Source organism: Yoonia maritima, from assembly GCF_003003285.1.
GTDB classification, from domain to species: domain Bacteria; phylum Pseudomonadota; class Alphaproteobacteria; order Rhodobacterales; family Rhodobacteraceae; genus Yoonia; species Yoonia maritima.
Genome location: NZ_PVTP01000002.1, coordinates 223775 through 279972, shown reverse-complemented (window position 1 = coordinate 279972; position 56198 = coordinate 223775). Strand labels below are relative to the sequence as shown.

General features: G+C 54.6%; 60 protein-coding genes and 3 pseudogenes (1 of these 63 cut by a window edge). 32 read left to right on the top strand and 31 right to left on the bottom strand.

All coding sequences use genetic code 11. From position 1 onward, the window contains the following. The first annotated feature begins 17 nt into the window (after positions 1-17). Both CLV80_RS03965 and dtd read left to right on the top strand, forming a co-directional pair. Entirely contained in the window at positions 18-923 is a 906-nt protein-coding gene (locus tag CLV80_RS03965; protein ID WP_106355051.1) for a carbohydrate kinase family protein, read from the top strand. Beyond that, the gene (dtd, locus tag CLV80_RS03960; protein ID WP_106355049.1) at positions 920-1357 is read left to right on the top strand and encodes a D-aminoacyl-tRNA deacylase; all 438 of its coding nucleotides are present in this window, start codon (positions 920-922) and stop codon (positions 1355-1357) included. The genes CLV80_RS03965 and dtd overlap by 4 nt, the downstream gene beginning before the upstream one ends. On the opposite strand, the gene CLV80_RS03955 is transcribed toward dtd, so the two are convergent. The 3 genes from CLV80_RS03955 to CLV80_RS03945 are packed head-to-tail and all read right to left on the bottom strand — an operon-like array spanning position 1354 to position 3377. Then, positions 1354-2142: a metal ABC transporter permease gene (locus tag CLV80_RS03955; RefSeq protein ID WP_106355047.1), complete on the bottom strand. Its 789-nt coding sequence runs from the start codon at positions 2140-2142 to the stop codon at positions 1354-1356. The two genes, dtd and CLV80_RS03955, sit on opposite strands and share 4 nt — an antisense overlap. Next, positions 2143-2895 (bottom strand): ATP-binding cassette domain-containing protein, encoded by a 753-nt coding sequence (locus CLV80_RS03950; protein ID WP_106355044.1) that lies wholly within the window; start codon positions 2893-2895, stop codon positions 2143-2145. Further along, a complete protein-coding gene (locus CLV80_RS03945) occupies positions 2892-3377 on the bottom strand; it encodes a transcriptional repressor (protein ID WP_106355041.1) in 486 nt (161 codons plus the stop codon). Before CLV80_RS03945 ends, CLV80_RS03950 begins: the two co-directional genes overlap by 4 nt. Before the next feature lie 70 nt (positions 3378-3447). Here CLV80_RS03945 and CLV80_RS03940 point away from each other — a divergent pair, with 70 nt between their 5' ends. Beyond that, positions 3448-4452, top strand: a complete 1005-nt coding sequence (locus CLV80_RS03940) for a zinc ABC transporter substrate-binding protein (protein ID WP_106355038.1) — start codon at positions 3448-3450, stop codon at positions 4450-4452. Here the strand turns inward: CLV80_RS03940 and CLV80_RS03935 are convergent. Both CLV80_RS03935 and CLV80_RS03930 read right to left on the bottom strand, forming a co-directional pair. Further along, positions 4449-5147: an HAD family hydrolase gene (locus CLV80_RS03935; RefSeq protein ID WP_106355036.1), complete on the bottom strand. Its 699-nt coding sequence runs from the start codon at positions 5145-5147 to the stop codon at positions 4449-4451. The two genes, CLV80_RS03940 and CLV80_RS03935, sit on opposite strands and share 4 nt — an antisense overlap. Before the next feature lie 73 nt (positions 5148-5220). Continuing rightward, positions 5221-5499, bottom strand: a complete 279-nt coding sequence (locus tag CLV80_RS03930; protein WP_106355034.1) for a DUF3572 domain-containing protein — start codon at positions 5497-5499, stop codon at positions 5221-5223. Positions 5500-5591: 92 nt separating this feature from the next. Between CLV80_RS03930 and CLV80_RS03925 the strand changes: the two genes are divergently transcribed. Next, positions 5592-6983 carry a diguanylate cyclase gene (locus tag CLV80_RS03925; RefSeq protein WP_106355033.1) on the top strand — a complete coding sequence of 464 codons (1392 nt, stop codon included), beginning with the start codon at positions 5592-5594 and terminating at the stop codon, positions 6981-6983. On the opposite strand, the gene CLV80_RS03920 is transcribed toward CLV80_RS03925, so the two are convergent. From CLV80_RS03920 to CLV80_RS03905, 4 genes are all read right to left on the bottom strand, one after another. After that, positions 6972-7472 carry a periplasmic heavy metal sensor gene (locus CLV80_RS03920; protein ID WP_106355031.1) on the bottom strand — a complete coding sequence of 167 codons (501 nt, stop codon included), beginning with the start codon at positions 7470-7472 and terminating at the stop codon, positions 6972-6974. The two genes, CLV80_RS03925 and CLV80_RS03920, sit on opposite strands and share 12 nt — an antisense overlap. Beyond that, a complete protein-coding gene (locus tag CLV80_RS03915; RefSeq protein WP_106355029.1) occupies positions 7465-7821 on the bottom strand; it encodes a hypothetical protein in 357 nt (118 codons plus the stop codon). The genes CLV80_RS03920 and CLV80_RS03915 overlap by 8 nt, the downstream gene beginning before the upstream one ends. Then, positions 7808-8395: an RNA polymerase sigma factor gene (locus CLV80_RS03910; RefSeq protein WP_106355361.1), complete on the bottom strand. Its 588-nt coding sequence runs from the start codon at positions 8393-8395 to the stop codon at positions 7808-7810. The genes CLV80_RS03915 and CLV80_RS03910 overlap by 14 nt, the downstream gene beginning before the upstream one ends. Positions 8396-8469: 74 nt before the next feature. Next, positions 8470-8967: an EF-hand domain-containing protein gene (locus CLV80_RS03905; protein ID WP_106355027.1), complete on the bottom strand. Its 498-nt coding sequence runs from the start codon at positions 8965-8967 to the stop codon at positions 8470-8472. Between the two features lie 196 nt (positions 8968-9163). Between CLV80_RS03905 and CLV80_RS03900 the strand changes: the two genes are divergently transcribed. Next, positions 9164-9550: a DUF983 domain-containing protein gene (locus tag CLV80_RS03900; protein ID WP_106355025.1), complete on the top strand. Its 387-nt coding sequence runs from the start codon at positions 9164-9166 to the stop codon at positions 9548-9550. A 16-nt stretch (positions 9551-9566) separates the two neighbouring features. Further along, positions 9567-10244 carry an NUDIX hydrolase gene (locus CLV80_RS03895; RefSeq protein ID WP_106355023.1) on the top strand — a complete coding sequence of 226 codons (678 nt, stop codon included), beginning with the start codon at positions 9567-9569 and terminating at the stop codon, positions 10242-10244. Here CLV80_RS03895 and CLV80_RS03890 read toward each other — a convergent pair. From CLV80_RS03890 to bcoG, 5 genes are read right to left on the bottom strand one after another with little or no spacing between them, the layout of a single operon-like run. Continuing rightward, the gene (locus tag CLV80_RS03890; RefSeq protein ID WP_106355021.1) at positions 10241-11143 is read right to left on the bottom strand and encodes a DMT family transporter; all 903 of its coding nucleotides are present in this window, start codon (positions 11141-11143) and stop codon (positions 10241-10243) included. The genes CLV80_RS03895 and CLV80_RS03890 overlap by 4 nt on opposite strands. A 6-nt stretch (positions 11144-11149) precedes the next feature. Beyond that, positions 11150-12607, bottom strand: coding sequence for a carnitine 3-dehydrogenase (locus CLV80_RS03885; protein WP_106355019.1), 1458 nt, complete (start codon positions 12605-12607; stop codon positions 11150-11152). A gap of 6 nt (positions 12608-12613) precedes the next feature. Next, positions 12614-12859 (bottom strand): hypothetical protein, encoded by a 246-nt coding sequence (locus tag CLV80_RS03880; RefSeq protein ID WP_106355018.1) that lies wholly within the window; start codon positions 12857-12859, stop codon positions 12614-12616. Beyond that, the gene (locus CLV80_RS03875; RefSeq protein WP_106355016.1) at positions 12856-13371 is read right to left on the bottom strand and encodes a lipocalin family protein; all 516 of its coding nucleotides are present in this window, start codon (positions 13369-13371) and stop codon (positions 12856-12858) included. The genes CLV80_RS03880 and CLV80_RS03875 overlap by 4 nt, the downstream gene beginning before the upstream one ends. Further along, entirely contained in the window at positions 13368-14282 is a 915-nt protein-coding gene (gene bcoG, locus CLV80_RS03870; protein WP_106355014.1) for a 3-dehydrocarnitine:acetyl-CoA trimethylamine transferase BcoG, read from the bottom strand. Before bcoG ends, CLV80_RS03875 begins: the two co-directional genes overlap by 4 nt. Before the next feature lie 258 nt (positions 14283-14540). Between bcoG and CLV80_RS03860 the strand changes: the two genes are divergently transcribed. After that, entirely contained in the window at positions 14541-14984 is a 444-nt protein-coding gene (locus CLV80_RS03860) for a GNAT family N-acetyltransferase (protein WP_106355009.1), read from the top strand. A 35-nt stretch (positions 14985-15019) separates the two neighbouring features. Here the strand turns inward: CLV80_RS03860 and CLV80_RS03855 are convergent, their stop codons facing one another. Then, a complete protein-coding gene (locus tag CLV80_RS03855; RefSeq protein ID WP_106355007.1) occupies positions 15020-16063 on the bottom strand; it encodes an aldo/keto reductase in 1044 nt (347 codons plus the stop codon). A gap of 173 nt (positions 16064-16236) precedes the next feature. Here CLV80_RS03855 and CLV80_RS03850 point away from each other — a divergent pair, with 173 nt between their 5' ends. After that, entirely contained in the window at positions 16237-16986 is a 750-nt protein-coding gene (locus CLV80_RS03850) for an SDR family NAD(P)-dependent oxidoreductase (protein ID WP_106355005.1), read from the top strand. Between the two features lie 41 nt (positions 16987-17027). Here CLV80_RS03850 and CLV80_RS03845 read toward each other — a convergent pair whose 3' ends face one another. Beyond that, positions 17028-17492: a hypothetical protein gene (locus CLV80_RS03845; protein WP_106355003.1), complete on the bottom strand. Its 465-nt coding sequence runs from the start codon at positions 17490-17492 to the stop codon at positions 17028-17030. 132 nt (positions 17493-17624) lie between these two features. On the opposite strand from CLV80_RS03845, the gene metG reads away from it, so the two are divergent. Together metG and CLV80_RS03835 are read left to right on the top strand one after the other, a co-directional pair. Then, positions 17625-19337: a methionine--tRNA ligase gene (metG, locus tag CLV80_RS03840; protein WP_106355002.1), complete on the top strand. Its 1713-nt coding sequence runs from the start codon at positions 17625-17627 to the stop codon at positions 19335-19337. Between the two features lie 10 nt (positions 19338-19347). After that, entirely contained in the window at positions 19348-20064 is a 717-nt protein-coding gene (locus CLV80_RS03835) for an acylneuraminate cytidylyltransferase family protein (RefSeq protein WP_106354999.1), read from the top strand. Between the two features lie 31 nt (positions 20065-20095). Here the strand turns inward: CLV80_RS03835 and CLV80_RS03830 are convergent, their stop codons facing one another. After that, complete coding sequence (locus CLV80_RS03830; protein WP_243394402.1) at positions 20096-20827, bottom strand: phosphatase domain-containing protein; 732 nt, start codon at positions 20825-20827, stop codon at positions 20096-20098. A 106-nt stretch (positions 20828-20933) separates the two neighbouring features. Between CLV80_RS03830 and CLV80_RS03825 the strand changes: the two genes are divergently transcribed. Together CLV80_RS03825 and CLV80_RS03820 are read left to right on the top strand one after the other, a co-directional pair. Next, complete coding sequence (locus CLV80_RS03825; protein ID WP_106354996.1) at positions 20934-21962, top strand: N-acetylneuraminate synthase family protein; 1029 nt, start codon at positions 20934-20936, stop codon at positions 21960-21962. Next, positions 21944-22705, top strand: a complete 762-nt coding sequence (locus CLV80_RS03820; protein ID WP_106354994.1) for a glycosyltransferase family 25 protein — start codon at positions 21944-21946, stop codon at positions 22703-22705. Before CLV80_RS03825 ends, CLV80_RS03820 begins: the two co-directional genes overlap by 19 nt. A 26-nt stretch (positions 22706-22731) precedes the next feature. Here the strand turns inward: CLV80_RS03820 and CLV80_RS03815 are convergent, their stop codons facing one another. Next, positions 22732-23715 carry a hypothetical protein gene (locus CLV80_RS03815; RefSeq protein ID WP_106354992.1) on the bottom strand — a complete coding sequence of 328 codons (984 nt, stop codon included), beginning with the start codon at positions 23713-23715 and terminating at the stop codon, positions 22732-22734. Between the two features lie 348 nt (positions 23716-24063). Here CLV80_RS03815 and CLV80_RS03810 point away from each other — a divergent pair, with 348 nt between their 5' ends. The 11 genes from CLV80_RS03810 (at position 24064) to CLV80_RS03760 (ending at position 38696) form a co-directional block, all read left to right on the top strand. After that, a complete protein-coding gene (locus tag CLV80_RS03810) occupies positions 24064-24648 on the top strand; it encodes an ANTAR domain-containing response regulator (RefSeq protein WP_106354990.1) in 585 nt (194 codons plus the stop codon). Beyond that, positions 24645-25820: a CmpA/NrtA family ABC transporter substrate-binding protein gene (locus CLV80_RS03805; protein ID WP_106354988.1), complete on the top strand. Its 1176-nt coding sequence runs from the start codon at positions 24645-24647 to the stop codon at positions 25818-25820. Before CLV80_RS03810 ends, CLV80_RS03805 begins: the two co-directional genes overlap by 4 nt. Before the next feature lie 247 nt (positions 25821-26067). Next, positions 26068-27438 carry a CmpA/NrtA family ABC transporter substrate-binding protein gene (locus CLV80_RS03800; protein WP_106354986.1) on the top strand — a complete coding sequence of 457 codons (1371 nt, stop codon included), beginning with the start codon at positions 26068-26070 and terminating at the stop codon, positions 27436-27438. 75 nt (positions 27439-27513) lie between these two features. Beyond that, the gene (locus CLV80_RS03795; RefSeq protein WP_106354984.1) at positions 27514-28587 is read left to right on the top strand and encodes an ABC transporter permease; all 1074 of its coding nucleotides are present in this window, start codon (positions 27514-27516) and stop codon (positions 28585-28587) included. A gap of 4 nt (positions 28588-28591) precedes the next feature. Then, positions 28592-30268: an ABC transporter ATP-binding protein gene (locus CLV80_RS03790; RefSeq protein ID WP_106354982.1), complete on the top strand. Its 1677-nt coding sequence runs from the start codon at positions 28592-28594 to the stop codon at positions 30266-30268. A 3-nt stretch (positions 30269-30271) separates the two neighbouring features. Then, positions 30272-32716 carry a nitrite reductase large subunit NirB gene (gene nirB, locus CLV80_RS03785; protein ID WP_106354980.1) on the top strand — a complete coding sequence of 815 codons (2445 nt, stop codon included), beginning with the start codon at positions 30272-30274 and terminating at the stop codon, positions 32714-32716. Beyond that, positions 32713-33051: a nitrite reductase (NAD(P)H) small subunit gene (locus tag CLV80_RS03780; RefSeq protein ID WP_106354978.1), complete on the top strand. Its 339-nt coding sequence runs from the start codon at positions 32713-32715 to the stop codon at positions 33049-33051. The genes nirB and CLV80_RS03780 overlap by 4 nt, the downstream gene beginning before the upstream one ends. Beyond that, the gene (locus tag CLV80_RS03775; RefSeq protein ID WP_106354974.1) at positions 33048-35624 is read left to right on the top strand and encodes a nitrate reductase; all 2577 of its coding nucleotides are present in this window, start codon (positions 33048-33050) and stop codon (positions 35622-35624) included. Before CLV80_RS03780 ends, CLV80_RS03775 begins: the two co-directional genes overlap by 4 nt. Then, complete coding sequence (locus CLV80_RS03770; RefSeq protein WP_106354972.1) at positions 35621-36574, top strand: glycosyl transferase family protein; 954 nt, start codon at positions 35621-35623, stop codon at positions 36572-36574. Before CLV80_RS03775 ends, CLV80_RS03770 begins: the two co-directional genes overlap by 4 nt. Then, on the top strand, positions 36571-37950 hold the full coding sequence (gene cysG, locus CLV80_RS03765) for a siroheme synthase CysG (RefSeq protein ID WP_106354970.1): 1380 nt from the start codon (positions 36571-36573) through the stop codon (positions 37948-37950). Before CLV80_RS03770 ends, cysG begins: the two co-directional genes overlap by 4 nt. 86 nt (positions 37951-38036) lie before the next feature. Beyond that, positions 38037-38696 carry a DUF4130 domain-containing protein gene (locus CLV80_RS03760; RefSeq protein WP_106354968.1) on the top strand — a complete coding sequence of 220 codons (660 nt, stop codon included), beginning with the start codon at positions 38037-38039 and terminating at the stop codon, positions 38694-38696. A 73-nt stretch (positions 38697-38769) separates the two neighbouring features. On the opposite strand, the pseudogene CLV80_RS18635 reads toward CLV80_RS03760, so the two are convergent. Together CLV80_RS18635 and CLV80_RS18850 are read right to left on the bottom strand one after the other, a co-directional pair. After that, positions 38770-38968, bottom strand: a pseudogene (locus CLV80_RS18635) (transposase); the annotation flags it as partial. Beyond that, positions 38955-39305: pseudogene (locus CLV80_RS18850) on the bottom strand (helix-turn-helix domain-containing protein); the annotation flags it as partial. The pseudogenes CLV80_RS18635 and CLV80_RS18850, both read right to left, overlap by 14 nt. Positions 39306-39530: 225 nt before the next feature. On the opposite strand from CLV80_RS18850, the pseudogene CLV80_RS03750 reads away from it, so the two are divergent. Beyond that, positions 39531-40304, top strand: a pseudogene (locus CLV80_RS03750) (SDR family NAD(P)-dependent oxidoreductase). Here CLV80_RS03750 and CLV80_RS18620 read toward each other — a convergent pair. The 4 genes from CLV80_RS18620 to ychF form a co-directional block, all read right to left on the bottom strand. Further along, positions 40277-40615 (bottom strand): hypothetical protein, encoded by a 339-nt coding sequence (locus CLV80_RS18620; protein WP_243394400.1) that lies wholly within the window; start codon positions 40613-40615, stop codon positions 40277-40279. The pseudogene CLV80_RS03750 and the gene CLV80_RS18620 overlap by 28 nt on opposite strands. Before the next feature lie 8 nt (positions 40616-40623). After that, entirely contained in the window at positions 40624-41169 is a 546-nt protein-coding gene (locus tag CLV80_RS18615; RefSeq protein WP_243394420.1) for an SDR family oxidoreductase, read from the bottom strand. Further along, positions 41106-43001 (bottom strand): non-ribosomal peptide synthetase, encoded by a 1896-nt coding sequence (locus CLV80_RS03745; RefSeq protein ID WP_243394399.1) that lies wholly within the window; start codon positions 42999-43001, stop codon positions 41106-41108. The genes CLV80_RS18615 and CLV80_RS03745 overlap by 64 nt, the downstream gene beginning before the upstream one ends. Before the next feature lie 294 nt (positions 43002-43295). Then, positions 43296-44393, bottom strand: coding sequence for a redox-regulated ATPase YchF (gene ychF / locus CLV80_RS03740; protein WP_106354966.1), 1098 nt, complete (start codon positions 44391-44393; stop codon positions 43296-43298). A gap of 145 nt (positions 44394-44538) precedes the next feature. Between ychF and trpA the strand changes: the two genes are divergently transcribed. Next, the gene (gene trpA / locus CLV80_RS03735; protein WP_106354964.1) at positions 44539-45330 is read left to right on the top strand and encodes a tryptophan synthase subunit alpha; all 792 of its coding nucleotides are present in this window, start codon (positions 44539-44541) and stop codon (positions 45328-45330) included. A gap of 5 nt (positions 45331-45335) precedes the next feature. On the opposite strand, the gene CLV80_RS03730 is transcribed toward trpA, so the two are convergent. Beyond that, a complete protein-coding gene (locus tag CLV80_RS03730) occupies positions 45336-46226 on the bottom strand; it encodes a Hint domain-containing protein (protein WP_165793315.1) in 891 nt (296 codons plus the stop codon). Positions 46227-46585: 359 nt separating this feature from the next. Between CLV80_RS03730 and CLV80_RS03725 the strand changes: the two genes are divergently transcribed. After that, complete coding sequence (locus CLV80_RS03725; protein ID WP_106354960.1) at positions 46586-47752, top strand: alpha-hydroxy acid oxidase; 1167 nt, start codon at positions 46586-46588, stop codon at positions 47750-47752. A gap of 199 nt (positions 47753-47951) precedes the next feature. Further along, the gene (locus tag CLV80_RS03720) at positions 47952-48152 is read left to right on the top strand and encodes a hypothetical protein (RefSeq protein WP_106354958.1); all 201 of its coding nucleotides are present in this window, start codon (positions 47952-47954) and stop codon (positions 48150-48152) included. A gap of 53 nt (positions 48153-48205) precedes the next feature. Here CLV80_RS03720 and CLV80_RS03715 read toward each other — a convergent pair whose 3' ends face one another. From CLV80_RS03715 to CLV80_RS03705, 3 genes are all read right to left on the bottom strand, one after another. Next, the gene (locus CLV80_RS03715; protein WP_106354956.1) at positions 48206-49381 is read right to left on the bottom strand and encodes an MFS transporter; all 1176 of its coding nucleotides are present in this window, start codon (positions 49379-49381) and stop codon (positions 48206-48208) included. Positions 49382-49487: 106 nt separating this feature from the next. Continuing rightward, positions 49488-50873, bottom strand: coding sequence for a PepSY-associated TM helix domain-containing protein (locus tag CLV80_RS03710; RefSeq protein ID WP_106354954.1), 1386 nt, complete (start codon positions 50871-50873; stop codon positions 49488-49490). 64 nt (positions 50874-50937) lie between these two features. Beyond that, on the bottom strand, positions 50938-51228 hold the full coding sequence (locus tag CLV80_RS03705) for a hypothetical protein (RefSeq protein ID WP_207766499.1): 291 nt from the start codon (positions 51226-51228) through the stop codon (positions 50938-50940). Positions 51229-51579: 351 nt separating this feature from the next. Between CLV80_RS03705 and CLV80_RS03700 the strand changes: the two genes are divergently transcribed. After that, a complete protein-coding gene (locus CLV80_RS03700) occupies positions 51580-52212 on the top strand; it encodes a 50S ribosomal protein L25/general stress protein Ctc (protein ID WP_106354950.1) in 633 nt (210 codons plus the stop codon). Positions 52213-52295: 83 nt separating this feature from the next. Here the strand turns inward: CLV80_RS03700 and CLV80_RS03695 are convergent, their stop codons facing one another. The 3 genes from CLV80_RS03695 to CLV80_RS03685 form a co-directional block, all read right to left on the bottom strand. After that, on the bottom strand, positions 52296-52679 hold the full coding sequence (locus CLV80_RS03695; RefSeq protein WP_106354948.1) for a hypothetical protein: 384 nt from the start codon (positions 52677-52679) through the stop codon (positions 52296-52298). Further along, positions 52673-53092 (bottom strand): hypothetical protein, encoded by a 420-nt coding sequence (locus CLV80_RS03690; protein WP_165793312.1) that lies wholly within the window; start codon positions 53090-53092, stop codon positions 52673-52675. The genes CLV80_RS03695 and CLV80_RS03690 overlap by 7 nt, the downstream gene beginning before the upstream one ends. 103 nt (positions 53093-53195) lie before the next feature. Then, positions 53196-53813, bottom strand: coding sequence for a cation efflux transmembrane domain-containing protein (locus CLV80_RS03685; protein ID WP_106354944.1), 618 nt, complete (start codon positions 53811-53813; stop codon positions 53196-53198). Between the two features lie 72 nt (positions 53814-53885). Between CLV80_RS03685 and CLV80_RS03680 the strand changes: the two genes are divergently transcribed. From CLV80_RS03680 to CLV80_RS03665, 4 genes are all read left to right on the top strand, one after another. Further along, positions 53886-54302, top strand: coding sequence for a MerR family transcriptional regulator (locus tag CLV80_RS03680; RefSeq protein ID WP_106354942.1), 417 nt, complete (start codon positions 53886-53888; stop codon positions 54300-54302). Positions 54303-54334: 32 nt separating this feature from the next. Continuing rightward, entirely contained in the window at positions 54335-55009 is a 675-nt protein-coding gene (gene pth, locus CLV80_RS03675) for an aminoacyl-tRNA hydrolase (RefSeq protein WP_106354940.1), read from the top strand. Beyond that, positions 55006-56031: a DUF2332 domain-containing protein gene (locus CLV80_RS03670; RefSeq protein ID WP_106354938.1), complete on the top strand. Its 1026-nt coding sequence runs from the start codon at positions 55006-55008 to the stop codon at positions 56029-56031. Before pth ends, CLV80_RS03670 begins: the two co-directional genes overlap by 4 nt. Before the next feature lie 61 nt (positions 56032-56092). Next, positions 56093-56198 carry the 5' end (the start) of a serine hydrolase domain-containing protein gene (locus CLV80_RS03665; RefSeq protein ID WP_106354936.1) on the top strand. Its footprint extends 1070 nt past the window's final position, so only the first 106 of its 1176 coding nucleotides appear in the window; the start codon lies at positions 56093-56095; its stop codon lies off the right edge, out of view.

The following is a 56198-nucleotide window of genomic DNA, read 5'->3' as shown; positions in this document are numbered from 1 at the left end:
TATTTCGGAGAACTGTCATGATCATCTGCTGCGGCGAAGCCCTTATTGATATGCTGCCACGCCAAACAGAAGCTGGCGAAAGCGCATTCGCACCGCATGCTGGCGGGGCGGTGTTTAACACAGCGGTCGCGCTGGGGCGGCTTGATACGCCCGTGCAGTTCTTTTCGGGGCTTTCTTCTGACCTGTTCGGGGACATCCTGCGCGATCAGTTGGCGAAATCAAACGTCGATAGCAGCCCCGCTGCAATCTCGGATCGTCCTACCACTCTGGCATTCGTCACGTTGACCGACGGCCATGCGTCTTATGCGTTCTATGATGAAAACACCGCAGGACGAATGCTGTCTGTTGATGACCTGCCCGCGTCCGGCCCAGACGCACTGTTCTTTGGTGGGATCAGCCTTGTCGTGGAACCCTGCGGTGCCGCCTATGAGGCGTTGATGCTGCGCGAGGCCGCAACCCGCGTCACAATGATCGACCCGAATATTCGCCCCGGTTTTATCACCGACGAAGAAAGCTATCGGGCCCGTTTGACCCGTATGTTGGGCGCTGCGGACATTATCAAAACCTCTGACGAAGACCTTGAGTGGATCACCGGAAACACTGATGCTCAGGCCCTTTTGGCCAGCACAGGCGCGAAAATTGTTCTGCTGACACGTGGTAGCGAAGGCGTCACAGTGGTCACCGCCACTGGTAGCTTTGACGTGCCCGCCCAAAAAGCGACTGTTGTTGATACAGTTGGTGCAGGCGATACATTTAGCGCTGGTTTCCTTGCTGAAATGGACAAGCGCGGCTTGTTGACGAAAGAAGCGATCACCAAGGCAACCCATGACGATCTAAACGCAGCCACGGCCTTTGGCGCACGCGTTGCTGCGATTACCGTCAGCCGCGCAGGCGCAAACCCGCCCTGGGCATCTGAACTATGAGAGCATTAATTCAGCGTGTCACGCAGGCATCCGTCAGCGTTGACGGGCAAGTGATTGGTGAAATCAGCCATGGTGCACTGATCCTAATCTGCGCCATGCAGGGCGATGACGCAGCGAAATCTGCACAGCTCGCCGCGAAGATCAGCAAGCTGCGTATCTTTACTGATGACGCAGGCAAGATGAACAAATCCCTACTTGATACCGGGGGGTCCGCGCTAATCGTAAGCCAATTTACACTGGCCGCAGATACTTCGCGCGGTAACCGTCCCGGTTTTTCAGCAGCGGCCCCACCTGCCGAGGGCAAGGCGCTATACGAACAGTTCATTGCTGATGTTGGCGCGCTTGGTATCGAAACCGCAACCGGGCAGTTCGGGGCTGACATGGCTGTCAGCCTGACAAACGACGGCCCGGTTACGATTTGGATGGACGTCTAAGCCCTTAGTTTTGCACCAACGGTTCCCACCCCGAACAGCGCGGCTGCCATACATATCACCGAAGGCCCCACGGGCGTATCAAAGATCAACGCAAAGCGTAAACCGCCTAGCGCGGCCAATACCCCGACACCTACTGATAGCAGCGCCATGCGCTCTGGCGTGCGGGCGAACCCTCGGGCGGTTGCAGCCGGTATGATCAGCAGCGCGGTGATCAGCAACGCACCAACGACTTTGATCGCAACAGCTACAACGCCAGCCAGCAGTAGCGTCAGCACCAATTGTTCGCGGCGCGGGTTAATGCCCGCCGCATAGGCAAGTTCAGGGCTAAGGGTCGCCGTCAGCATCGCAGACCAATGCCACCACAGCACGGCTGCAACGACAGCGCTACCGCCCCATATGATCGCTAAATCAAACCGGGTCACGCTTAGAACGTCACCGAACAGATAGGCATCAAGATCGATGCGTTGACCGGGGATCATCGTGACGGCCACAAGGCCAAGCGCCAAAGCCCCATGCGAAAGCACACCCAGTATGGTATCAATCGCCGCCCCCTGCCCGCTAAGGCCGTGGATCAAGACCGCCATTGCCAGCGCAACAATAACCACGCCAAAGGTGATCGACGTGCCAAACCCCAGCGCAAGCGCCACGCCCAGAACAGCCGCATGTGCCGTTGCATCGCCAAAATAGGCCATCCGTCGCCAAACGACGAAACACCCTAAAAGACCTGCGGCAATCGCCGTTCCAACCCCGGCAAGGGCAGCGCGCACCAAAAAATCGTCTAACATTTATTCTGCCGCCTCGTGCTTAGGGTGGTGGTGATCATGGTCGTGGTCATGCCCATGGTCGTGTTCGTGGCGATACAGTGCCAAGGCACCACCCGTACCTGTCCCGAACAATTCGCGATAGGCAGGCGCCACGGAAACGACCTCTGGGGTGCCTTCACAACAAACGTGACCGTTCAAACAGATCACCCTGTCGGACGCGCTCATCACGACGTGCAATTCATGGCTTACCATCAGTACCGCACAGCCCAGATCGCGGCGCACGGATTCGATCTGGCGATAAAACGATGCAGATCCTGGCTGATCCAAGCCTTGTGTCGCCTCGTCCAGCATGAGCACATCAGGTTTGCCCAAAATTGCGCGCGCCAGCAGAACACGTTGAAACTGCCCGCCGGACAGTTGCGACATCTGCCGTTGGCCAACGCCCGGCACGCCTGCTGTTTCGAGTGCAGCAGCTGCATCTTTTGCGGCAACACGATGCGGCAGGTTCAGAAAACGCTCCACCGTAATCGGCAATGTCGGATCGATATACAGCTTTTGCGGCACATAGCCAACGCGCAAGCCGGGCTTACGTGTCACGCTGCCCTTTTGTGGTTTCAGCGCACCGATCAACAGCCGCAGCATTGTTGATTTTCCGGACCCGTTGGGACCAACAATCGTGACGATTTCTCCGGGTTCAAGCGACAGGCTCACGCCCTGGAGCACCCGCTGCCCGCCATGTGAAAAGTCGATATTCTTTGCCGATATCAGGCTCATGCGGTCGCACCTTTGGCTTGGCAGGCAGGGCACAGGCCTTCGGCTTCGATGACTGTCTGTTCTAAAAGAAAGCCACTGTCGGCAGCAGCCTGCTGCAAGGCAAGATTCGCAGCTTGCGCTTCGGCAACAAGGCCACATTCGCGACAAATCATAAAGGCGGGATCGTGCGATGCACCGGGATGTGTACAGGCGATAAATGCGTTCAGGCGTTCAATCCGGTGCACAAATCCTTGATCTACTAAAAACCCCAACGCGCGATACGCCACTGGCGGCTTAGAGCCAAGGCCTTCGGCATCAAGCCGTGCCAACACGTCATAGGCCCCCATCGCGGCATGGCTTTCCAGCAAAATCTCCAGCACGCGCCTGCGAACCGGTGTAAGCTGCGCTTTGTTTTCCTTGCACTGGCGTTCAGCAGTTTCAAGCGCAGCTACAACGCAGCTACTGTGATCATGGCTTTCAAAGCCAAGCGTATCCGAGGGCATATATTTGACCTTGTGATGTTATAACATACACAATATAGCCGTGCCGTCATCAAAGGACAAGGACCTAATCATGATTCGCACATGCACTGCACTCTGCCTGCTTCCACTGTCTGCCCTAGCCGAAGTTCCAAAGGTTATGACCGATATTGCCCCTATTCATAGCCTTACAGCACAGGTCATGGGTGATCTTGGCACCCCCGATTTACTGCTACCGCCGGGTTCTGACCCGCATGATTTTTCACTCCGCCCGAGTGACGCAAGCCGCTTGTCAAACGCAGATTTGATCGTCTGGGTTGGTGAAGGCTTAACCCCATGGTTAGAAGAACCGCTAGCGACGCTTGCGCCTAACGCCGCTCAGCTTGAATTGCTAGCAACAGAAGGCTGGGAACAGCTGGCCCCACGTGGTGCTGAGGACCATGAGGACCATGAGGACCATGAGGACCATGAGGACCATGAGGACCATGAGGACCATGAGGACCATGAGGACCATGAGGACCATGAGGACCATGAGGACCATGAGGACCATGAGGACCATGAGGACCATGATCTTCACGATCACGGCGATGTCGACCCCCATGCATGGTTAAATCCAACAATTGCTGCAAAATGGGTTGCAATTATTGCTGCCGACCTTGGCAAGGCAGACCCCGATAATGCGGCAACCTATGACGCCAACGCCCAAGCTGCCGTCACGCGGCTGACTGCACTCGATACGCAAGTCGAAACGGCCCTATCTCACATCCCAACCTCGGGCTACATGCTGCCGCATGATGGTTACCAGTATTTCGAACACCGCTACGGGTTGGAACCTGTCGATATGATCGCAGGAATCGACGCACGTGCGCCAGGGCCCGCACAGGTTGCCTCACTGCGTGATCTGGTCGCTGACGGAACGGTACAATGTGTCTTTAGCGACAACGAAATAAGCCCACGCACAACAGCCGTGATTACCGAAGGCAGCGGCGCAAAAATTCACACAATTGACGGGCTTGGGATGACACTGACACCCGGCGCAGACCTTTATGAAGCGCTGCTTCTGGGACTCACGACCGCTTTCATCGACTGCCTATCCTAAACCAACCCTTCGGCGCGCAACCAATCTGGGATCGCGCCGATATGGGGCAATACGACGTCTGCACGCGGCGCAAGTTCCTCTTGCGGCGCAGGGCCCGTTAAAACGCCAATCGTTAGCATCCCGGCTGCACGCCCAGCGTCCAGATCATGGGTGCTATCGCCAACCATCGCACATTCCGCTGTCCCTAGTCCGGTTTGGGCACAAAACGCGTGCAACTGCCCCGGCTCTGGCTTTGCGCCATGGCCACTGTCATATCCTGCAATGAAATCAAAATGGGACCGCACCCCGGCACGTTCTAGATGACGCAACGCCGGAGCTTCGGCATCGTTAGTCGCAATGCCAAGAACCAAATTCATCTCTGCCAATGAGGTAAAATAATCTACGAGCGGCACCGCCTCTTGCTGTTCGACCAGCGCAGCACTAGCGTTCATGCGCGATAACAAATCAGCCTTTGATACATCGCCCAGCACCGTCAGAATATGGTCAGCGACGACATCAACGGTCGACGCGATGACAACACTTCCCGGAAAGAAACGGTTGGCCGAAGCGTCATATCCCAAGACCTCTGTCAACGCATCGAACTGGGCTTGATCATCACCCGTTTCGGCCTCCAACATTTGGCGGGTCCATGCGCCCCATGTCGCATTGAAATCGAACAATGTGCCGTCTTTGTCGAAAATGATGCCCTTGATCACGTTGCTACCCTTTTTATGTTGCGGCGTCAGACGACCCCGGCAGACAAGTCATGTCAATTAAGTATTCGGTCTCTCAAGTCCAATGAACCGCCTCTGCCCCCGGCAGTGCGTATCGCGCGCGCAGCGGTTTATCATATGCCAGATCCAGCGTGTCACAGAACGCAACAACCCATGCATCGTCCATCGTAATGAACTCAAGCACCGCAGCCAAAAACGCAGGTTCTGTGGCCTTTGCACGTAAATCATCGGCTGATCCGCCTGTTGCGCCTAAAAATATGGGGCAAAGTTCGTCATTACCGACCAACCACGCCAATGCCTGCAGCGCGATTACCTGTGCTTGTTCATGATCCATGAGTGATCCTTAAGTTTTCGGAAACTGTTTTTTAACTAATGTCATTCAAATTGTCTGAATGAAATGGGGGAAACCTCGTGGAGGATAGCAGAATGCCCGGACGTATATTGATCGTTGATACCGTCGCCACCAATCGGATCGTCATGAAGGTTAAAATGCTGGCGGCGCAATTTCGGGTGGATGTCTGCGCTAACCGCAAAGAGGCTGAAGCCAGCATTCAAGATAACCGTCCTGATCTGATCCTTGTCAGCCTTGGTGAACCAGCGACAGAACTGCATGATTTTTGCAAATCACTGCGGGCATCGCCCGGCACACAAAGCGTCGCAATCATCGCCATGGGCGTTGCAGAGACCGCAACTGCAAGATTTGCAGCACTTGACGCAGGCGCAGATGATGTCCTGCCGCGACCAACGAATGACGCGTTGCTGCTCGCCCGCATCCGCAGCCTGTTGCGAGTCCATAGCACGCATCAAGAATTACAACTGCGCGATGGCACCCGCAGCGCACTTGGCTTCGAAGAGCCAGCCACCACATTTGAAACCGCCGCAAATGTAGCCTTGCTGTCTGCTGCGGGCGCGCCAGATAGTGTGTTACTTGCATCTTTGACCCACGGGTTGGGTCATATTATTCGTTCACTTGATCCTGATAAGGTACTGCGCATGGGACGGCTGCCCCCAACACCAGACCTGTTTGTGGTAGACGCAAGTGACCCCGACTTTCTAGAAACGCGGTTCTTTGGGTTGGTGTCCGACCTGCGCGCACGCGCGGAAACGCGACAATCGACGCAACTGATTATCGTTCCAAAAGACGCCGACGAAATGGCCGCAATGTTTTTGGATCTTGGAGCAGATGACGTTATTCCTGCAGATGTATCGACAACTGAAATCGCGCTGCGGGCCAAATCGCTTATCAAGCGTAAACGCCTTCACGACAGATTGCGCGACACCGTCCGTGACGGGTTGCAGGCTGCAGTAACCGATCCATTGACTGGTCTGTTCAACCGACGCTACGTCGACCCACACTTGGCAAGCATGGCACATCAGGCACAGATATCAGGCGACGTTATGGCGGTAATGATGGTTGATATCGACCATTTTAAGATGATTAATGATACCTACGGCCATGCCGCCGGTGATAGCGTACTGAAACAACTGTCAAAACGGCTTCAGGGCAATGTTCGCGCTGTTGATCTAGTTGCCCGTGTCGGCGGAGAGGAATTCTTGATCGCGCTACCTGGTACAACCGCCGCCCAAGCACAATCAACCGCGAACCGGCTGCGGCAACTGGTTAACAGCGCACCATTCGACATCGGCGAAGCGCACCCAAAGCTGTCGGTCACAGTTTCCGTCGGCGTCGCGGTCAGCCCAACAAAAACAAAGCAAGAATGTCGTCCTAGCGCAATTTGCAAAGAAGCGGACGCAGCGCTTTATGTCGCCAAATCAGCCGGGCGCAACCAAGTTGCAATGGCATGCTCAGTCGCGTGATTTACGGCCGTCACGGTCACCACGATTTCCGCGTTCGCGGACATGTGAAAGTTCTGCAACCAACCGATCCGCAAACGCGTTCCTTTCATCGACAGACATTGTCGTGAAATGGTTGATCAACACGTTATGAGCATTGTGCTGAAGCTGCTCTGTGTGCTGGCTTTGCTCCGCCATCAGAATCCGTAGAGCATCTGGATCAAACGGGTCAGCGCGCAACGTCAAAACCATCTTTGCAATCTGCCCCCGCACGTCGAAGTCAGCCATTGGTCGCGAACGCCGTAATGCAATCGCGACTTGGCGTCGGTCCTCGGATTCTAGCGCGCGCGAAATCGGGCCAAGCCCCAAATCAAAGCTCCGCGGCGGCCCGTCTCCTATACGTCCAGACGCAAGAGACCCGATCGCCAACCCTGCCACAGCAAGGTTCAACGCAAGCGATGCCACCAGCACGATACGCACGGTGCGCCCGTTTTTTGCTTGTTCATCAGCCATCAGTCAAATCTCCTGTCGCGAATACCGCGTCGTCGTTAAAGATGCTCACACTGACCTCATCACCGAAGTAGGCAGCGGTGTAGTCTTGGATTGATGCGGGCGGCGCAACGCCGATCCAGACACCCGCAAAAGTTGCGGTCACCAAGCCACTAACTGCAGGCCAGCCACCCAACATGTCGAGCAAACGCTTGCCCACGCTCGCTCGCGGCGCAGAGATCGCTGGCGGCGTCGGCAACACAGCACCCGCCAACACCCGCGCCATAAGATCATCAGACGGGGTCGGCGCAACAGCACGTGCCTGCGCAAAAATGTCTTCCAGCATGTCGTCACTATGATCAATCATCATCATACCCCAGTTCAGCCTTCCGCCCTGCCATAATATCAGCCAAGGCGCGTTTCCCCCGCGCAGTCAAACTTTCGACTGACCGCACGCTAATGTCCATAATCTGCGCGATCTCGGGGTTGGACAGCCCCTCTAGATGCCGTAGCGCAACAGCTTGCGCTTGCCGTTCTGGCAAAGCTGCTAACGCATCCGACAAAGCCTGCATACGCGTCGTTGTTTGCATTTGATCCGCGACACTTGGCGCGCCATCGGTTGGTTCTGCAATTTGATCCAGCGAAACACCACCGCGACGTTTGCGCAAAATATCCGTGCAAAGGTTCGCAGTGACACGGTACAGCCAAGTACTGACCAATGCCTCGCCCTGACGCCATTCTGTTGCCTGTTTCCACAGGCGTATCATAGATTCTTGAGCGACATCCTCGGCCTCTGCCGTGTTTGCCAGCATGCGTGTCGCCTGTGCCAACACCCTTGGCAAAAGACGGACCGTCAACGCACGCGCGGCCTCTGCATCGCCATTGGCAAATGCAATCAGCAGCGCCTCGTCTGGGGCGCCCGCAAAGGGGTCTGGCATCGCGTTCATTAATTCTTGTGCTACCGATATTTTGTATTCTTGGCAAATGGCAGGGGCGCGATGCCCCCCTGCCATAAACCATGTCAGTGCTTACCGCGTGAGCCATGTCCGCCACCGTGACCGCGTTCGTGGCGACCACCCGCACGCTCTTGCATGCGCTCTTGGGCTGTCGCGAACTCTTCCTCATTCAACACGCCGTCTTTGTCGGCGTCCATGCGTTCAAACATGCGCTCAAACCGGGCACCGCCCCGAGGCTGCATTTCGTCCATTTGCAAAATGCCATCATCGTTGGTGTCCAACCGCGCAATCATCCGCGCGACGCGATCTTCTGCATTTGCAGTTGCTTGCGCGACCAACTCTTCAGCGGTAAGCGCGCCATCTGCATCAGCGTCTGCATCCGTAAATCGAGCGTTTGCACGTGCTTCAAGTTCGGCCATTGTCAGTGTGCCATCGCTGTCAGTATCAAGCGTAGCAAAGTCGGGACGTTCAGGCATGTTTTCCGGCACGGGTTGTGCGGTAACTGCGCCTGCTGTCATCACGACGCCTGAAAGAAGTGCTGCCATCAAAATCTTAGTTTTCATTGTCATTCCTCAGTTTAGGTTATGTGCGACGATTGTTTGCCGCAGACCCTCCTTCAACGCCGGTGCGCTGGGTTTCCGTCGCCAACACGCAAAAAACTTTTACAGTTCACGCGACACGGCGCCGCAACAACCACCATTCCCCTTTTAAAAAAGGCCCCAATACGCCATCTAGATGAGTGAAACTCGGAGACACATCATGTCAGACGCCCAAACTTTCCTTTCTGAACGCCCAAGCAAACCCGCAATTTTGCGCGGTCTACGCCGTCGTTGCCCCAAATGCGGCGAAGGACATATGTTTGACGGATACCTTAAAGTCGTCGACAACTGCCCTGTCTGCGAAGAAGACCTGAGCCAACACCGTGCCGACGATGGTCCTGCTTACTTAACCATTCTTCTGGTCGCACACATCCTTGGCTTTGCGATCCACCTCATGTGGAACTTGTGGCAACCCGAACCCATTGTGATGGCCACCACACTTACAATTGGTGCGGTCGCATTGTCGCTCTTTCTTTTGCCACGACTGAAGGGCATGATCGTCGCAATTCAATGGTCTCGCCGCATGCATGGGTTCGGGCAAAATTAGTTTAAAAAGGAATCCGATGGATAAATCAGCAGTCCGCGACGCAGCAACGATTATTGTGTTACGCGACGCAACGAAAAATCCATCCGTTCTTATGGGACAGCGCGGTTCGTCAGCAGCGTTTATGCCGGGCAAGTTCGTTTTTCCGGGTGGCGCGGTTGACCCTGTCGATGCCACCGTCCCCATAACTGCCCTGTCCAACATTGACGATACGCAACTGCGCGAAGACAGTAATCTAGCGCCAACCACCCTTGCCGCAGCCGCAATTCGCGAACTGTGGGAAGAAACCGGCCAGATCCTTGGCACACCTGCATCATGGAAAGATGCACCAAAAGGGTGGCGTGGATTTGCGCGGTCTGACCATCACCCAAATGGTTCTGCTTTACAGTTTTTCTTTCGGGCCATTACACCGCCCGGTCGGCCACGACGTTTTGACGCGCGCTTCTTTTTAACAGATGTTGCCACACTTGTTACGGACCCTGATGATTTCAGCCGGGCCGAAGACGAACTCGCACATTTGCAATGGGTCCCGCTTATGGATGCGCGCAGTTTTGATCTGCCGTTTATAACGCGGGTCGTATTGGCGGAGCTCACCGCGCAAATCGCGTCTGGTGTGCGCCCCAAGAACGTACCCTTCTTTCGCAACAATGATGAGGCACGTTTGGTCAGCCGTCTTGGCGATCGAAGCCTATTTTAAGTAACTAAAACCAATAGCACGATGCTGACCGCAAGAAATATAATCCCCTGCCATTCCCGGCGGCTAATCTTTTCACCAAACGCGAATGCACCAATCGCCAGCGACAGTAGCAGTTCAATCTGCCCCAGTGCATTCACATAAGCCGCAGTTTGCAAAGTGTAAGCGTTGAACCAACAGATCGACCCGACCATGCTGGTTAATCCGACAAGCCCCGCAACCCGCCAAGCCCGTATCACGCGCATGATCTCTCCGCGTTCGCGCCAGACCAACCAAATCGCCATTGATGCGGTTTGCAGTGCGGTTACGATCGCGAGCGTGACAATCGCGCGGTAGAATACATCACCTTCCAACAACGACAGTGACGCACCACGGTATCCGTTTCCAGACACGCCAAACAGCACCCCTGCCCCAAGGCCCAGCGCCGTCGCGCGATTAAAAATCCGTTGATGCCACGACCCAATCGCATTGGGTGGATCAGAAAGCAATAACACCCCGACAAGGCCGATAATCATCGCACCAATCGCCCAACCCGTAATGACATCACCAAGGATCACAAACCCGATCAGCGCACTGAGCAAGACTTCGGTTTTCTTAAACGTGATCCCCACAGCAAAGTTTCGATGACTAAACAGCGCCACAACGCACATGGTCGCCAATATCTGCGAGGCACCGCCAGCAATTGCATAGGGCCAAAACGACTCTGGGATTTGGGGAACGCCCTGCCCACTCGTTCGCGCATACATAATCGCAATTAGAACGACCAACGGTGACGAATAGATAAACCGTGCAAAGGTCGCGCCTGCCGTCGATAGCTGCATACCACGCAAATGCTTTTGCAGCATAAATCGCAGCGCCTGCGCAGTCGCTGCGGCCAGCGTGATGGGAATCCACAGTTCCATGAACGGTTATCCTTTCACCCCAACCGATTTGCCTGCCCCATGCGGTTTTGGCAACGCGGCGTGTGCGGTCGCGACCTGTTGTAGCGCAGCAGATACTTTTGCTGATGGTTCACAGGCACGGCGCGTTTCAAGGCTCACGTGGATCAGCATATGTTCCCCTGTCGCGAGTTCGCGGTCGCCAGCAAGCATCCGGTGAAACAGATGCATCTTTTTGCCAGAACCCGAAAGCACTTGGGTCTCGACACGGATCACAGTGCCTGCATGCACTTCGTCGATGTGCCGAATGTGAGTTTCCGCCGTGAAATAACTTGCACCGCCCGCGATATAATCCGCGTCGACACCAGCAAGCAGCATCATACGATCAGACGCATCGCCAAAGGCTTGTAGATACCGTGCCTCATTCATGTGGCCATTGTAATCTGTCCAATCCAGCGGAATGGCGCGTTCAACCGTTACGATTGGCTTGCTCAGGTCATCGGGCAGGACGGGCTTGCCTGCGATCCGCTGGTCTTGGGTATTCAGCAACGCCCCTGCCCCCCAATCTTGCGCCTTTAGTCCCCGCAGGATCGTGACCAAGTTATCATCGCGGGTGCGTTCAAGTTCGCGAATAGACATGGCGCCCGACTGCGCATCAGACTGATCTGCGATCTTATCAATCAAAGTATCATTCAGTTCCGGCACATCCATCAGCTTGGTCCAAGGCCATTCTAGACATGGGCCGAACTGTTCGATGAAATGGCGCATGCCCGCTTCGCCACCGGCAATGCGGTAGGTTTCGAACAGACCCATCTGCGCCCAGCGCAGGCCAAAGCCATAGCGGATTGCATCGTCTATTTCTTCGGTCGTGGCGATCCCATCGTTGATCAACCAAAGAGCCTCTCGCCAAACAGCCTCTAGCAGGCGATCCGCAATATGTGCGTCGATCTCGGCCTTGATGTGCAACGGGTGCATGCCGATGGCGGTTAGTATCTCTTTGGCTTTAACGGTAACCGCGGGGGATGTCTTTTCGCCGGGAACCAGTTCGACCAAGGGCAGCAGATATACCGGGTTAAAGGGGTGCGCGACGACGATCTGTTCGGGCCGTGTGGCACATCCATGCAACTCGCTAGGTTTAAAGCCACTTGTCGATGATCCGATCACAGCGTCATGGGCGCAATGTTCCTGCAACACCTGATAAACCTTGCGCTTAAGCGGTAACCGTTCTGGTACGCTTTCTTGAATCCACGATGCCCCCTGAACAGCGTCAGACATCGTGTCGTGAAAGCTCAGGTTTCCTTCGGACGGCAGTGCAACGTCTGACAACCCCGGCAGAGAACGACGCGCGTTGGCAACGACCTCGCCGATCTTCCGAGCGGCATCTGGACTAGGGTCAAAAACCCGTACATCCCAGCCCATCAACAAAAACCGAGCGGCCCAACCACCGCCAATGACGCCACCGCCGATGATTGCTGCCGTTTGTGTCACTTAGTACTAGCCTTGTGCAGAGGGGTGATTAAATTCATCAGCCGGAACAGGTTCACCACGGACCGATGGATCACATGCCACCATCGCGCTGCCGTGGTCACGGATAATCAAACCACCACGCGCGCGGCATTGTTCAAAGGTCATTCGGTTTCCGATGACAAGGTATTCATGCATTCCGGCACTTCCCCCCATTGACCCGCCTGTTTCACACGCGGACAAAAACACAACACATCCCAAGATCAATTTCTTCACGGGGAAACCTCCATCAACTGGCTAAGATCATAGCCGTTAAATCCTAAAACATCACGCGCGGCGCGCAACCTATCCGCGGGTATTTCAGGATCACGGTTTAAAATCCACCCCGACTTGCCATTGGGTGCGCCAACAACCGCCGTGCGATAGCCTTCATCCACCCAAAGAACCCAGTAATCGGCAGCGACAAACGGAACGCCATCAAAACGCACCACTAGGCGGCCGGGGCCAACGACTTCGGCACTTCCGTTGATGCGTGACCGTTCGGAGCCATCCGCGTTGCGGCAGATATTAAGCACCGACAAGGTGCCGTTATCCCGCAGGCCATATTCCGCTGTGGCCCGCGCACAGTCCTTTTCAAACGGTACGGGATAACGCGCCACCTCGTGCCACACACCGATATAGCGGGCTGGGTCAAACAGCGCTTTCGATGAAATCGGTGCCTCGACATCACGGTAGATAGCCATCGGTGCACAGCTAGCAAGCAGGAGTATCGCGAATAAAACTCTCATGCGGTCACCGGTGCACGTTTGGTTAGACCAAGTTTGGCACGTACCTCTGCAGGGCCGATAACCCGCGCGCCAAGGTTTTCAATCGTTCCAGCCGCCCTTTCGACCAACTGCGCGTTTGTCGCCAGAACGCCGCGATCTAGCATCAGGTTATCCTCTAACCCCACACGCACATTACCGCCCGCCAGCACGCTTGCCGCGACATAGGGCATTTGCGACCGCCCAAGCCCAAAGGCACTAAATGTCCAATCATCTGGCACGTTGTTCACCATTGCCATAAAAGTGTTCAGATCATCAGGCGCGCCCCAAGGCACCCCCATACAAAGCTGAACCAGCGCAGGGCCGTCCAACACACCATCTTTGACAAGCTGTTTCGCATACCAAAGATGCCCGGTGTCAAAGGCTTCGATTTCAGGCTTCACACCCAATTCAGTCATCATCCGCCCCATCGCAACCAACATGCCCGGCGTATTCGTCATGACATAGTCAGCCTCGGCAAAGTTCATCGTGCCGCAATCAAGCGTACAAATCTCTGGCAAGCATTCGGCGACATGGGCAACGCGTTCTGTCGCGCCAATCATGTCGGTACCCTGTACGGTCGGAAACGGTGCCTCAACGCCACCAAACACAATATCGCCCCCCATCCCTGCGGTCAGGTTCAAGACGACATCGACCTCTGCATCACGGATGCGATCTGTAACTTCACGGTACAGGTCCAAGCGACGCGAAGGTGCGCCAGTATCGGGATCACGTACATGGCAATGAACGACGGCAGCGCCCGCTTTGGCGGCATCAATCGCGCTATCTGCAATCTGCTTCGGTGAACGCGGCACATTTGGGCTACGGTCTTGGGTCGCGCCCGATCCGGTCACGGCGCATGTGATAAACACCTCGCGGTTCATCGCAAGTGGCATGGGGAACTCTCGTCGTTAGATCAACTTGCCGCGACACTCACTGAAAAATGCCAGTGCCACAAGGCGGAATTCTTGACAGACCATCCTGGCATCTGGCAGGTCTGCGGCATGATCAATTGTATGCACATCGCAGCAGTTTATTTTACCGGCCCCATATCGCGGCGGCCGGTTCTTTCCTGACACCAAAGACACCGACATGCCCGCAAGGGTGTTCAGGTTATTCTTGTGTCCTTGCGGCAAACGCAAAGGACAATTCCAATGATAGAAATTAATCAAGTCACACCAAAAGACATCCCAGAGCTTCTGGGTATGATCAGCAAGCTTTGTGCGTTCCACGGCGACACCTGTACGCGCGGGCTTGCAGAGACCCAAACGAAATTCATTGACGGGCCACTTGTAGGGTTGATCGCACGCAAGGGCGAACAGGCCGTCGGCTATGCCGCACTGGTCACACATTGGCGGCCTATGAACGACGGCGATAGCGTCGATATCTTGCATTTGTACGTGACCGAAGAAATGCGGGGGCGCGGCGTTGGTCGGCGCCTTGTCGCAGCGGCCAAAGAGCATGCTCAGGCTCACGGCGCGACCAGGCTAACAATTGGCACCGTCCCCGATAACCCCGGCGCTGCGGCCGCCTACCGGACAATGGGTTGGGCCGAGATCACAACGCTTCCCGGCCCAAGATTTCAAATCGCGCTTTAGCCCCACCCCGTAGGGTGGATCCCGATCCACCTTACTTAATAGGGCATTGGGTGCGCTCTATGCACTTGGTCGATCTCAGCAACCAACTCATCGCTCAATACAACGTCCTTGCCACCCAAGATTTGCTCCAACTGCGCACACGTGGTCGCGCCGAAGATTGCGGAAACGGGGAACGGACGTGTACGTTGCCATGCCATCGACATATGCACCGGATCGACACCGTGTTTCGCGGCCAGATCAAGATAGGCTTGGGTCACTTCAAACACTCGGTCTGATTTGCGGCCGCCAAGGTCGCCGTTGATTGCCATACGGCTACCTTCAGGCAATGCGCCGTTTTGGTACTTCCCAGTCAGCAACCCACATGCGAGCGGAGAGAACGCCAAAAGCGTCACATCTTCGTTCACTGACATCTCAGCCATGTCCGTATCGTACAGACGGCAAAGCAGGGAATATTCGTTCTGCACAGCAGCCATACGCGGAAGACCAGCCTCTTCGGCCAGATCAACCCATTTGGTCATACCCCATGCGGATTCGTTCGATGTACCAACAGCGCGAATTTTGCCTTCTTTCACCAAATCACCCAGCGTGGTCAGCACGCCCATCATATGGTCAAGCGTCTTTTGACGGTTTTGGCCTGACGGATCAAAGGTCCAGTTTTGGCGGAACATATACGACCCACGATCAGGCCAATGCAGTTGGTAAAGGTCGATAACGTCTGTCTTCAAACGCTTCAGTGATGCTTCTGTCGTTTCGCGAATATTGCCAGCGTCAAAGCCTTTACCATCACGGACCCAGCCCGGATTATTTCCGGAAACTTTGGTCGCAATAATGACGTCATCACGGCGACCGGTCTTGGCTAGCCAGTTGCCGACGATTTCTTCAGACAGGCCGACGGTCTCGGCTTTGATCGGGTTCACGGGATAGGCCTCTGCCGTATCCAGAAAATTGATCCCAGCATCTAACGCCATATCGATCTGGTTGTGTGCGTCATCTTCTGGGGTTTGGTTGCCGTATGTCATCGTTCCAAGGCACCATTCAGTGACCTCGATACCTGTGCGGCCAAGTGGGAGGGTCTTCATAAAATCTATCCTGATTAGAGAGCGTTAGGCTAAAACTAATGCCCCATTTCATCAACGCAACCCCTGCACTAGAATTGTGCATATACACACAGATAATGCGCGCCAGCGGCCTACTCCTTCGGGGCTCTGGTAATTAGATCAATTGTACAGACATTTTCGAAAGGAAGTTCAAAATGGCCTATGATTTCAATGGTAAAACAGCAATCGTAACCGGTGGAGGTTCCGGGATCGGCAAGGCTATCGTCGAAGAACTTGTAGCCGCTGGTGCAAAGGTGCTGATCGCGGACCTGAATATGGACCACGCCGAAGAACTGGCCGCAAATTTGGGTGAAAACGCCAGAGCGTTTAAGGTCGACACCTCAAAAGCTGAAGACGTTGCCGACATGGTTCAAGCCGCAGCTGAGTTTGGCGGGACACTCGATATGCTGGTCAACAATGCCGGTGTTGGCGGAGCGGCCGCACCATTGGGTGAATACCCAATTGAAAGCTGGCAAAAAGTTATTGACGTGAATCTGACCGGCGTCTTCTACGGTATTCGCTATGGTATTCCAAAGATGATCGAAACAAGCGGGGGCGGCTCAATTGTGAACATCGCGTCAGTGCTAGGTTCAGTAGGGATCGCGAACTCAGGTGCCTATGTGGCAGCGAAACACGGCATTGTGGGCATGACCAAATCTGCCGCCCTAGAATACGGTGACAAAGGTATCCGCATCAACTCTGTAGGGCCTGGATTTATCAAAACACCATTACTGGATGAAAATCTGGATTCAGACACAATGGCCTATCTTGCCAGCCAGCACGCGACCAAGCGTCTAGGGACACCAGAAGAGGTTGCCAAACTGACCTTGTTCTTACTGTCAGAAGACGCAAGTTTTATCACAGGCAGCTATCATCTGGTCGATGGCGGATACACGGCGCAGTAAATGAAAAGGCCTGATCCCGATATCGGGCCAGGCCTCACCGTTTAAAAGTTGTAGAATGCACCGATACGCGTTGTTGTAACGGCCGCAGTTGAATTATCGTCCATAAAGTCTCGAATGAATTCGGCACGCAGTGTTACGCGGTCCGTAAACCCGGTCTCCACACCAACACCTAAGTTATATCCGTCAGCACTGCCGCTTTGCAGGTCATACTCGGTGATGCCACCAGCGACGCGCGCAGAAACTGTCCCAAGATCGTAAGAGCCCCATGCGCGCAAACGCTGGGTGCCATAATCTGCATCACCGCCTGCGTGACCGCCGACTTCGACCTCTGCTCCGTAGCCGTATAGACCTTGCCCAAAACCAACGCCGCCAATAAGCGACCCAAGTGTTTGCGTGTCACCAGAATGCGGGTATGCATAATCAAGTGCCGCGCCAGCGTAGAAATTTTGTGCGCTGGCAGCGCCTGCTAATGCAGCAAATGCTGCGCCTAATATGATTGTTTTCATGGTTAGTCCCAATTTTGATTTTTCTATGTGCATCGTATCGTCGCAAAACGTTCAACGCCAGTAGATGCCTACTACATCTGGCATCTAACGCATTACCCCGTTAGATAGGCGCAAATTGATAGGAAAACCACGATGGCCCGTCACCTCATTACGTCCGCAATCCCCTATATCAACGGGATTAAACACCTTGGTAACCTTGTGGGCAGCCAACTGCCTGCTGACCTGTTTGCACGCTACATGCGCGCACGTGGTAACGAAGTTTTGTTCCTATGCGCGACCGATGAACACGGGACCCCTGCTGAACTAGCTGCAGCCAAGGCTGGCAAGCCTGTCGCCGAATACTGCGCCGAAATGCACGACGTGCAGGCCAAAATCGCAGAGGGCTTTCGCCTTTCGTTTGATCACTTTGGTCGTTCATCCAGCCCGCAAAACCAAAAACTGACCCAAGCATTTGCAGGCCGCCTGGCCGATATGGGGTTGATCCGTGAAGTCACCGAAGAACAGGTCTATTCCATCGCTGACGGTCGTTTCCTACCCGACCGCTATATCGAAGGCACCTGCCCTAACTGTGGATTTGAATCAGCCCGTGGCGACCAATGCGACAACTGCACCAAACAGCTTGACCCGACCGACCTGATTGACGCGCATTCCACGATTTCAGGCTCAACCGATCTTGAGGTTCGCGAGACAAAACACCTGTATCTGTGTCAGTCAGAGCTAAAGGATGACTTGGCCGCTTGGATCGACAGCAAAGCAGACTGGCCCATCCTGACGACATCCATCGCCAAGAAATGGCTCAACGATGGCGACGGCCTGCAAGACCGCGGCATCACCCGCGATCTGGATTGGGGCGTACCCGTCAAACGAGGCGATGCCGAATGGCCCGGCATGGAAGGCAAAGTGTTCTACGTCTGGTTCGACGCGCCCATCGAATACATCGCCTGCGCCCAAGAATGGGAAGACGCGGGTAAAGGCACCGACTGGGAACGCTGGTGGCGCACCGACAAAGGTGCTGAAGACGTCACCTACACCCAGTTCATGGGCAAAGATAACGTACCCTTCCACACACTATCGTTCCCAGCGACGATCAAAGGCACACAAGAGCCTTGGAAGCTGGTCGATTACATCAAATCATTCAACTATCTGAACTATGATGGCGGCCAATTCAGCACTTCGCGTGGACGCGGCGTGTTCATGGACCAAGCGCTTGAACTGCTGCCTTCAGACTACTGGCGTTGGTGGCTTTTGTCGCATGCTCCAGAATCGTCTGACGCTGAATTCACGTGGGAAACGTTCCAAACGGACACTAACAAAGACCTTGCCGATGTCCTGGGCAACTTTGTTAGCCGCGTGACAAAGTTTTGCCGGTCAAAGTTTTCTGAGGACGTTCCCGCGGGTGGCACATACGGCCCCGCAGAAGAACAGCTAATCGCCGACCTCACGATACGTATCCGCGCATACGAAACCCATATGGAAGCCACCGAAGTCCGCAAAGCGGCGGCCGAGCTACGTGCGATTTGGGTGTTGGGCAATGAATACCTACAATTCAACGCGCCTTGGACGACGTTTAAGACCGATCCAGAAACCGCCGCGATGCAAATCCGCCTCGCGTTAAACCTGATCCGGATTTACGCAGTCTTGTCGGCGCCATTCATTCCTGACGCTGCTGCGACGATGATCGCCGCGATGCAGACAGACGATGACAGCTGGCCTACAGATGTAGCAGCGGCGCTGGAAACGCTGCCTGCTGGTCATGCGTTCACGGTACCGGAAAACCTATTCCGTAAAATCACCGACGAAGAACGCGAAGAATGGGCAGAACGCTTCGCTGGCACACGCGACTAAGGGGACGACAATGATCATTGGTCACATCGGTGCACGTGCGGGCAGCAAGGGCGTCCCGGGCAAGAATTTTCGCGATCTACACGGCAAGCCCCTGATCGATTGGGCGCTGGACCAGTTGTTCGAAAATGACCGGGTGGACCATGCTGTCGTGTCCACTGATTGCCCCAAAATGTACGAACACGGGCTGAAGCGCGGTGCACTGGATATCGGCTTGCGCCCTGCGCATCTCGCCACCGATACAGCCGCCAAATGGGACGTCTGGCAGCACGCACTGCTTGAGGTAGAAAAGCAAACCGGCCCTGCAGATGCATTCCTTGATCTGGATTGCACATCCCCCCTGCGCCTTCCCGAGGATGTCGATGCTGGGCTCGACCTGTTCTTCAAAGAACAGCCCGATATGGTCATGTCCTGCTGCGAAAGCCGCAAGAACCCCTATTTCAATATGTTAGAAACCGACGAAACCGGTGGGCTACATGTATCGAAACCCCTGCCCCACGGCGTGGTTGCCCGCCAACAAGCGCCGATGGTCTACGACCACGTTGGGTTGGTTTATGTAGTAAAACCTTCGTACCTGCGCACGGCGACCCGCCTATTCGAAGGCCACGTGATCCCGCTCATCGTACCCAATGAACGTAGCCTTGACGTCGATAGCCCGTTTGACTGGGACGTGATCGAATACTTGATGGGCAAACAAATTTCTGACGGACTGCGTGCGGAGGCAAAATAGAAAGAATTTAGCAAAATTCTTTCGCCGCTACTTAACGCCAGCCCTGCCAAAATCGCAACGTCGACTGCTTTTCCGCAAAGCTTTTTGTTAACTCTTCTGGATCGTATTCAGTCGTAATCCACTCGTCGATCGCGATGGGCGATTGTGCGGTTCGCGCGGCATAAACATCCAAGAAATGGTCCAAAATTCCGGTATGCGTTTTACGGATGTGCAAAAACCGAAAGCTAAGCTGTTTTTGCGCGACACTTAATGGCGCGCCTGCAAACATCATGAGATAAATTGCGGCCGCCAACCCAGTACGGTCGGCACCTGATTTACAATGCAACAAAAATGGCCGTTCGATGGTTTCAAAGGCGCTAATCAACGATGTAAGCTCTTTGACCGATGGAGCCCGCCGCGCCGCCATCTGTGAGTTCACCAAGGTTAAACCCAATTTCTGACAGCTTTCGACTTCGAACAAGTAATGCGGCTGTTGAGCGACACCACGCAGGTTTAAGACAGACTTGATCCCCATCGCGGCATAGGCTTCGAACCGTGCATGATTCGGGTGGTTCGAGCGATATGCTCCCGGCGCAAATTCTTCAAAATTGTGCCAACGTAAACGGAGCACGCCGTGATCAAGCCAATTGAAATGAAATTGCGACCGCTTACGTTCTTTCGGGTCGGTAATGTCATGCCCAAATGATTGACGCAGCTTCTGCTCTTTTTTCTCGAGTTTCTTTAGTATCCGACGGATCATCACAGGCCCTACTTTATCAATCATTTCTCACTTGGACCATGTACCGAACCATTGCAATGCTCACACTGCAATTGCTCCGCCGCGTCAAAGACCTTAGAACCACATTAACAAAACGCGCAGGAGCACACATATGGAAATCGCAGGTCGTAAAATTGGTCCAGAGCACCCGCCGTTGGTGATTGCCGAAATCGGTATTAACCATGGTGGTGACCTTGAAGTTGCCAAGGAAATGGTGCGTCTTGCTGCTGGCGCTGGCTGCGAAATGATCAAGCATCAAACCCACATCATCGAAGACGAGATGACGGAAGAAGCAAAGCAAATTTTTCCGCCAAACGCTGATGTGTCGATCTGGGATGTGATGTCTGCTTGCGCTCTCTCGCTCGAAGATGAAAAGGCGCTAAAGGAATACACCGAAAGCCTCGGTATGATTTGGGTTTCGACCCCTTTCAGCCGTGCCGCCGCCGATTTTCTGAACGAACTCGACGTGCCTGCGTTCAAAATTGGATCGGGCGAGGCAGATAATCTTCCGTTAATTCGTCACATCGCCTGCATGGGCAAACCTGTGATCATGTCTACGGGCATGCAGAGCATTGAAAGCGTTCGTGCATCTGTTCAAATTCTCGAAGATGCCGGTATCGAATATGCGCTTTTAGAGTGTACCAACCTATATCCATCGCCCCCGGAAATTGTGTCACTACAAGGTGTAACAGACCTTAAAGACGCATTCCCCAATGCCATTGTCGGATTTTCGGACCATTCCATTGGGCCAGAAATGGCACTGGCCTCGGTCGCACTTGGCGCATGCATTTTAGAACGCCACTACACCGATAGCCGTTATCGCAAGGGCCCGGATATTATTAACTCGATGGATCCGTCAGAACTACGTCATATCATTGATCGGTCCCGCGAAATTCATACGGCCCTGATGAACCCAAAACAACGCACAAGCGCCGAAGAAGACGTTTACCGCTTTGCTCGTGCCAGCGTTGTTGCAGACCGAGATTTACCAGCTGGGCACGTTATCACCGAAGCTGACATATGGGCCCGTCGTCCTGGATCTGGTGAAATCGCTGGATACGATTTTGATAAAGTCGTCGGCAAAACGCTAAACCATGCCGTCACGCGGAATACGCAACTCAAATGGGCCGACTTACTGTGATGCCATTGGGTTTGACAGATATACCTGTTTGGCTAATAAATTTGCCGTCCTCTCAGGATAGGATGGCTAATATGCAGGAGCGTTTAGGCGAACTCGGTATCAGCTACCATAAATTTGACGCGATAAATGGCAAGCAATGCTGGGAAGATCTTGTACCTTCCATCGACATTGAAGCGTTTGAAAAAAACGTGGGGCGCAAAGTTATGCCCGGAGAAATAGGTTGTTACCATTCTCATCTCAAAGTTTGGGAACAGCTTATTGAAACCGGTGCACGAGTTGGCCTGATACTAGAAGATGATGTCGTTTTTCACCCGAACTTTCGATCCGCCGTTGATTTGGCACTTGAGCACAAGGAAGCTTGGGACATTCTAAAGCTCAATTATATCAGAGCAAAGTTCCCCGCCAAAAAAGCGCGCATCGGGGAAATGTATATACAGTCATACATCGGGCCATTCACCGGTATGGGAGCATATCTAATCCACGCAGAGACCGCTGCACGGATTTTACCGCAAATGCTACCAATAACACGGCCAATCGACCATGAGATCGACAGACCCAAATTTCACGAAATAAGACATTTAGCGCTGACCCCCTTCCCTAGTCACGTCAGTGACAATAACGACAGCACGATTACAGGCCAGAGCTTTGGAAATGTCGAGAAATTCCCGCCTTGGAGACGACTTCGCACCTATTCTCTGCGCTGGAAAAATCTAATCGATAAGGCAAGGTATCTTTCGAAGTAACCTCCCCTCTACCAATCATATCAAAGCTAAATCAAAGAGCCGTAGTCTCGGATTTCGACGTCATCGTCGCGCAAAGCCTCGTAAACAAGCGACCACTCCGCTTTTTGTTTTTCAGTTGCAGCCGATAACGGAACTTGGATTGAGATACGCTCACATTCAGGAACCATTTGCCCCAACGTGAACAGCGCCGTCGAATACCATGAAACAAATAACTGTGGCAGTACTTCGTTGCTTAGCATTGTTGCTTCGATGGACTTTTCAAACCGCTGAATTGGCATAAGTTTCGCTATCTTCGCCAATTTCTCGTCGCTCTCGTGACGGTGTGGGACATATGTGATCTTCCAGTCGCTCAACGACTCGACCGCCATAGAAAGAACTTTGAGCTCCGCGTCCTGGTCTACTCCCCCCTTTTCGCTAAGCCACTGGCCGATAAAGAATGCCTGTTTGTTTGCCATAACCTGATTTGGATGCCGACTCTGGCGCAGCAATGCGAAATCATTGCGCATAATGGCTCCACAGGTCTGTGCCTCAATCTTTGGGTTAGAGAAAACTGAGAAGTATTTGGGCGTGGTTTCATTCGGCTCATTCAAACACCCTTTAGACAAGAAGTGAGGTATAACGAAAATAGAAGCCGCGCCATCATCAAGCCAAATAACTTCATCACCAAACATACGCCCTAACATTCGAAACCACTTCAAGTACGGGTCGCCAAGAAATACCTTTCCGGTCGCGCGCGCCATTTTCATCCGAATGCGCAGCGTATTCCAAAGTCGAGCAGGAATTCTCATCGCCCCCTTATTCTTCGGTTCGCGGTGCCTTGTGACGAGACTCCAACCGGTATCCAACGCCGCGTTCTTTTGACGATACTCTGGCGTATCCGAACCACATCGATCGATTATCACCAAATAATTATCTTCACCTCGACAGAATTTCTCACGTGCCTCTTGTGCGCACATCAGCTGAAACGGGTTCAGTACAACAAATAGGTTTTTCTTAGACCGGTGAAGCATTAACGCCTGTTCCTAATAGCAGAGTTTGAACGTGGCTATCCACAATAGAAACCCAGATCAATAATCTTTCTCATCAGTAGCTTAGCGCAAATGCTGCCCGTTGGCCATTCATCCCGCAACACCCTGAAATTGAAGCTATCTTTCCGCCGGATCGTTTCGCGAGCGAATGAAACCCCCTAAATAAAATTCGGAATGCGACACACACGGCACATATTCCGCTCACCCTGAAGCCCAATAAACAACCAAAACGCACAGCGATTAATCAACACCGACACATCACTCACTTAACCCGTTGCAAACCCACGCGGTCGCTTACCTATCGGCAACCTAGATGTTAGCCGTCGCATCATGGATGTCGCCTTGAAAATTTTGGTTGTTGAACCTGACGCCGCGCGCGCGCAAGATATTATTGACGCGTTAAAAGACGGTGGTTGGGGTAACGTATTTATCGTCTCTGACATTTCGTCGCTTGCCCCTAAGCTGACAGAGATCGACCCAGATATTGTGCTGATCGACATCGCCCACCCGGATCGGGATACGTTGGAACATATTGGGACAATATCGCATGCCAAGGCGCGCCCTGTCGCAATGTTCGTGGACAGATCAGATGCGGATCTCACACAGGCGGCGATCACTGCGGGTCTAAGCGCCTATGTTGTAGACGGACTGCAAAAAAACCGCATTAAGCCAGTTTTGGAAACCGCAATCGCGCGCTTCAAAATGATCGAACAAATGCGCCGTGAACTTGACGCCGCAAAACAGGCACTGACGGACCGCAAAACGATTGATCGCGCCAAGGGGCTGTTGATGAACGCGCGCAATATAAATGAAGAAGACGCATACAGCCTGCTACGTAAAACTGCGATGGACCAAGGCCGCAAGGTCATCGATGTCGCCCATGCGCTTGTTACAGCTGCGGATTTATTGGGATGACAATACACGAAGTAAAATGCGGCTTTCTTCCACTGATAGACGCAGCGCCATTGATTATCGCCCGAGAGCTGCAGTTTGCACATGATGAAGGTATCGACCTGCAACTGATCCGACAGCCATCTTGGTCCGCATTGCGTGACCTTTTGGCACTTGGCCAGATTGATGCGGCACATATGCTATCACCGATGCCACTCGCCATGACATTAGGGCAAAGCGGCATGCCCACAGCAGTCGATGCGCTGATGGTCCTATCCGTGAATGGCACCGTGATCGGGGTGTCACAAAGCCTTGCAAGAGATATGGAGAAAACAGGCTGGACCGCTGATTTTTCAAGCCCCGCGCCTGCCGCAACGGCATTGTTTGGTTCAAAACGAAAAACCATCCGGATCGGTATCCCCTTTCCTTTTTCGATGCACCGCATGCTGTTGGAACACTGGTTATCCGCGCATCCTTCATTCAGAAGCAACCGCGTCGAAATCATCACCGTCCCGCCGCCTCGCATGGCCGATGCCGTCGCAAATGGGATGCTCGATATGTTTTGCGTGGGCGAACCTTGGGGCACCGCGGCTGTTCAACAGGGCGTCGCTGAACTGATCCTTCCAGGGTCGGCCATTTGGCAATTCGCACCTGAGAAAGTATTGGGCGCAACCCATGATTGGGTCGAACAGCACCCTGACGCCAGCCGTGGCTTAGTACGCGCCATCTACCGCGCGACGCGCTGGCTTGATCAGCCGACCAATAAGCCGCTCGCGGTCGAAATCTTGGCACGCAGCCAGCATATTGACCTGCCACACGAAGCGATTGATCCCGCGATTTCAGGCCAGATTGTTCGCCGAAAAGGCACGCCGCCGATCAGCCCTGACCATTTTTTATTCTTCCAAAAAAATGCGGGCAATTTTCCTTGGCGCAGTCAGGCGGCTTGGATCGCGGAACGGATTGCAGCCTGGGGTGGACTGGATCACCAAGACGCAGTGCGTCGCGGGATGGCTTGTTTTCGCAGCGATTTATACCGTGAATATCTTGGCCCGATTGGAATCGACATGCCCGGTGCATCCGTAAAAGTCGAAGGCGCGCTACGCGTATCGACCGCTGTTTCATCAACGACAGGACAAATGATTCTGGGACCTGATGCATTCTTTGATGGCGCGATATTCGACTTCGACACCCAATAGCGATGAAAAATTGTGCAAATGCTGTACCGCAGCATTATGCGCAGTTCCGCCACTGACATCAGCTTGAATCCCCCGGCACAAAGGCCATGATGGACCCCAACAAAGACAATGGCGTCTTTTAAATGTCTCCACCGATTGGCGACAAATTAATTTGAGCAAAGCCGCTCGATACCTCTGCGCAATCCTCCCTGCGTAGATTTATCGAGCGGCTTTTTTCATTATGCGATACTTAGAAAGGACCGCAAAAATGCTAAAGACCCTCCCATTTGCGCTGACAGCCAGCGTTCTTCTTGGCACCACTGCTATTGGTCAGACGCTTGACCTCGAAAAAGAGGACCTGACGTTTGGCTTTATCAAGTTGACTGATATGGCACCCTTGGCGGTCGCATATGAAAACGGCTACTTTGAGGACGAAGGCCTGTTTGTCACACTCGAGGCGCAAGCAAACTGGAAGGTTCTGCTAGATGGTGTCATCGACGGCCAGCTAGACGGCGCGCATATGCTTGCAGGTCAACCATTAGCCGCGACAATCGGTTTCGGCACCGAAGCACATATCATCACACCGTTTTCGATGGATTTGAACGGCAACGGTATTACCGTTTCCAACGAAATCTGGGAACAGATGAAACCAAACGTGCCCCTGATGGACGACGGTCGCCCACAGCACCCAATCAGCGCGAGCGCTTTGGCACCCGTTGTTGAGGACTACAAAGACCAAGGTATCCCATTCAACATGGGCATGGTTTTCCCCGTTTCTACGCACAACTATGAACTGCGTTACTGGCTTGCCGCTGGTGGGCTAGAGCCGGGTTATTATTCGACTGACGACATCAGCGGCCAGATTGGCGCTGACGTGCTGCTGTCTGTGACACCTCCTCCACAGATGCCGGCCACTCTCGAAGCGGGTACAATCTTTGGTTACTGCGTTGGTGAGCCATGGAACCAAGCGGCCGTATTCAAAGGCATCGGTGTTCCAGTGATTACCGATTATGAGCTTTGGAAGAACAACCCTGAAAAAGTGTTCGGCCTGTCAGCCGAATTCGCAGAAGAGAACCCGAACACCACATTGGCTCTGACCAAGGCGCTGATCCGGGCGGCTATCTGGCTGGATGAAAACGACAACGCCAACCGCGAAGAAGCCGTGGAAATTCTGGCGCGCTCTGAATACGTCGGCGCAGATGCCGAAGTGATCGCAAACTCGATGACTGGTACGTTTGAATATGAAAAAGGCGACGTTCGCGAAGTGCCTGATTTCAACGTGTTCTTCCGCTACAACGCGACTTACCCGTTCTATTCAGACGCTATCTGGTATCTGACACAGATGCGTCGCTGGGGGCAAATCGCCGAGCCTAAGACCGACGAATGGTTCGTTGAGACTGCCCAAGACGTCTACCGTCCTGACATCTACCTCCAAGCAGCACGCCTACTGGTCGACGAAGGTCTGGCGGACGAGGCTGACTTCCCATGGGACAGCGACGGCTTCAAAGCACCAACACCCGCCGAGGATATCATCGACGGCATTGCCTACGATGGCCGCACACCAAACGCCTATCTCGACAGCCTGCCAATCGGCCTGAAAGGCGAGCAGATCATCGTCGGTAACGAAATCCAAGGCTAACGCAACATAACGCCCTACCCCGCCTTGGGGTGGGGCACCCCCACTTGCCCTAACAGACCACAGGACAACAGCATCATGACCGCAATCGACCCAGATACCCTTGACGCAGAGGCACGCCGCGCGCGCCTGTTCACAAGGATCAACAAGGCAGACGCATGGTTCCAAGTTTTGGGCCTGTCATGGGTAACACCCATTCTCAAAGCCGTCGCAGGCGATAACCCACGCGCACAGTTTTCCGAAATCTGGCGCCTGTTGGGTGTGCCGATCCTCGCGATTGGTATTTTCCTTGTCGCTTGGGGCACGCTCGCACCCAAGGTGCAAACATCCCTTGGCGCGATCCCCGGGCCGGTTGAGGTCTTGGAACAAGCGAAAAACCTGCATGCTGATGCGATCCGAGAAGGCGAAAAAGAAGTCGCATTCTTTGAGCGTCAAGACGCGCGCAACGCTGAACACATCGCCAACGGTGACACCGACAAAGTGCGCGACCGCCCGTACACGGGCAAACCAACATATTACGACCAAATCTGGACCTCGATCAAAACGGTCTTCTTTGGTTTCTTGATTGCGTCCATCGTTGCGATCCCACTGGGGATCATGGCGGGCCTTAGCCCGACGGCGAACGCCGCAATCAACCCAATGATCCAGATCTTTAAACCTGTTTCACCACTCGCTTGGTTGCCGATTGTGACGATGGTTGTCTCAGCCGTCTATGCGACCAACGACGGCATGTTCTCAAAATCCTTCCTTGTTTCCGCGATCACCGTGACCCTTTGTTCACTGTGGCCAACGCTGATCAACACAGCATTGGGCGTGGCAAGCATCGACAAAGACCTCGTGTCGGTTTCCAAGGTCCTGAAAATGAACACCTACACCAAGATCACCAAGCTGGTACTGCCTTCGGCGCTGCCGCTGATCTTTACGGGTCTTCGCCTGTCACTGGGTGTTGGCTGGATGGTGCTGATTGCCGCTGAAATGCTGGCGCAAAACCCCGGCCTTGGCAAATTCGTTTGGGATGAATTCCAAAACGGTTCGTCACAGTCGCTTGCCAAAATCATGGTTGCAGTTCTGACCATCGGGATCATCGGGTTCATGCTCGACCGGGTCATGTACGCCCTCCAATCCATGTTCACCTTCACAGAGCAGCGGTAAGATCATGAGCATTCTCAAGTTCGACAACGTCTCAAAAAGCTTTGGCGAAGGACTGCATAAGTCTGACGTCCTAAAGAACATCAACCTCGAAGTGAAAGAGGGCGAATTTCTGGTCCTCCTTGGTTTTTCCGGCACCGGGAAAACCACATTGATCAACCTGATGGCTGGACTGGAACAGCCAACATCCGGCAGCGTCACATTCAAAGACACGCCCATCGCGGGCCCCGGCCCTGAACGCGGCGTGATTTTTCAGAACTATTCGCTGATGCCCTGGCTGACAGTGAGCGGCAATGTGCAGCTTGCCTTGGACAGCGTGTTTCCGAACATGCCAAAGGCAGAGAAAACACAAAAAGTCGCGCATTACGTTAAGATGGTTGGCCTTAGCCACGCCATGCAGCGCCGCCCGGCTGAATTGTCCGGCGGTATGCGCCAACGAGTAAACGTCGCACGGGCGCTGGCCATGAACCCAGAGGTTCTGCTGCTAGATGAACCACTGTCCGCACTTGATGCGCTGACACGTGCGAACCTTGCTGACGAAATCGAACACATCTGGGAAGCCGACAAAAAGACCTGCGTTCTGATCACCAATGACGTGGACGAAGCCATTGTTCTGGCCGACCGGATCATCGCGCTAAACCCAGATGGCACATTGGGCGATGAATTCAGCGTCGATATCCCGCGCCCCCGTGACCGGACCGAGATGAACAACCACGATGGTTTTAAGAAACTGCGTGCGTCAGTCACGAAATACCTGATGGACAAAGGCATCGCGTCCAAGGTCGAAGGCACACGCCTTTTGCCCGATGTCACGCCGATCCATGGTGTGCCAGCCGCTGTTGCCAAAGCCCAAGAAAGCGTCCGCGACGAAGGTTTCTTGACGTTCTCGAAGCTGCATAAAATCTACCCCACCCCAAAGGGTCCCCTGACGGTGGTCGAAGACTTTGACCTAAAAGTAAACAAGGGTGAATTTATCAGCCTCATCGGGCATTCGGGCTGTGGTAAATCTACCGTTTTGACAATGGCCGCAGGTCTGAACCCGATTTCAAAGGGTGCGATCCGTCTTGATGGTTGGGACGTGCAAGGTGCCGACCCAGAACGCGCCGTAGTGTTCCAATCGCCAAATCTATTCCCTTGGCTCACAGCCAAGGAAAACGTCGCGATTGGTGTGGACAAGGTCTACCCCAAAGCATCCCAAGCAGAACGCCAAGACGTCGTTGAATACTATCTTGAACGCGTTGGACTTGCCGACAGCATGGATAAATCTGCCGTCAGCATGTCAAACGGCATGAAGCAACGTGTCGGCATCGCCCGCGCCTTTGCTTTGTCGCCCAAACTGCTGCTGTTGGATGAACCATTCGGGATGCTCGACAGCCTGACCCGTTGGGAACTGCAAGAAGTATTGATGGAAGTCTGGTCGCGCACCAAGGTCACCGCGATCTGCGTGACCCACGACGTGGACGAGGCGATTTTGCTTGCTGATCGCGTGGTGATGATGACCAACGGCCCACAGGCAACCATCGGTAAAATCACCGACGTGAACCTGCCGCGCCCACGGACACGCAAGGCGCTTCTCGAACACCCTGATTACTACACCTACCGCCAAGAGGTTCTGGATTTCCTTGAGGAATACGAACACGGCGCCAAGCCGAAACCAAAGCCACAATCGATAGCAGCGGAGTAAACCATGACTCAGAAATTAATCATAATCGGTGCTGGCATGGCCACTGGCCGCGCGCTGGAACAACTGATCGAGGCGGATCCGAACGCCTATGATGTGACCCTGTTCAACGCAGAGCCACGCGGTAACTATAACCGGATCATGTTGTCCCCTGTCCTATCGGGCGAAAAGACATACGAAGAAATCGTCACCCATTCCGCCGAATGGTACGAAGAGAACGGCGTCACCTGCCGCTTTGGCGAACGTGTCGCGAATGTCGACCGCGCGCGCAAGGTTGTGATCGCAGAGAACGGCGAAGAGCTACCCTATGACAAGCTGATGTTCGGCACAGGTTCGAACCCATTCATCATCCCAATGCTGGGCCATGATCTGGAAGGCGTCATCGCCTACCGTGATCTTGAAGACACCGAACTGATGATGTCGATGAATGAAACTAACAAGGTCGTCGTCATCGGTGGTGGTTTGCTTGGGCTAGAGGCCGCAGCGGGCATGGCCGCGCGTGGCGTCGATGTGACCGTGGTCCACATCATGGGCCACCTGATGGAACGTCAGCTGGACGAAGCCGCAGGATACCTGCTGCGCAAGGCGCTCGTGGACAAAGGGATCACTGTCCGTTGTCAGGCGAACTCGAAACAGATCCTTGGTGAAAACGGCAAAGTACGTGCGCTGCAATTGGACGATGGCACTGAATTGCCATGCGATCTTTTGGTGATGGCAGTCGGAATCCGTCCAAATGTGAAGCTCGCCCAAGATATCGGTTTGGCGGTTGGCAAAGGTATCCACGTGGATGACCAGATGCTGACGTCGGACGCCGACATTCTTGCGGTTGGTGAATGTGTCGAACATGACGGTGCCATTTTTGGTCTGGTCGCCCCTCTTTATGACCAAGCCAAAGTTGCGGCTAAAACGCTGCTTGATGAACCAGCGACGTTTGTACAACGCGAGATTTCGACCAAGCTAAAAGTTACGGGTTGTGATCTGTTCAGCGCTGGCGATTTTGCCGAAGGCGAAGACCGCGAAGACATCGTATTCCGTGACCCGGCGCGTGGCGTTTACCGCCGCCTTGTGCTGCAATCGAACAAAGTGATCGGTGCGGTCATGTATGGTGATACCGCCGACAGCAACTGGTTCTTTGGGCTGATCAAAGACGCGACAGATGTGTCTGATATGCGCGACACGCTGATCTTTGGGCCAGCTTATCAGGGGGGAACCCCCATGGACCCGTTAGCAGCCGTTGCAGCCTTACCAGATGACGCGGAAATCTGTGGGTGTAACGGCATTTCCAAAGGTCAAATCATCGCTGCAATCAACGGCGGTGCCGATACGCTTGACGCGGTAAAGGCCACATCTAAGGCAGGGTCTTCTTGTGGGTCATGTGTTGGCTTAGTCACCCAAGTGCTGGGCCTGACATTGGGCGACGAATTCAAGATGCCCGAGAAAGAGACGATCTGTAAGTGCTCTGACCTATCCCACGACGACGTGCGCAAGTTGATCATCGCCAAAGAATTGAAATCCATCCCGCATGTTATGCAGGACTTGGACTGGAAATCCCCCGGCGGCTGTCACGTGTGCCGTCCCGCGCTGAACTACTATCTTGTTTGCGCATGGCCCGGCGAAGAGGTCGACGACGGCAAGTCACGTTTTATCAACGAACGCGTCCACGCCAACATCCAAAAAGACGGCACCTACTCTGTTGTGCCGCGGATGCTTGGCGGGATTACCACGCCTAAAGAATTGCGCGCCATCGCCGACGTCGCCGATAAATTCAAGGTCCCAACAGTGAAGGTCACCGGCGGCCAGCGCATTGACCTTCTGGGCGTCAAAAAAGAAGACCTGCCAGCAATTTGGTATGATCTAGGCGAGGCAGGTATGATGTCCGGCCAAGCCTACGCCAAAGGTCTGCGCACCGTAAAAACATGTGTCGGGACGGATCACTGCCGCTTTGGGACGCAAGATTCTACAGGACTTGGTATCAAGATTGAATCTGAAATGTGGGGGGCTTGGTCACCGCATAAATTCAAACTTGCAGTCACAGGCTGCCCCCGCAACTGCGCGGAAGCCACCTGTAAGGACCTTGGCATCATTTGTGTCGACAGTGGCTATCAAATCCTTGTCGGTGGCGCTGCGGGTCTTGACCTGCTCGAGGCACAACTATTGGTTACAGTCCCAACCGAAGAAGAAGCGATCGAAGTGTCCTGCGCCTTTTATCAGCTGTACCGTGAAGGTGCGCAGTATCTGCATCGCCCTTATAAATGGATCGCGAAAGTTGGTCTTGATTGGGTCAAAGAACAGGTCGCGGATGATCTGGAAAACCGTGCGGCACTTGCTGAACGGTTCCGCTATTCGCAAAAATTCTACCAAGTTGACCCATGGGCAGAACGCGCGCGCAAAGGTGTGGATTCACATGAATTCACCCCGCTCGCTGACTTTACAAAGGTAGCTGCAGAATGACTGATTTCATCGATATCGGAAGCGTGACTGACATCCCTGTTCAAGGCGCGCGCATCGTTCGTACGGCGCACGGCGACATTGCGGTATTTCACACAGCATCCGGCCACTTCTACGCTGTAGACGAATACCTTGAAGGCAAAGCAGGCCCATTATCAAACGGTATCCAGCACGGCGAAAAGGTCACAGACCCAATGCGCAACTGGGTGTTTGATTTGGCCACCGGCGAAGCCCAAGGCGCGGACGAAGGCTGTGTTGGCACCTATGAAATGAAGGTCGAAGATGGGCGTCTGCTGCTATCAAGCGCTGCGATTGCCGGACAGGTGGCCGCAGAATGACATGCGTAAAAACAACCTGCCCCTATTGTGGGGTGGGCTGTGGCGTGCTTGCGCAGCCCGACGGCACAATCAAAGGCGACCCTGATCACCCGGCTAACTTTGGTAGGCTGTGTTCCAAAGGGTCGGCGCTCGGCGAGACCATCGATCTCGATGGTCGTCTTCTCGCACCGCAGATCCTTGGCCGTGAAGCGGGTTGGAACGATGCACTAGATCTGGTCGCAACAAAGTTCAGCGCGGCAATCCGCTATTACGGCCCCGACAGCGTTGCCTTTTACGTGTCAGGGCAGCTGCTGACCGAAGACTATTACGTCGCCAACAAGCTGATGAAGGGCTACATCGGGTCCGCCAACATCGACACGAATTCCCGCCTTTGCATGGCATCCTCTGTTGCCGGGCATAAACGCGCATTTGGCACTGACACGGTTCCCGGTACTTACGAAGACCTAGAAGAAGCTGACCTGATCGTTCTTGTTGGTTCCAACCTCGCGTGGTGCCATCCGGTCCTGTATCAACGCATTGCAGCAGCAAAGGCCGCACGCCCGGAAATGCGCGTCGTCAACATCGACCCACGCATTACTGCAACAAGCGATTTGGCCGATCTACACCTGCAGATCAAAGGCGACGGTGACGTTGCATTGTTCAACGGATTACTTAGCCATCTGGCTAATAGTGGGAAGCTTAATAGCGATTACATCAATGCCCACGTCAACGGCTTTGATCTTGCGCTAGAAAGCGCAACTGCGGACGACCCTAGCGCAAGCGGGTTAACCCCCGATGAAATCGTCGAGTTCTACGCGATGTGGGCTGGCACGGAAAAGACTGTCACGATCTATTCCCAAGGCGTTAATCAGTCGATGTCGGGGACAGATAAAGTCAACGCGATCATCAACTGCCACCTTGCCACAGGCCGCATTGGCAAACCCGGCATGGGCCCGTTTTCCGTCACCGGACAACCCAACGCGATGGGCGGCCGCGAAGTTGGCGGATTGGCCAATATGCTCGCCAATCACCTTGATATTGAAAACGCCGACCACCGTGATGCCGTGCAAGCCGCGTGGAACAGCCCGACCATCTGCACCAAACCGGGGTTAAAGGCGGTCGACCTGTTCAAGGCCTGCGCCGATGGCACGATCAAGGCGCTCTGGATCATTTCTACGAACCCCGCTGTTAGCCTTCCTGATGCGGATGGCGTGGCAGAGGCGATCAGCAACGTGCCGTTCACGGTTGTCACCGACATCATGGCGCGGACGGATACCGGCGATTTGGCTGATGTATTGCTGCCCGCCACCGGCTGGGGCGAAAAGAATGGAACCGTCACCAACTCTGAACGTCGTATTTCACGCCAACGTGCTTTCCTGCCCACCCCCGGTGCGGCGCGCCCCGATTGGAAAATCATCTGTGACGTGGCCGAGCGTATGGGCTTTGATGGATTCGGCTATGAAACCGCCGGTGACATCTTTGCTGAATATGCAGCCACAACAGCGCTAAGCCAACAATTTGGCAAAGACCTTAATCTAGCAGCGCTAACAGATGCGGACTATGACAGCCTTGCGCCAACCCAATGGCCTGTTGGCAAGCAAACCCGGTTCTTTGCGGATGGCGCGTTTTATCACCCAGACGGTAAGGCACGTATGATTGCGGTTACCGCGCCAGAGCTCAGCACAGGCAAGTTCAGGCTGAACACAGGCCGCAACCGCGACCAGTGGCATACGATGACCCGTACTGGCAAATCGCAGCGGCTTGGTGCGCATTTGGCAGAGCCTTATGTCGAAATCCATCCCGACGACGCCGATGCAATTGGCGTTGATACGGCGGAACTGATCACGCTTTATGGCCCAAAGGGCAAAGGTATCTTCCGCGCACTGATCAGCGAAAAGGTCGCGCCCGGAAACCTATTCGCACCACTGCATTGGACACGCCAACTGTCTGCCGCAGGTGTCGTCAATAGCACGGTCGAAACCGGCGTCGATCCTATCTCGGGCCAACCCGCCACGAAAAGCGCCCAAGTTGATGCGAGCAAATGCGATGTTGCTTGGTACGGCTTCGCCGTTAGCGCGGCACAGATGCAGCCCAGCCGCCCCTACCATGCTATCGCCAAGACAAGCACAGGTTGGCAGGCAGAATTTGCAGGCATGAAAGCCCCAAGCAACTGGGAACATGAGGCACGCAATATTACGGGCACAAAGGCAGGTAGCGCCGCGGTAATGCAGGACGCCACAACTGGCGATGTCCGCGTCGCGATCATTGAAAACGACCAAATCAGCGCGCTGTTTTTTGCGAGCACCACCCCCGTTGTCGTCGCCCGTCAGCATGCGGCAACGCTGATTGGATCAGGCGTTGCAAGCCTTGCGGCGCTCGCCGGTCGGACGGCTGCGGATATGCCAGACCCCGGTGCCACTGTTTGCGCCTGTTTCAATGTCGGCGTAAACACATTGCGAGGCGCGATTAGCGACGGTGCTATGAGCGTCGCCGCATTGGGCGAAGCAACTTGCGCTGGCACCAACTGCGGGTCCTGCAAACCCGAATTGGCGGCCCTGATCGCACAATTCCAAATCCCGGTGGCCGCTGAATGACCCTAACTCCCTTTGTCCAAACAGTAGCTCGCGGCGCTGGCCGCGCCCGCCCTCTGACACAGGACGAAGCGGCGGAAGCCATGCAAGTCATCTTGGACGGCAAGGCAGAGCCAGAGGCATTAGGTGCCTTTTTGATGGTCCTGCGTTTTCGGGGCGAAATACCTGAAGAGATCGCAGGTTTCACACAAGCGCTACGCGCGAAATCACCGGCGCCGATGTCCGCCGACTTAGACTGGCCGTCTTATGCAGCAGGCCGCACACGCGGTGCGCCACTGTTCTTGCTGTCGGCGAAATTGGTTGCGCAGGCAGGCTACCGCGTGGTCATGCACGGCTGGAACTCTCATCAAAGCACAGGCGCATCTGTACGCGATGCCCTTGGTGCGCTTGATATCCCGTTTGATGCCAGCGACGCGCCAATCACCTATCTGCCCGTTGAAACCCACGCGCCAGAGGCATTCGATGTCTTGCGGCTTCGCGATACGTTTGGCCTGCGGTCTTGCATCAACACGGTGCTGCGCATGTGGAACCCGACCAGCGCCCGCGCGACGGTTCAGGGCGTGTTCCACCCGTCTTATCGCGGGCTACAAGCGCAGGCCGCTGCGCTATTGGATCAATCTGACCTGACGGTGATCAAAGGCGGGGGCGGCGAATTCGAACGCAACCCAGCCAAGGGGATCCAAATCTTTGGCCTGCGCAATGGTAAACATCACCAGACCGAAGCCTCCGCACTTCGCGACGACACGCGCCGCATGAACGAACCCGAAGCCCAAGTGGACGCCACCCAAATCTGGGCAGGCACGCAAACCGATGCCTTTGCCGAAGCCACAGTTATCGGCACGACAGGCATCGCCCTGTGGACATTGGGTGCCGCTGACACAGTTGAACAAGCCGACGCGATGGCCGCTACCCTTTGGGCAGAACGGCATAGCCAGCAAAGGATATCTGCATGAAAACCTTTCCAATGTTTCTGACCATGGCAGGTCGCCGCGTTGTGATTGCAGGCGGCGGCGAACAGGCCGCACAAAAATGCCGATTGATCCTGAAAACCGAAGCGCAGATCACCATTCTGGCTTCCTCACTCGACCCTGAGCTGGCAGATCTCCATGCCGCCGGAAAAATCGGATGGGATAACACGGCGATCACGGCGCAACATTTTGCAGACACCGCGCTGGTATTCATCGCAACCGGGTGCCCCGGCATTGATTCAGCACTTCACGCGCTGGCCAAGGACGCAGGCGCGACCGTGAACGTCGTTGACCGCCCTGATCTGTGCGATGCCATCACTCCGTCTATCGTAGACCGTTCGCCCGTGGTTGTCGCGATCGGCACCGAAGGCACAGCACCTGTGCTGGCCCGGCAAATCAAAACGCGGATGGAAGAACTGCTTGAGCCTCGACTGGGTGATCTGGCTGCGGTCGTGGGCCGTTTGCGCGACAGTGCCGCGATGCGGCTCAAGCCGCGTCAACGCCGCGACCTGTGGCGCTGGGTGTTTAACGGCCCTGCCCGCGACGCGCATAAACGCGGCGCAGAACGCGAAGCAGCACAGCTGATCAAAGATGCAATCGCGACAGCCGATTTTGGGCAAGCCGGCCCTGCTCCAGTTTCACTTGTCGGGGCGGGTCCGGGCTCAAAAGACCTAATCACATTGCGCGGCGTGCAACGCCTGCAAGAGGCGGACATCATCTTTTATGACCGGCTGATTGACCCCGAAATCCTTGACCTCGCACGCCGTGACGCGGAACGCGTTTACGTTGGTAAAGCCCCCGGTGCCCATAGCTGGCCCCAAGATAAAATCAGCGGGTTACTGGTTGCAGCAGCGCGCCAAGGCCAACGGGTCGTACGCCTGAAATGCGGCGACCCCGGCGTATTCGCACGCGGCGCAGAGGAAGCAGACGCACTGACCGAGGCAGGGATCCCATTCGAAATCGTACCCGGCGTCACTGCGGCAAGTGCCGCATCCGCAGCCATGGGTGGTTTCCTGACTGAACGCGGCCAATGCGACACATTGGTGCTGACGACAGGCCGCGGTGAACATATCGACGACACCCCCGATTGGCCTGGGTTATTGACGCAAGGACGACGCGTCGCGGTTTACATGGGCGTCGGCACCGCAGACCGGATCGAAGCCGCGCTCACGACGGCAGGCCTCGCCCATATTGTTGAAGTCGACATCGTCGCCAATGCACAGATGCCGTCGCAAAAGATCGCACAATGCAAAGCGGCTGATTTGACGCAAACAATCAACAATCATGGTATCACCAACCCAGCGATCCTGTTCCTCAGCCACCGGAAAACGGCCCCGGTGCAGCTCGCCCACACTGCTTAAGTAAAGCGAATTGCAAAGCTTTGCTTGCCCTTCGGGCTACAGGAACATAACATGAACACGTAACGACCACAGCGCTGAGACCTTTGATGTTCACTGTCCCACTTCCTCGCATCGGAACCGACGTTGCATGGCGTGATGCTGCCAAACGCCTGATGGGCGCAGGCGTCCCCCCCAAAGAAATCCTTTGGGATTTCGCTGGAACGCTCACGCCGTTGCTCGACAATGCCACCCCGCTCCCCGAAGCCAAGCGTCGGGTGCAAGCTCCGCAAAGCTTCTTAACGCTTGCGCAGACGGTTGTCTGGCACCGGGATGACGACAGGTTCACGCGGCTTTACGCGGTGCTTTGGCGGCTAAGAAATGAAACTGGGTTGATGAACGAAAGCGAAGACGCCGACCTCATCGCGCTCCGCCAATTGGACGATGATGTTCTGCGCGCCCAAAGTCGGATGCGTAAATCCATCAGCTTTCGAGACCTGCGCCAAGGCGGCGCGCGCCACAGCTTTGCCGCGTGGTACGCGCCTGCGCATCATGTGGTCGAACCAATCGCGCCCTACTTCGCGCAACGACTGCCCGACCTAGACTGGATGATCGCCACCCCCGACGTGACCGCTCAATTCATCAACGGCAACCTAAGTTTTCACCCTGGCCAACCCAAACCCGACTGGCCCAGCAACAAAACCCGGATCGACGAGTATTTCGGGGATTTGTTCAGTCCTTCGGGAGAAATACATGCTCCACGCGCTTAAGGTGAAAGCTCAGGTTTCGCGCAACGGCTCCACCCGATATCTTTCTACCCAACGACTGCTGTGCGGGGTGATCTCAATGGATCGATGCAACACATGCGTTGAAACGCTCTGCTGGCGTTTGGTATCCCAGCGTTTCGAGGTCTTTCGTTAAGCTGCCTTGCGACGGCGCTCAGCTTTGCTTGACTATGTATCGACAAATCTCTGCCCTTTGGAAAGTACTGTCGTAGCAAACGATTGGTGTTTTCATTTGAACGGCGCTGCCAAGGGCTGTGACAGCGCTGCTCTGTAGTTCTTGGCGCCTCCATTGCGACTGACTTCGCAACTTATTGTCGATGCCGAGCGACGCAACGATTGTGCAATCGCCCTCAGAGACATTTTGGCAATAAGGCCTCTCGAAATCTCTTCACGTTCGGGCAGCGTAAGGGCCAAACGCGATCTCACGCGTTTAGGTGGCCGAATGCCACCAGTTCGCGCCAGCAGCGGATAAATCGAAGATGAGGCACGATTGAATCTGCGTCCAATCGAACTCAAAAACTCCCCACGCTCCCATCGATCCCACATCTCAGACTTTTGCGTGTCTGTGTAAAACGTACGTGTGCGATACTTCATGATAAACACTTCACCTTTCCTAAAAGATTAAAGTGTTGCGTCCACAAGTTGAAATCACCAGCAGAGCTGTCATTTGTTTTTTTTCAATCAAATGGCTCTTTTCAGGTTTTGTTCTCAACCGGCTTAAGCAAATATGAAAATTGACCAGATCAGATTGTCGATGCAGATCGCCTGCGTTTCGCTTAGGTGGTCTCTCATAGATAACCTGAGAAGAGGTCGAGCAGCATGACAAATGGTAACAAGACGGCAATCGTTACTGGTGGGCTTTCTGGTATGGGGCTGGCGATTGCACGTCGGCTGGCGAAAGACGGGGCGACAATTGTTGTGGGTGCGCGTAGTGCGGGGGATGCAGCGCATGTTCGCGACATCCTTGGTCGCGAACATGCGACCCTTCACGCAGCCGCCTTGGATGTGCGATCCAGCGAAAGTGTTGACGCGTTTGTGGCCGACGTCGCTGCGACCCACGGAAGCGTTGATATCTTGATCAATGCGGCGGGTGTCTATGAATAAGCGGCTCTCATTGGTCATCCGGACAAGGTTTGGGACGATCATATCGAAAGCAATCTCAGCGGATCGTTCCGCACCATTCGCGCTGTGATGCCACATATGAAGCGCGCGGGCTGGGGCCGGATCGTCAATATTGCGTCGGTCGCCGCGCACAACGGGATGGCGAATAACGCGGCATATTGCACATCCAAGGCCGGGCTTTTGGGGTTGGGTCGATGTGTCAGCCTTGAGGGTGCCGCGCACGGGATCACCTGCGTTTCGATCAGCCCTACATGGGTGGAAACCGAAATGTTGTGACGATTCATTGACGCGGATATCGCGGCGACCGGACAAAGCCTTGGCGAGATACGCGCTGAATACGCCAAATCAAACCCGCAGAACCAGCTTGTTCAACCCACCGAGGTGGTAGAACTGGCCGCGTTCCTGGTCAGTGATGCGGCCCGCGCGTTGACGATGGAGGATTATCAGATCAACGCAGGCGCCCTTTGGTAGGCCGCGCCCCGCCGCGCCAATAGCGTGTCCCCGTCACTGATAACGCTATAGGGACGGCCAGATACGCGCGCCCAAGCGGCGCAGGCAGCCGTGTTGATAAAGGACGCATCAGTCTGCAAGGTTTCGGGGAAATTTGCGATGACGTTTGCGATACCGGGGTCAAGATCGACGGAGGCCAGCCAATCGCCCACCGGCATCGCATTGGGATCGTTTGGCGTAATACGCGCAGCTGCCATCAGGTTATAAATCGGGCTACCCATTGCCGTGACTGGGCCAAGCAAAAACGCGGCGGCGGCGGTGACGTCAGTCATCGGAAACGTCAACGATTGCGGCATGTGACCGGCTCGCAAAGATGCCGCGAGGATGATTTCATAGATGTCACGCGGGTTCGGCGCGTCCAGATCATAAAGCGACGGCACCGAACAATTGCAGCAGAAATACCCGATGCACGGATCGCTGTTTCTGCCGCAATTTTCGCGGCGCCGTAGCCTGTGATATTGTCCCATAGCTTCGCGGGTGTTTCAGGCCACGGGCCGCCACGATCAGGAAAAACTGAACTGGACGAGGTGAAGCGCAGGTCCGCATTTGCATCGCAACAAAATTGCAAAACCGTGTCCATGCCACGGGCAGACCAATCGAGCATTTCAGTGCGCCCAATGGCGAGGTTCACCATCGCGGCACAGTGGATAACCTGCCTGACCGAAGCTGCCAGCGCTTTGGCCGCGGATGCATCAAGGCCGAAATCGGGCGCATCCAATGTGCCGGGGACCATGGTGTAGCGATCACTTGCGATCCCATGCCTCACGGCGACTTCGTCCAGCCGGTCACGCGCACCACGGTTTTTATCGCGGACAAGACAATAGATGACATCGCCTTTGGGTAAATCACGGGCCGCTCGGGCAAGAACATGCCCCCCCCCAGAAATCCCGTCGCGCCGGTCAGCAAAATGCCCGGGCGGTCAAAGCTGTCAGTGGGCGCGGGCGCGTCGGCCTCTTGCGTCATCAACTGATCAAGACGGTGTAGCGGCACGTTCATCGCAAGTTCAAAGTCGATGGGACGCCTATAAGCCTTTTCCAGATCAAGCATAAAGGTGACGCACATCAGGCTATCGCCACCTTGGTTATGAAAGCTCAGCGCTGGATCAATCTGTGACGGCGCACACCCCATCGCAGTCGCAGCAGCGGCGATCACGCCATCTTCGGCGGCACTTTCCAACTCGACGTCATCCGTCACGATAGGCAGGGCACGGATGTTTGCTTTGCCAGAGACAGGATGCAGAGGCAGCGCATCCATTTGCACCAGAAAAGACGGAACACAATAGGCAGGCAATACCTCGCGCAATTCAGCGGCAAAGTCCGGCGGCATGCGATTTGTGCCTGCCGTCAGCCCCCAATTGTCCGCATTCGCCTGAACCTGACTGGCATCGGCGGCGTAGTAGAAGATCAGGGTTTGGCCACGCGTTCCGACATCCGCCACCCAAGGGGCGGCACTGGAGAACGCCAGTTTGTCGCGCAACGTATCGGTCAACTCCCGCGTCTGGATCGAAAATCCGCGTAGCTTGAGCATATGGGCAATGCGCCCTTCGATGTGAAGCGCGCCTGTGTCGTCAACCCAAGCCTGGTCACCGGTATCATACAGCCGCGTTTTGCGCCCCTCGATGCTGAGTTCACGAAACCGCAGGCGGGTTTCTTCTGGCCGGTTGATGTAGCCGCGCCCCAACATGCGCGGCCCTTCAAAATACAACTGACCAGAGGTTCCGGTGGGACAAGGTGTGTCAGTTTCATTCAGAATAATTGCGCGCAAATGCTCCATCGGCACACCAACAGACACAGAGGCGTCGCCCGCAGGTTCGGTCAAATGCGACATGCAGACATCATGTGTTTCGCAGATGCTATAAAGGTTCCACAACGCCGTGTTCGGCAATTTTGCAAGCGATGTCGTGACCAAATTGTCGTCTACGACTTCGCCGTTCAGAACAACGCGGCTCAGGGGCAAGCGGTCGGCTTTCGTCTTATCGAGCGCGGTGAGGAACGTGTTGTAGAACGACGGTGTGAACAGCATCTCGTTAACGTTATGTGCGATCAGAAAATCCGCCAGTTCGCTAGGGCTGAACAGCGTGCTGGCATCGGGGAACCACAACTCGGCCCCTTTGCGCAGCGGGCGAAACATTTCCCAGATCGCAAACACATAGATGCCGACGCGCATGCCGCTGCGGTAGGGCGTGAATTCATCACGCCATTCATAAGACAGAAAGGCCGCATCCTGAACCACGGGAATGCATTTTGGCCGCCCCGTCGTGCCTGAGGTGGCCACAAGATAGATCGGATCATCAAGCGACACATGGGCTGCACGAAGCGGTTCACGCAATGCAGCATCCATATGCAACAGGTCCGTCGCATCGACGATTTTACAATCACCCGGCAAATGGCCAGCGGCCACATCTTGGCACGCAACCACCAGACTGACCTGCAATTCGGAAATGATATTGTGCAGCACCATTTGTGGCATTACCGGGTCCAGATGCACAAAAGGTCTCCCCATAATCACACAGGCCACGGCGCTTGCGGCCATTGCTACCCCGGGGGACCCGAAAATACCCACGATCTGCGGTTTCTTTAGATACGGGCCAATATCTTGGGCAAACGCACCAAGCCTGCCGTAGGAAATTGTCCGGTTCTGATCGGACAGAGCAGGCACATCACCGAATTTTTCAATAGCGCGGACAAGATCATCGGCGACGGTCTGGGATGGGATGGGATCATGGCGAGTGTCCTTCTTTATTTCAAAGACCTAACAGGGCTAATCAAAAATGACACCGTATTCTTACAATCTTTCTGGACAAGCTGAATTGACATACCTCGCACCAACGCCTGATTCGATCAGGTCATCAAAGCGGTCACTTATGACCTGCGCGGCATCGGTTATAGTGGGCTCAATGCAGCCATTCTTCTAGAGGAAATTCCGAGGCCTATAACCAGCCCCGGACAACCCTTAAGTATTAAACAAGAAATGCATCACATCGCCGTCTTTGACGATGTAGCCTTTGCCTTCGGCCTTCATCTTACCAGCTTCTTTCGCGGCTTGTTCGCCACCAAGGCCGACAAAATCATCATAACCGATGGTTTCCGCACGGATAAACCCGCGCTCAAAGTCGCCGTGGATGACGCCAGCGGCTTGTGGGGCGGATGTGCCTTCTTTGATAGTCCAAGCGCGGGCCTCTTTCGGGCCGACGGTAAAATAAGTCTGTAGGTGCAACAGTTCGTAACCAGCACGGATCAGACGGTCTAGGCCCGCTTCCTCTAGGCCCATTTCGCCCAAGAACATTTCGGCCTCTTCGGCGTCGAGCTGGCTGATTTCTTCTTCGATCCGGGCAGAGATCACAACATGGGAATTGCCCTGCGCCGCAGCCATTTCGGCCACACGTGCAGATTGGCTGTTACCAGCGCCAGCGCTTTCTTCTTCGACGTTACAAACGTACAGAACCGGCTTGGTAGTCAGCAGTTGCAGCATCTTCCACGCCTTGGCATCATCGGCATCGACCTCAACGGTCCGCGCAGGTTTACCTTCTTCCAACGTCGCTTGGGCCGCCTCAAGCAAGCGCACCTGCTGCACAGCCTCTTTATCACCGCCACGGACCTTACGTGTTAGGTTCTGCAGGCGCTTTTCGATGCTCTCCAGATCGGACAGCATCAGTTCTGTTTCAATCACATTTGCGTCTTCAACCGGGTCAACGCGACCTTCTACGTGGGTAATGTCGTCGTCTTCAAAGCAACGCAACACATGGGCAATCGCATCACATTCACGGATGTTGGCAAGAAACTGGTTACCCAGACCTTCGCCCTTAGACGCGCCCTTAACCAGACCGGCGATATCAACAAACGTCATCCGGGTCGGGATGATCTGCTTGGACCCAGCAATTTCAGCCAATTTATCAAGGCGCGCATCAGGCACAGCCACGTCACCCACGTTGGGCTCAATGGTGCAAAACGGAAAGTTCGCAGCCTGCGCGGCAGCGGTTTTCGTCAACGCGTTGAACAGGGTTGATTTGCCCACATTTGGCAAACCCACGATACCCATCTTGAAACCCATGTCAGCTCTCCTTGAAACTCTTGTGGGCTTCTAGGGGGGGAATGGGTTTGGTGCAAGATAAACAGGGGATCAATTGCGTGCGACCCATTGATTTTCCGCCCCTCATCGCGCAAACCCGAACCCAAGAATTACACTGGGGATTAAGATGAGCAGAATCGACGCGAAATTTGCGCAGTTGCAGGCCGAAGGCAAAAAGGCATTTGTTGCCTATGTGATGGCAGGTGATCCCGATTATGACACCGGGCTTGAGATCGTCAAAGGTTTGCCAGACGCGGGCGTCGATATCATCGAACTTGGTGTGCCCTTTACCGACCCAATGGCGGATGGCGCAACGATCCAGCTGGCAGGCCAGCGCGCGCTCGAGGCAGGTCAGACGCTCGAGAAAACGCTGCAATACGCACGCGAATTCCGCAAAAACGACGACACCACGCCGATTGTCATGATGGGCTACTACAACCCGATCTATTCGCGCGGCGTTGATAAGTTCCTAAAGGACGCAGTTGAGGCTGGGATCGACGGGCTGATCATCGTCGATCTGCCGCCCGAAGAAGACGAAGAACTGTGCATTCCTGCCCAAGCCGCAGGCATCAATTTTATCCGTCTTGCGACCCCAACGACCGACGATAAACGCCTGCCCAAAGTGCTGCAAAACACATCCGGCTTTGTTTACTACGTCTCCGTCACCGGCATCACCGGCACCGCCGAAGCCCAAGCAGGCGACGTCGCCCCAGAGGTCGCGCGGATCAAAGCCAAAACCGACCTGCCCGTAATCGTCGGGTTCGGGATCAAAACCCCCGAGGCCGCCGAAAACATCGCCAGCATCGCAGACGGTGCCGTCGTTGGCTCCGCCATCGTCGATAAAATCGGCAAAGGCGAAAGCGTCGCTGACGTGCTAGCGTTTGTGAAGTCGTTGGCGGATGGGACGCATAAAGGGTAACGTCACTACGCCCCCATGACCGGGTAACGCTTCTTTGCTGGATAGATTTCAGTCAGCAAACCCGCCTCGAAACGGCGTAACGTGCGATAGGCAGTCGGACCGTAGGTTTCGACACTACGGCCTACCGCATTTAGCTTATGTTTAATTTCTTGCTTGTCTGCGTCACTCAGGATGACATCAACCTGTTTGGCCGGATGCAGGCTTTCGGCATAGGCACCATTCGCGTTCAATGCGTGATGTTCGTCTAGTAAAAGATGCACGTATGTTACGGTTATACACCCCTCGCGCATGACGCCGGAAAGATGGGTCAGATGTTTCGCGTGCACAAACACTTCATGGCTTTCGAATAACAACTGCGACTGCGCTCCAGCGACAAGCATCCGATGCCAAGGTGAGACATGAATCGGCCCGTTATTTCCGAGTACGCCAGTATCAAAACGGATAGGTGCCATCTTGCCGTAGCCAAGCACAGTTTGCTTCCCGACCCACAAAATCGGCTTTGGCCCAGCTTCGCGCGTGATGACAATGTCGCCTTCGCGCAGATCACCTGCAGCGACAAATCCGTCAGGCGTTTCTATGGGCGTTTTGGTCGCAAAGCAGACATAGTCAGCGTAGGTGAAATAAGGGTCGCCCGAAACCTCCGCATTCGGCTGATTATCGAAGGCAACGATGTCATAGGCGCGGCCTTCCACCAATGGATATTCGGACAAAGTGTAGGCAAAACTGACTGAACCTTCTTTGCCATTCAAAAGAACAACTTCGAACGTCACATCATCGATCGGATCATAAAAGGTCCAACCTGCATCTGCGTTGATTGGAATGTCAGTGTATGTGGTTGTCGGCGTTGTAACCGTAGCGGTCGCAGTTTCTTGACTATTCTTGACGTTATCGTCCAAAGTTTGACCGTCGACGCCAGTTTCGTTATCCGTGATTACTGCAGTCCCGGTCGCCGTCGTGTCACCTGTGAACGTGAACGAACCTAGTGTTGAAGGAAACTCCGTATAAGGAGACCAGAGATATATATATCAAAAGTATAATCTGCCACGTTTCACTCACATATTTTACTCATAAGCACTATCATAAACTAAGTACTCTGTCGTTAGGTTAGTTAGGACGGATTTTAGGCAAATCTAAGGCGTGAATCCAGTTCAATTAGCTTACCCACAACGTTCAAAGAAACAACGATCGGTGAAAGGCAGTTGAACGGGACCCCATCAATTGGTAACAAGAACTAACCAATTTCAGGATTTCAGCCATGCCAGTCATTACCACTATCGACGACCTTAAGCGCCTCCACAAACGTCGCGCGCCTAAGATGTTTTATGATTACGCCGAAAGCGGTAGCTGGACCGAACAGACTTTTCAGGAGAACACGACTGATTTTGACCAAATCCGCCTACGTCAACGCGTTGCGGTGGATATGTCGGACCGCTCGACGAAATCGCAAATGATCGGGCAGGATGTGGCGATGCCTGTGGCGCTCGCCCCTGTTGGGCTGACTGGCATGCAATGCGCGGATGGAGAAATTAAGGCGGCCAAAGCCGCCGAGAAATTTGGCGTTCCATTTACCTTATCCACCATGTCGATTTGTTCGATCGAGGATGTGGCTGCGAACACCAAGAACCCATTTTGGTTTCAGCTATACGTCATGCGAGACGAAGAATTCGTCGACAACATCATCGCCCGCGCCAAGAACGCAGGGTGTTCGGCGCTGGTCCTCACGCTTGATCTGCAAATCCTTGGACAGCGGCACAAGGACCTAAAGAACGGTCTAACCGCCCCACCTAAGATGACGATCCCGACGATGATCAACCTATCGACCAAATGGCGCTGGGGGATCGAGATGCTGCAAACCAAACGCCGCACGTTTGGCAACATCGTTGGTCACGCGAAGAATGTCGGTGACACCAGCAGCCTGTCATCTTGGACCGCTGAACAGTTCGAACCCAAACTGGACTGGGGCATGATTGCGAAGCTCAAAGAAAAATGGGGCGGCAAGCTGATCCTCAAGGGTATTCTAGACGTCGAAGACGCGAAGAAAGCGGTCGAGATCGGTGCAGATGCGATCATCGTCAGCAACCACGGTGGTCGCCAACTTGACGGTGCGCTTTCTGCCATCCGCATGCTGCCATCCATCGTGGCCGCAGTTGGGGATCAGGTAGAGGTCCACATGGACAGCGGCATTCGCTCCGGCCAAGACGTGCTCAAGGCGTTGGCACTGGGGGCAAAAGGTGTCTATATCGGTCGCGCGTTTATCTATGGCTTGGGCGCGATAGGCGAAAAAGGCGTGACGACGGCGCTCGAGGTCATTCACAAAGAGCTCGACGTTACGATGGCACTGTGCGGGCGGCGTGACGTGACCACGCTTGATCCCGAAGTGCTATTGATACCGCAAGATTTCGAAGGAAATTGGCAACAATAGATAGGCTTTGCGAAACCGATTTCAACATTCGTGTGAAATGCACCACCTTTCTGAAAATTCCTCAAGAAAAGGGGAAAAATTCGCGATGAAAACATTGACCTCACATCAATTCAAATGAAGTTTACCAGCGAATGCTGCTCAGGCGAAAATTTTGCCAATCAGCACTCGCGTGAATAAATAATTAACTAGGAGCACTACAATGCGCATCACAACAACTCTCGCCGCTGCGGCTACTCTGGCTGTCGTTTCTACATCTGCTTTTGCTGGCGGTGTTGCACCCGTGGTCATCGAACCAGTCGAAGTCATGGAAGCGCCAAAAACGTCTTCCGTAAACCCAACATACATCGTGGTTGGTGTTGTTGCTGCGCTGCTCATCGCAGCTGCTGCGTCAGAAGACTAAAAAATGTCCGCTTTTTGGGCGGGTATAAAATCAATCGGCACATGCTGATAGAATTATGGGGTTGGCGCTTTGCCAGCCCCTTTTTTATGCCACTTTGGCAGTTTTGCGATAAGCAACGCCAAAGGTACTGCCGAGAGCAACAATAGCGCCACGCCAGCAAAGGCCATACGCAGCCCGAACGCGTCTGAAACAACCCCCATAAGGACAGGCGCGAAAAAGAAGCCAGAAAATCCGATCACAGCGGTGCGTCCGATGGCTTCGGTACGCAAATGCGGCGCGACAAGCTGACCAACCAATGCAAGGCCCATCGGTCCGATAACAGAAACGCCTAAGCCCAAGATACCGAAGCCCAGATATGCGACCAAAGGAACAGGGGCGAACGCAGCAATCACTGCGCCGCAGGCGGAAACAATTGCGGCTACAATAACGACGGTGATTTCGCTCCACCGGGCCGCAACGGCCTGCCCTGAAAAGCGACCAATCGCCATAGTTAGGCCCAACATCACCGGCCCAAGCGCGCCTTCGGCAGCACCTCCGTGCAACGTGCGTTCAAGATGCAGCGCAGACCAAGCCTCCACTGTTGCTTCAGACATAAAGGCCACCAGTACAACTGCACCACAAATAACGATCGGCCAAAGCGGGTAGCGGGCATTCACACTGTCTGCATCTGGGGCAACATCAGTAACCTCCATCCAGACAAACGACACGATAAGGCAGCTTAGCACGGCAAAACCCGCGAACACAGGCGCGGGCGGAAGGCCCGCTTCACGTGTGAATGCAACGACCAAAGCCGCAGCACCATAGGCGACCGAAAACATCGCATGGTTTGCGTTCATGAGAGGCGTTTCATGCGTTGTCTCAAGCATACTAACCCGCGCATTCATGATCACATCCAACAGACCTGACGCCAACCCGACCAAAGCGAGCGACGCCGCAAATGCCAGCGGCGTCGACATAAGTCCGGGAACCAGCCAAGCGGCGGCAAGAAAGGCAACGCCCACTTGCAAAGCGCGCGCGCCAAGCCACCGATCCATGATCGGCGCAAGCCACATCGAAGACACAAGCCCCGTCGCCGAGCCCAGCAGCAATGTGCCAAACATCGCGTCGGACACTTCTAAAGTGGCCTTAATATGCGGGACATATGCAGCAAAGCAGCCCCAAAACATGCCCACGACAACAAAGGCGGCAGCGGGGCGACGGGATAGGAAAAGAGCGTTCAAAATAGACATAACGCTATGGCTGACCGATAATTTTTCCCAAAGCAAGTTTCAAATTTCCGCTGCCACAAAGGCGATAACCGCGCACCCACAAATCAAAGAGGTGCGCGGTCGTCGCTTAGTTCAACACCGCACGCAATTTCGGTATCCGCGACAGGATCAGCGTATCAATCGCAAGTACCGTTAGCAGCGCAAGGCCAGCCATCGGGAATGCCATCGACACACCCAATCCGACCAATGCTGCGCCCTGCCAAAGCGGCAGTTCTTTGGGCATGGGCGGCGCAGCAAGACGGCCAGCTTTTGTTGGGCGGCGTTTCCACCAAAGTACAAGCGCACTGACGCATAGAAATACAACGGCCAAGCAAACGACTGTGTTGGCAAGCACGCTCCATAGGCCCATCGTGCCCATATGCAACGCAATCCCAACAGCCATTGCTTTGCCAGCAAGCGAATAGTCTGCGTAGCGTACATCAGCCAGAACTTTACCTGTAAACTGGTCAACATGCACCGTCCGGTCAGACGTTGGGTTAGTGCTATCTGTACTCATTGAATCGCGGCTTAGGGTCCAAACGCCAGCGTCGCCGCTCGGCACGTTTAGCTGATACCGCGCATCAAAGCCGATCTCGCGCGCAAATGCATCGACCGTATCGATTGTCACCGCACCCGTGATGGCAACCTGCCCCGCATCGCTGCCCGACGCAGGCATCGGCGTTTGCTCTAGCGCCCATGGGACTTCATGACGGTTATGGTTCATGCTGGCATGTGTCTCGTCCGATAGCGGGACGTTATCCCATTTCTCAGCCGGAAACTGGCTCCAAGCTTGGACCATTTTGCCGCCCCAAATTCCAGCCCACGACAGACCTGAAATCAAAAAGAGCACCAAAATCACAGACACCCAAATTCCCACAACGCCGTGCAAAGATTTCCAAAGACTGCGCCCGCGCCCGAATGTCGGTAACAAAGCCCGTTTCCAACCGCCTTCCCGCGGCCACCACATGTACAAGCCAGTCGCTACCAGAACGAGGCAAAGCGACGCTGCCGTCTCAAGCATTCGATCCCCTGCCACGCCAAGCATTAGATCACTATGGATACCGTCGACAAAGTCGTACCAGCCGCTTCGCCGCGGAAAGGTTTCGATCACCTGTGCCGTGTATGGGTCAACAGCGACCATAATAGCGTCTCCCCCTTGATCCACACGAAATAGCGCCGCGACATCGTCGGTCCGTGGGGCAACATATTGCTTCAATACCCCATCAGGGATGGCAGCCATCGCAGCATCTGCTTGGGTGGAAATCGGGGCTACTATGTCTTGTGGTGTTACCGCAGTGCGTTCCCCGTCCCGCCCATCAATCCAGGCGATCCACAGCATTAACATACCTGTCACCGCAAGGATGGTCAGGAATGGGATCACCACAAGGCCCGCATAAAAGTGCCAGCGCCATGCAGCAAAATAAAGTTTATTCACGCCACCCGCAGGCTGCGCATTCGTATCAGTCGTCGTCATAAGTTGGCTCCAAGCCTATTGCTCTGCCGATTGGCAGATGTGTTGAACTCAATTGAGGGAGAGATCAGGCTTGGGGCGGTGCCCGCGACAGGCGCGCAGGGTCTAAGCGTTGCGCGTTCCGGATATTTTGGGCAACTGCGATCAGCTGATCATAGTCACCAGTCACAACCTGCGGCAGGCCATAGCAAACAGGTGGCAGTACCGCGGCTGCAATCAAATGACAGGCAGCACAATGCGAAAATGCCGCTTTGCTTGGATCAGTCGTATCACCACAAAGGTCAGCAAATGACCCACCAGTAGCCAAATATGCGGCAAGGTCAGCGGTCAGCACAGGTTTCTTTGATATTGTCGACATGCCCGCAGCCGCCAAGGCAATGAACAATGCCAAGGTAATAAAAAGCCTACTGATGATGCCAAATTTGTGATGCATGGGGATCGGTGTATCGGGATTATCTGACGAGCGCGAGCGCGGTTTTGACGCAGGCATGGTGACCGGAAGCAAACAAACCTAGCGCGCTAAAGCCCTTGTGGTGTCACCAAGGCGACGGCACAAAGCCCCCTACCGACCACGATATGACCCTTTCGAACAAAAACACTGTTTAAAAGGTGAAAATGGCTTTCCAAACGCGCGAATCTCGCCTATAGCGCGGGCTTCATCGGGCTCGGACACCCTTGGAGGCGGGCCCCTACATTAAGGAATATGACTATGGCTGGAAAGATCCCAGATCTTAACGCCAAGGTACGCGCGGGGACAGGCAAGGGGGCCGCCCGCCAAGCTCGCCGTGATGGCGACGTACCTGGCATTGTTTATGGTGGTGGCGCAGAGCCGCAATCCATTAGCATCCCATTCAACTACCTGCTGACTATGCTGCGCAAAGGCCGCTTTATGTCTACGCTTTTCAACCTCAAGGTTGAAGGCCAAGAAGACGTACGTGTGATCTGCCGCGGCGTTCAGCGCGACGTTGTCAAAGACTTGCCACGTCACATCGACCTGATGCGCCTTAAGCGCACAAGCCGTGTGAAGCTTTTCATCCCTGTTGAGTTTGTTAACGCAGACACATGCCCAGGTATCAAAAAAGGCGGCACGCTGACTGTTGTTCGTAACGAAGTCGAACTTGACGTTCTGGCTGGCGACATTCCTGATCACCTGACTATTGATCTGGCGTCTCACGAAATGGGCGACACCATCCACATCAGCGAAGTCACACTTCCTGAAGGTGCGAAATCGGTTATCGACCGTGACTTCGTCATCGCAAACATCGCAGCACCACGTACGCTGGCTGCCGACGATGAAGATGAAGCAGAAGAAGGCGCGACTGAAGAAGCCGCTGCAGAATAATCCAACGCAGACGCGTGGATCAAAGGGCACCCAATCGGGTGCCCTTTTTCGTTACAACAAACCAATCAAACACAATTTTCTTTTCACTGTCTGTCGATTTTTAACGTGACTGAAAACCGGTGTTGCAACAGTTTAACCTCACCTTTTGAAAAGACGACACCTTTCCGCCACTGGTTGCTTTTCATTACAGCCGGATAAAGTGCCTCATAATCGCGAAATCGATCATTCGTTACAGCGAACGATATGGGCAAATACTTCAAGCTTTCCAAGACATAGCCATCAGCCTGAACACCGCTTGGAACAACGTAGATTTCGTTGCCCTCCAGCCCGAAAATATCTGCAAGGACGGAAAATGAATGCCGCGTTTGCGCGCCCACACCGCCATGCTCAGTGAGCGTAAAGAAAATATTCGCATCAAAAAAACAAACGATGCGGTACCCTTCCTCACGAAGCGCATGTGCTAGCATACCCAGTGGCTGCGCATCCACCCCATTGTCACGTCCAAAGTGATAGATATTGCTGCCATCAAAATAACCGTTTTTTGATCAAGCCGGAGATCGCGCATGAAATTTTGGCGATCGCCACCTATCAGCGGATGTAGTTTCGGATGTGCCAATCTCTTTTTGGCAATCTGCAGCATCAGACTCAGCGCAAGCCATGTAGCGCAGAGGACGCCAATCGCGACTATAAAACTATCGGCCTGATCGCTGACAGGAGGCAAGTTGTGCCATTCTAAAGCCAATAAGCAAGTCACAACCGCAAACGTGATAGTAAGCACAGTGAATACAGCATTCAAAACGCATTTCGCAAACCTTCGTCGCCGCATTATTAGGTCACTCGGCGCGAAAACATCGCCAAGTGTTTCAAAATGTTCCATCATAGTTCGCTTCAAATAAATTGGTTTTGAAGAAACCTAACGCATGGTTTCACGCTAGACCACACACTTCATGCGGCCTAGCGATACGAACCTAGCGCATGTCGCCCTAGGTCAATCGTTGTCTTTGTTCGGCCAACGACTGTCCGATAATCTGCACCGCAGAAGACAAAAATAGCGCAGCCATGATCGCAGCAACAATCAAGTCCGGCCAGCCCGTCGCGGTTCCCCAAACACCAAGGGCTGCAATCATAACCGCAATATTCCCAATCGCGTCGTTGCGTGAACATAGCCAGACGGACCGCACGTTTGCGTCGCCGTCTTTGTAACGCATTAACAGTCCCACGCTGGCAAGGTTGGCGATGAGCGCCAGAAAACCGATAATCCCCATCACTTCTGCGGTTGGAACGCCGACAGCAAAGACTCGGTATGCTGTTGTCCCGAACACCCAAAGCCCCATCAACAACAGGCTGATCCCTTTGGCCAATGCGGCAGTGCTGCGCACCCGTAAAGACGCGCCAATTACGGCCAGTGAAATGCCATAGGTCACTGCATCACCAAAGAAATCCAACGCGTCGGCCTGCAATGCTTGGCTGCGCGCCATATGTCCGGCTGTCATCTCGACCACGAACATCCCCGCATTAATCGCGATAACTGCCCAAAGACGCCGTTTATAGTCGCCTGACACCCCTTCAAATTGGGCATCATGCCCACAACAACCTGCCATCTTAATATCCTTTCATCTTTGCGACTCATGATCTAACGTCTCTAGTAACTAGAGGTTCAAGAGGTTTTTCAGATGTTTTCCATCGGCGCGCTTTCTGACCGAACAGGGGTGAAAATTCCAACTATTCGTTACTACGAAGAAATGGGACTAATGCCCGAACCGGAGCGCACGGCCGGAAATCAGCGACGCTATACACAGGCTGGGCTGGACAGGTTGGGCTTTATCAAACACGCCCGCGATCTGGGCTTCACCATCGAGGCGATACGTGCGCTGATTGATTTGAACGATCGCCCTGATCATTCATGTGCGACCGCAAATGCGATTGCTACAGCCCAACTTGATGACGTGCGTGCCAAGATTGCACGCTTGCAGCGGCTGGAAACGGAACTGGTCCGGATCGCCACCCATTGCGACGGAAAAGGGCGGGCAAGCGACTGCTATGTTCTGACATCTCTTGCCGATCACGGCCTGTGCGAAACGGCGCACTAGCGCTGCGGTGCGGCATGGGTTAAGTAAACGCTATGAAACTTATCGTAGGCCTAGGTAATCCCGGCGCGAAATACGCGCAAAATCGTCACAACATCGGCTTTATGGCCATGGATGTTATCGCAGCAGACCACGGTTTTTCACCGTGGCGCAGCAAATTCCAAGGACAAATCTCCGAAGGGCGATTTGGTTCTGAAAAGGTTGCCCTGCTCAAACCTGAAACATTCATGAACCTGTCTGGCCAATCTGTTGGCGAGGCAATGCGCTATCTTAAACTTGCACCCGAAGACATCATTGTGTTCCACGATGAGCTGGATCTTGCCCCCGGCAAGGTTCGCCTGAAAACAGGTGGCGGTCATGCGGGACACAACGGATTGCGGTCTATCCACGGGCATATCGGTCCTGATTATGACCGCGTGCGAATGGGCATCGGACACCCCGGCCACAAGGATGCGGTTGCAGGATACGTGCTGCGCGATTTTGCCAAGTCTGACGCTGAATGGCTGGACGATGAAATGCGCGGGATCAGTGATGGCATCGCTGATCTTGTTGCGGGTGACGGGCCAAAGTTCCTGAATGCGATTGCGCTACGCGTCGCGCCCCCGCGGTCATCGACAAGCAAGCCAAAACCGAAGCCAACGGTTGCAGCCCCAGAGCCAGACAACGACTCGCGGTCGCCTATGCAAAAGCTGGTGGATCGCTTTCGGTGACCCCCGCGAATGTCTCTGCGGCATTCGCCAATCAATCCCAATCCTGCATGGAACTCGGGTCGCCCTTTATGGGCCAACTCATGGGCCTTTGCGCGACGCGCGAATGGCCTAACTGCCCGGTCACAGATCGAATATTCGAATGGCAAGGTGATCTAAGTCCGCGCAGCCAATCGGTGCCCTTGCGGCTTGCTGGTGCGCTACATGCCCTACGCCTGAATGGCGACGCTGTGCTTGATGCAGTCTATCCACCCAATGCCGTGTCAGACGACATTTTATGGCAGGCAGTCAGCCGGACACTGTGCGACCAATCCCCAACCATCATGACGTGGCTGAACAGCGCACCTCAAACCAACGAAGTCCGAAGGTCTGCTGCTTTGATCGCAGTAGGGTATTTCTTGGCTGATCGCTTTGGGCTGCCAATCCGCACATCCGAGTTGGGCGCAAGTGCCGGGCTGAACCTACAGTGGGATCGCTATGCATTAGAGGTTAGCGGGCAGCGTTTTGGCCCCATTGACCCAGTCCTCACGCTACGCCCTGATTGGACAGGCCCCCTGCCCCCAAAGGCCCAGCCAAACGTGATTGACCGCGCAGGCGTGGATTTGAACCCGCTTAACCCGCAAAGCGACGCACTACGCTTGCAAGCCTACCTATGGCCAGATCAACCCGAACGGCTGCGACTCACTCAGGCGGCCATTGCCGCAGCTCAGACACCTGTTGATCAAGGCGATGCGATTGATTGGCTGCGCTCCCGGCTTCACCATAAACCGGGCGAGCTGCACATGATCTACAGCACCATCGCTTGGCAGTATTTCCCAGCGGACAAACAGGCCGAAGGAACGGCGGCGATTGCCAAAGCGGGCGAAGCTGCAACAGATGATACGCCTCTTGCTTGGTTCGCGATGGAGGCAGACGATCAAAGCCCCGGAGCGGCGCTAACGCTGCGCCTATGGCCGGGCGACTTAACCATACCTCTCGGACGCGCTGACTTTCATGGGCGCTGGGTGCATTGGGCCGCCCCATAAACACGCATTGCAACGCTAGGCTCGGCAAGGCATGTTCAGGTGAATTACGACGGAAAACATAATGAACATAATATCTTCGGCGGCAATCGCCACTGTTGGCGGCTTAGCGGCCTTAGCATTTTGGAAACGGGCCGAGCTTGGACGAATACGCCATGTGCTGAACCTGT

Coding starts and splice junctions, on each gene's coding strand:
- CLV80_RS03790 (WP_106354982.1), top strand. CDS start 28,592: ATGAGCATTCTCAAGTTCGACAACGTCTCAAAAAGCTTTGGCGAAGGA.
- ychF (WP_106354966.1), bottom strand. CDS start 44,393: ATGGGTTTCAAGATGGGTATCGTGGGTTTGCCAAATGTGGGCAAATCA.
- CLV80_RS03850 (WP_106355005.1), top strand. CDS start 16,237: ATGGCCTATGATTTCAATGGTAAAACAGCAATCGTAACCGGTGGAGGT.
- CLV80_RS03760 (WP_106354968.1), top strand. CDS start 38,037: ATGTTCACTGTCCCACTTCCTCGCATCGGAACCGACGTTGCATGGCGT.
- CLV80_RS03940 (WP_106355038.1), top strand. CDS start 3,448: ATGATTCGCACATGCACTGCACTCTGCCTGCTTCCACTGTCTGCCCTA.
- CLV80_RS03855 (WP_106355007.1), bottom strand. CDS start 16,063: ATGAAGACCCTCCCACTTGGCCGCACAGGTATCGAGGTCACTGAATGG.
- CLV80_RS03910 (WP_106355361.1), bottom strand. CDS start 8,395: ATGAACGCGATGCCAGACCCCTTTGCGGGCGCCCCAGACGAGGCGCTG.
- CLV80_RS03810 (WP_106354990.1), top strand. CDS start 24,064: ATGGATGTCGCCTTGAAAATTTTGGTTGTTGAACCTGACGCCGCGCGC.
- CLV80_RS03835 (WP_106354999.1), top strand. CDS start 19,348: ATGATCATTGGTCACATCGGTGCACGTGCGGGCAGCAAGGGCGTCCCG.
- CLV80_RS03900 (WP_106355025.1), top strand. CDS start 9,164: ATGTCAGACGCCCAAACTTTCCTTTCTGAACGCCCAAGCAAACCCGCA.
- metG (WP_106355002.1), top strand. CDS start 17,625: ATGGCCCGTCACCTCATTACGTCCGCAATCCCCTATATCAACGGGATT.
- trpA (WP_106354964.1), top strand. CDS start 44,539: ATGAGCAGAATCGACGCGAAATTTGCGCAGTTGCAGGCCGAAGGCAAA.
- CLV80_RS03720 (WP_106354958.1), top strand. CDS start 47,952: ATGCGCATCACAACAACTCTCGCCGCTGCGGCTACTCTGGCTGTCGTT.
- CLV80_RS03895 (WP_106355023.1), top strand. CDS start 9,567: ATGGATAAATCAGCAGTCCGCGACGCAGCAACGATTATTGTGTTACGC.
- CLV80_RS03780 (WP_106354978.1), top strand. CDS start 32,713: ATGACTGATTTCATCGATATCGGAAGCGTGACTGACATCCCTGTTCAA.
- CLV80_RS03920 (WP_106355031.1), bottom strand. CDS start 7,472: ATGGCTGATGAACAAGCAAAAAACGGGCGCACCGTGCGTATCGTGCTG.
- CLV80_RS03770 (WP_106354972.1), top strand. CDS start 35,621: ATGACCCTAACTCCCTTTGTCCAAACAGTAGCTCGCGGCGCTGGCCGC.
- CLV80_RS03815 (WP_106354992.1), bottom strand. CDS start 23,715: ATGCTTCACCGGTCTAAGAAAAACCTATTTGTTGTACTGAACCCGTTT.
- CLV80_RS03715 (WP_106354956.1), bottom strand. CDS start 49,381: ATGTCTATTTTGAACGCTCTTTTCCTATCCCGTCGCCCCGCTGCCGCC.
- CLV80_RS03825 (WP_106354996.1), top strand. CDS start 20,934: ATGGAAATCGCAGGTCGTAAAATTGGTCCAGAGCACCCGCCGTTGGTG.
- CLV80_RS03830 (WP_243394402.1), bottom strand. CDS start 20,827: ATGATTGATAAAGTAGGGCCTGTGATGATCCGTCGGATACTAAAGAAA.
- CLV80_RS03805 (WP_106354988.1), top strand. CDS start 24,645: ATGACAATACACGAAGTAAAATGCGGCTTTCTTCCACTGATAGACGCA.
- CLV80_RS03680 (WP_106354942.1), top strand. CDS start 53,886: ATGTTTTCCATCGGCGCGCTTTCTGACCGAACAGGGGTGAAAATTCCA.
- CLV80_RS03700 (WP_106354950.1), top strand. CDS start 51,580: ATGGCTGGAAAGATCCCAGATCTTAACGCCAAGGTACGCGCGGGGACA.
- CLV80_RS03930 (WP_106355034.1), bottom strand. CDS start 5,499: ATGGATCATGAACAAGCACAGGTAATCGCGCTGCAGGCATTGGCGTGG.
- CLV80_RS03685 (WP_106354944.1), bottom strand. CDS start 53,813: ATGGCAGGTTGTTGTGGGCATGATGCCCAATTTGAAGGGGTGTCAGGC.
- CLV80_RS03690 (WP_165793312.1), bottom strand. CDS start 53,092: ATGATGGAACATTTTGAAACACTTGGCGATGTTTTCGCGCCGAGTGAC.
- CLV80_RS03725 (WP_106354960.1), top strand. CDS start 46,586: ATGCCAGTCATTACCACTATCGACGACCTTAAGCGCCTCCACAAACGT.
- CLV80_RS03890 (WP_106355021.1), bottom strand. CDS start 11,143: ATGGAACTGTGGATTCCCATCACGCTGGCCGCAGCGACTGCGCAGGCG.
- CLV80_RS03905 (WP_106355027.1), bottom strand. CDS start 8,967: ATGAAAACTAAGATTTTGATGGCAGCACTTCTTTCAGGCGTCGTGATG.
- CLV80_RS03845 (WP_106355003.1), bottom strand. CDS start 17,492: ATGAAAACAATCATATTAGGCGCAGCATTTGCTGCATTAGCAGGCGCT.
- pth (WP_106354940.1), top strand. CDS start 54,335: ATGAAACTTATCGTAGGCCTAGGTAATCCCGGCGCGAAATACGCGCAA.
- CLV80_RS03710 (WP_106354954.1), bottom strand. CDS start 50,873: ATGACGACGACTGATACGAATGCGCAGCCTGCGGGTGGCGTGAATAAA.
- CLV80_RS03695 (WP_106354948.1), bottom strand. CDS start 52,679: ATGCTAGCACATGCGCTTCGTGAGGAAGGGTACCGCATCGTTTGTTTT.
- CLV80_RS03945 (WP_106355041.1), bottom strand. CDS start 3,377: ATGCCCTCGGATACGCTTGGCTTTGAAAGCCATGATCACAGTAGCTGC.
- CLV80_RS03860 (WP_106355009.1), top strand. CDS start 14,541: ATGATAGAAATTAATCAAGTCACACCAAAAGACATCCCAGAGCTTCTG.
- CLV80_RS03965 (WP_106355051.1), top strand. CDS start 18: ATGATCATCTGCTGCGGCGAAGCCCTTATTGATATGCTGCCACGCCAA.
- CLV80_RS03915 (WP_106355029.1), bottom strand. CDS start 7,821: ATGATGATGATTGATCATAGTGACGACATGCTGGAAGACATTTTTGCG.
- CLV80_RS03925 (WP_106355033.1), top strand. CDS start 5,592: ATGCCCGGACGTATATTGATCGTTGATACCGTCGCCACCAATCGGATC.
- nirB (WP_106354980.1), top strand. CDS start 30,272: ATGACTCAGAAATTAATCATAATCGGTGCTGGCATGGCCACTGGCCGC.
- cysG (WP_106354970.1), top strand. CDS start 36,571: ATGAAAACCTTTCCAATGTTTCTGACCATGGCAGGTCGCCGCGTTGTG.
- CLV80_RS03950 (WP_106355044.1), bottom strand. CDS start 2,895: ATGAGCCTGATATCGGCAAAGAATATCGACTTTTCACATGGCGGGCAG.
- CLV80_RS18620 (WP_243394400.1), bottom strand. CDS start 40,615: ATGACTGACGTCACCGCCGCCGCCGCGTTTTTGCTTGGCCCAGTCACG.
- CLV80_RS03800 (WP_106354986.1), top strand. CDS start 26,068: ATGCTAAAGACCCTCCCATTTGCGCTGACAGCCAGCGTTCTTCTTGGC.
- CLV80_RS03775 (WP_106354974.1), top strand. CDS start 33,048: ATGACATGCGTAAAAACAACCTGCCCCTATTGTGGGGTGGGCTGTGGC.
- CLV80_RS03820 (WP_106354994.1), top strand. CDS start 21,944: ATGGGCCGACTTACTGTGATGCCATTGGGTTTGACAGATATACCTGTT.
- dtd (WP_106355049.1), top strand. CDS start 920: ATGAGAGCATTAATTCAGCGTGTCACGCAGGCATCCGTCAGCGTTGAC.
- CLV80_RS03875 (WP_106355016.1), bottom strand. CDS start 13,371: ATGAGAGTTTTATTCGCGATACTCCTGCTTGCTAGCTGTGCACCGATG.
- CLV80_RS03795 (WP_106354984.1), top strand. CDS start 27,514: ATGACCGCAATCGACCCAGATACCCTTGACGCAGAGGCACGCCGCGCG.
- CLV80_RS03705 (WP_207766499.1), bottom strand. CDS start 51,228: ATGTCGACAATATCAAAGAAACCTGTGCTGACCGCTGACCTTGCCGCA.
- CLV80_RS03955 (WP_106355047.1), bottom strand. CDS start 2,142: ATGTTAGACGATTTTTTGGTGCGCGCTGCCCTTGCCGGGGTTGGAACG.
- bcoG (WP_106355014.1), bottom strand. CDS start 14,282: ATGCCACTTGCGATGAACCGCGAGGTGTTTATCACATGCGCCGTGACC.